The sequence below is a fragment of the Serratia sp. SSNIH1 genome, from assembly GCF_002935055.1.
GTDB classification, from domain to species: domain Bacteria; phylum Pseudomonadota; class Gammaproteobacteria; order Enterobacterales; family Enterobacteriaceae; genus Serratia; species Serratia nevei.
Window position 1 is genome coordinate 5,180,163 of record NZ_CP026383.1, and the last position, 57,671, is coordinate 5,237,833.

39 protein-coding genes (2 of these 39 cut by a window edge) are annotated in these 57,671 nt (G+C 61.7%); 18 read left to right on the plus strand and 21 right to left on the minus strand.

The features are described from left to right. The 9 genes from tldD to csrD form a co-directional block, all read right to left on the minus strand. Window positions 1-818 carry the 5' portion of a metalloprotease TldD gene (tldD, locus tag C3F38_RS24990; protein WP_047729771.1) on the minus strand. 628 nt of this gene lie to the left of the window's left edge, so only the first 818 of its 1,446 coding nucleotides appear in the window; its start codon is at window positions 816-818; its stop codon lies off the left edge, out of view. A 7-nt stretch (window positions 819-825) separates the two neighbouring features. After that, window positions 826-1,686: a deaminated glutathione amidase gene (nit1, locus tag C3F38_RS24995; RefSeq protein WP_047729770.1), complete on the minus strand. Its 861-nt coding sequence runs from the start codon at window positions 1,684-1,686 to the stop codon at window positions 826-828. Next, window positions 1,683-5,483 (minus strand): AsmA2 domain-containing protein YhdP, encoded by a 3,801-nt coding sequence (yhdP, locus tag C3F38_RS25000; protein WP_057523647.1) that lies wholly within the window; start codon window positions 5,481-5,483, stop codon window positions 1,683-1,685. Before yhdP ends, nit1 begins: the two co-directional genes overlap by 4 nt. Window positions 5,484-5,569: 86 nt before the next feature. Further along, complete coding sequence (gene rng, locus C3F38_RS25005; protein ID WP_025304418.1) at window positions 5,570-7,039, minus strand: ribonuclease G; 1,470 nt, start codon at window positions 7,037-7,039, stop codon at window positions 5,570-5,572. A 38-nt stretch (window positions 7,040-7,077) separates the two neighbouring features. Then, window positions 7,078-7,662 (minus strand): nucleoside triphosphate pyrophosphatase, encoded by a 585-nt coding sequence (locus tag C3F38_RS25010; protein ID WP_038879727.1) that lies wholly within the window; start codon window positions 7,660-7,662, stop codon window positions 7,078-7,080. A gap of 10 nt (window positions 7,663-7,672) precedes the next feature. Continuing rightward, window positions 7,673-8,161, minus strand: a complete 489-nt coding sequence (mreD, locus tag C3F38_RS25015; RefSeq protein WP_004936918.1) for a rod shape-determining protein MreD — start codon at window positions 8,159-8,161, stop codon at window positions 7,673-7,675. Further along, window positions 8,158-9,183 (minus strand): rod shape-determining protein MreC, encoded by a 1,026-nt coding sequence (gene mreC, locus C3F38_RS25020; protein WP_038879731.1) that lies wholly within the window; start codon window positions 9,181-9,183, stop codon window positions 8,158-8,160. The genes mreD and mreC overlap by 4 nt, the downstream gene beginning before the upstream one ends. A gap of 94 nt (window positions 9,184-9,277) precedes the next feature. Continuing rightward, window positions 9,278-10,321: a rod shape-determining protein MreB gene (gene mreB, locus C3F38_RS25025; protein ID WP_003855260.1), complete on the minus strand. Its 1,044-nt coding sequence runs from the start codon at window positions 10,319-10,321 to the stop codon at window positions 9,278-9,280. A 413-nt stretch (window positions 10,322-10,734) separates the two neighbouring features. Then, the gene (csrD, locus tag C3F38_RS25030) at window positions 10,735-12,669 is read right to left on the minus strand and encodes an RNase E specificity factor CsrD (RefSeq protein WP_038879736.1); all 1,935 of its coding nucleotides are present in this window, start codon (window positions 12,667-12,669) and stop codon (window positions 10,735-10,737) included. Window positions 12,670-12,873: 204 nt separating this feature from the next. On the opposite strand from csrD, the gene C3F38_RS25035 reads away from it, so the two are divergent. From C3F38_RS25035 to fis, 11 genes are all read left to right on the plus strand, one after another. After that, the gene (locus C3F38_RS25035) at window positions 12,874-13,851 is read left to right on the plus strand and encodes an MDR family oxidoreductase (RefSeq protein ID WP_038879739.1); all 978 of its coding nucleotides are present in this window, start codon (window positions 12,874-12,876) and stop codon (window positions 13,849-13,851) included. A gap of 154 nt (window positions 13,852-14,005) precedes the next feature. Next, window positions 14,006-15,007, plus strand: coding sequence for a protein-methionine-sulfoxide reductase catalytic subunit MsrP (msrP, locus tag C3F38_RS25040; RefSeq protein ID WP_047729767.1), 1,002 nt, complete (start codon window positions 14,006-14,008; stop codon window positions 15,005-15,007). Then, the gene (gene msrQ / locus C3F38_RS25045) at window positions 15,008-15,607 is read left to right on the plus strand and encodes a protein-methionine-sulfoxide reductase heme-binding subunit MsrQ (RefSeq protein ID WP_004936895.1); all 600 of its coding nucleotides are present in this window, start codon (window positions 15,008-15,010) and stop codon (window positions 15,605-15,607) included. Window positions 15,608-15,894: 287 nt separating this feature from the next. Further along, on the plus strand, window positions 15,895-16,347 hold the full coding sequence (gene aroQ / locus C3F38_RS25050) for a type II 3-dehydroquinate dehydratase (protein ID WP_004936891.1): 453 nt from the start codon (window positions 15,895-15,897) through the stop codon (window positions 16,345-16,347). Window positions 16,348-16,379: 32 nt separating this feature from the next. Beyond that, window positions 16,380-16,847, plus strand: coding sequence for an acetyl-CoA carboxylase biotin carboxyl carrier protein (gene accB / locus C3F38_RS25055; RefSeq protein WP_038879746.1), 468 nt, complete (start codon window positions 16,380-16,382; stop codon window positions 16,845-16,847). Between the two features lie 12 nt (window positions 16,848-16,859). Beyond that, window positions 16,860-18,209, plus strand: coding sequence for an acetyl-CoA carboxylase biotin carboxylase subunit (accC, locus tag C3F38_RS25060; RefSeq protein WP_004936886.1), 1,350 nt, complete (start codon window positions 16,860-16,862; stop codon window positions 18,207-18,209). 152 nt (window positions 18,210-18,361) lie between these two features. Continuing rightward, window positions 18,362-18,604, plus strand: a complete 243-nt coding sequence (locus C3F38_RS25065) for a YhdT family protein (protein WP_038879749.1) — start codon at window positions 18,362-18,364, stop codon at window positions 18,602-18,604. Continuing rightward, the gene (gene panF, locus C3F38_RS25070; protein WP_038879752.1) at window positions 18,594-20,039 is read left to right on the plus strand and encodes a sodium/pantothenate symporter; all 1,446 of its coding nucleotides are present in this window, start codon (window positions 18,594-18,596) and stop codon (window positions 20,037-20,039) included. Before C3F38_RS25065 ends, panF begins: the two co-directional genes overlap by 11 nt. 11 nt (window positions 20,040-20,050) lie before the next feature. Then, window positions 20,051-20,932, plus strand: a complete 882-nt coding sequence (gene prmA, locus C3F38_RS25075; protein WP_033636181.1) for a 50S ribosomal protein L11 methyltransferase — start codon at window positions 20,051-20,053, stop codon at window positions 20,930-20,932. A gap of 393 nt (window positions 20,933-21,325) precedes the next feature. Continuing rightward, window positions 21,326-22,330, plus strand: coding sequence for a tRNA dihydrouridine synthase DusB (dusB, locus tag C3F38_RS25080; protein ID WP_004936856.1), 1,005 nt, complete (start codon window positions 21,326-21,328; stop codon window positions 22,328-22,330). Further along, on the plus strand, window positions 22,312-22,608 hold the full coding sequence (gene fis / locus C3F38_RS25085; protein WP_000462905.1) for a DNA-binding transcriptional regulator Fis: 297 nt from the start codon (window positions 22,312-22,314) through the stop codon (window positions 22,606-22,608). The genes dusB and fis overlap by 19 nt, the downstream gene beginning before the upstream one ends. 95 nt (window positions 22,609-22,703) lie before the next feature. On the opposite strand, the gene C3F38_RS25090 is transcribed toward fis, so the two are convergent. After that, window positions 22,704-23,909 carry an ISL3 family transposase gene (locus C3F38_RS25090; RefSeq protein WP_104456929.1) on the minus strand — a complete coding sequence of 402 codons (1,206 nt, stop codon included), beginning with the start codon at window positions 23,907-23,909 and terminating at the stop codon, window positions 22,704-22,706. Window positions 23,910-24,053: 144 nt separating this feature from the next. Beyond that, window positions 24,054-24,395: a hypothetical protein gene (locus tag C3F38_RS25095; protein WP_016930249.1), complete on the minus strand. Its 342-nt coding sequence runs from the start codon at window positions 24,393-24,395 to the stop codon at window positions 24,054-24,056. A 247-nt stretch (window positions 24,396-24,642) separates the two neighbouring features. Here C3F38_RS25095 and lpxO point away from each other — a divergent pair, with 247 nt between their 5' ends. From lpxO to C3F38_RS25110, 3 genes are all read left to right on the plus strand, one after another. Next, window positions 24,643-25,548 carry a lipid A hydroxylase LpxO gene (gene lpxO, locus C3F38_RS25100; RefSeq protein WP_038879755.1) on the plus strand — a complete coding sequence of 302 codons (906 nt, stop codon included), beginning with the start codon at window positions 24,643-24,645 and terminating at the stop codon, window positions 25,546-25,548. Between the two features lie 297 nt (window positions 25,549-25,845). Continuing rightward, window positions 25,846-26,766: a kdo(2)-lipid IV(A) palmitoleoyltransferase gene (gene lpxP / locus C3F38_RS25105; RefSeq protein WP_038879756.1), complete on the plus strand. Its 921-nt coding sequence runs from the start codon at window positions 25,846-25,848 to the stop codon at window positions 26,764-26,766. Between the two features lie 119 nt (window positions 26,767-26,885). Continuing rightward, on the plus strand, window positions 26,886-27,581 hold the full coding sequence (locus C3F38_RS25110; protein ID WP_055313800.1) for a CTP synthase: 696 nt from the start codon (window positions 26,886-26,888) through the stop codon (window positions 27,579-27,581). 10 nt (window positions 27,582-27,591) lie between these two features. On the opposite strand, the gene C3F38_RS25115 is transcribed toward C3F38_RS25110, so the two are convergent. The 4 genes from C3F38_RS25115 to C3F38_RS25130 form a co-directional block, all read right to left on the minus strand. Beyond that, window positions 27,592-28,797: an ISL3 family transposase gene (locus C3F38_RS25115; protein WP_104456930.1), complete on the minus strand. Its 1,206-nt coding sequence runs from the start codon at window positions 28,795-28,797 to the stop codon at window positions 27,592-27,594. Between the two features lie 151 nt (window positions 28,798-28,948). Further along, window positions 28,949-46,801 (minus strand): non-ribosomal peptide synthetase, encoded by a 17,853-nt coding sequence (locus tag C3F38_RS25120; protein ID WP_104456931.1) that lies wholly within the window; start codon window positions 46,799-46,801, stop codon window positions 28,949-28,951. Between the two features lie 611 nt (window positions 46,802-47,412). Next, complete coding sequence (locus tag C3F38_RS25125; RefSeq protein ID WP_004936833.1) at window positions 47,413-48,102, minus strand: LrgB family protein; 690 nt, start codon at window positions 48,100-48,102, stop codon at window positions 47,413-47,415. After that, window positions 48,095-48,517 carry a CidA/LrgA family protein gene (locus C3F38_RS25130; RefSeq protein WP_028127545.1) on the minus strand — a complete coding sequence of 141 codons (423 nt, stop codon included), beginning with the start codon at window positions 48,515-48,517 and terminating at the stop codon, window positions 48,095-48,097. The genes C3F38_RS25125 and C3F38_RS25130 overlap by 8 nt, the downstream gene beginning before the upstream one ends. Before the next feature lie 139 nt (window positions 48,518-48,656). On the opposite strand from C3F38_RS25130, the gene C3F38_RS25135 reads away from it, so the two are divergent. Next, complete coding sequence (locus tag C3F38_RS25135; protein WP_055313629.1) at window positions 48,657-49,544, plus strand: LysR family transcriptional regulator; 888 nt, start codon at window positions 48,657-48,659, stop codon at window positions 49,542-49,544. Between the two features lie 74 nt (window positions 49,545-49,618). On the opposite strand, the gene C3F38_RS25140 is transcribed toward C3F38_RS25135, so the two are convergent. The 5 genes from C3F38_RS25140 to C3F38_RS25160 all read right to left on the minus strand — a co-directional run bounded on the left by C3F38_RS25140 (window position 49,619) and on the right by C3F38_RS25160 (window position 54,723). Next, window positions 49,619-51,268, minus strand: coding sequence for a Na+/H+ antiporter (locus tag C3F38_RS25140; RefSeq protein WP_055317021.1), 1,650 nt, complete (start codon window positions 51,266-51,268; stop codon window positions 49,619-49,621). 197 nt (window positions 51,269-51,465) lie between these two features. Beyond that, on the minus strand, window positions 51,466-52,827 hold the full coding sequence (locus tag C3F38_RS25145; protein ID WP_004936819.1) for an NCS2 family permease: 1,362 nt from the start codon (window positions 52,825-52,827) through the stop codon (window positions 51,466-51,468). Between the two features lie 332 nt (window positions 52,828-53,159). Beyond that, window positions 53,160-53,567, minus strand: a complete 408-nt coding sequence (locus C3F38_RS25150; RefSeq protein ID WP_038874298.1) for a VOC family protein — start codon at window positions 53,565-53,567, stop codon at window positions 53,160-53,162. 47 nt (window positions 53,568-53,614) lie between these two features. Beyond that, complete coding sequence (locus tag C3F38_RS25155) at window positions 53,615-54,283, minus strand: glutathione S-transferase family protein (protein ID WP_038874300.1); 669 nt, start codon at window positions 54,281-54,283, stop codon at window positions 53,615-53,617. Continuing rightward, on the minus strand, window positions 54,280-54,723 hold the full coding sequence (locus tag C3F38_RS25160; RefSeq protein ID WP_055317022.1) for a lipocalin-like domain-containing protein: 444 nt from the start codon (window positions 54,721-54,723) through the stop codon (window positions 54,280-54,282). Before C3F38_RS25160 ends, C3F38_RS25155 begins: the two co-directional genes overlap by 4 nt. 196 nt (window positions 54,724-54,919) lie before the next feature. Here C3F38_RS25160 and C3F38_RS25165 point away from each other — a divergent pair, with 196 nt between their 5' ends. Further along, the gene (locus C3F38_RS25165) at window positions 54,920-55,180 is read left to right on the plus strand and encodes a YdgH/BhsA/McbA-like domain containing protein (protein ID WP_025304435.1); all 261 of its coding nucleotides are present in this window, start codon (window positions 54,920-54,922) and stop codon (window positions 55,178-55,180) included. A 147-nt stretch (window positions 55,181-55,327) separates the two neighbouring features. After that, window positions 55,328-56,077, plus strand: coding sequence for a 3-oxoacyl-ACP reductase family protein (locus C3F38_RS25170; RefSeq protein WP_055317023.1), 750 nt, complete (start codon window positions 55,328-55,330; stop codon window positions 56,075-56,077). Between the two features lie 63 nt (window positions 56,078-56,140). Here C3F38_RS25170 and ssb1 read toward each other — a convergent pair whose 3' ends face one another. Beyond that, window positions 56,141-56,674 carry a single-stranded DNA-binding protein SSB1 gene (gene ssb1, locus C3F38_RS25175; RefSeq protein ID WP_033654707.1) on the minus strand — a complete coding sequence of 178 codons (534 nt, stop codon included), beginning with the start codon at window positions 56,672-56,674 and terminating at the stop codon, window positions 56,141-56,143. Window positions 56,675-56,951: 277 nt separating this feature from the next. On the opposite strand from ssb1, the gene uvrA reads away from it, so the two are divergent. After that, window positions 56,952-57,671: the beginning of an excinuclease ABC subunit UvrA gene (gene uvrA / locus C3F38_RS25185; RefSeq protein ID WP_055317024.1), read on the plus strand. It continues 2,109 nt past the right edge of the window; 720 of the gene's 2,829 nt are visible here — the first part of the coding sequence; the start codon lies at window positions 56,952-56,954; its stop codon lies off the right edge, out of view.

Consider the following 57,671-nt stretch of genomic DNA (forward strand, 5'->3'; position numbering starts at 1 on the left):
AAGTCGCCTTCCAGGCCGTGGCCCACCGCTTCGTGCAGCAGGACACCCGGCCAGCCGGCCCCCAGGACCACCGGCATATTGCCGGCCGGCGCCGCCACCGCGCCGAGGTTGACCAGCGCCATGCGCACCGCTTCTTTGGCGTAAGCATCGGCGCGCACGTCACCGTCGACGGTTTCCAGGAAGTAGTCATAGCCGAAACGGCCGCCGCCGCCGCTGGAGCCGCGCTCACGCTTGCCATCCTGCTCCACCAGCACGCTGACGGAGAGGCGCACCAGCGGGCGAACGTCCGCCGCCAGCGTGCCGTCGGTGGCAGCCACCAACACCTGCTCGTAAACGCCGGTGATGCTGGCGTTCACTTCCTGCACCCGTGCATCGGCGGCGCGCGCCACCTTGTCGACGCGGTGCAGCAGAGCAATTTTCTCTTCGCGCGGCAGGCTTTGCAGCGGATCGAGCAGCGGGTACAGCGGCCGATAGCCGATCTCGCCCAAGGTGTGCGCCCGCCCGTCGCCCTGCTCACGCACGATGCTGCGCGCCGCCTGGGCGCTCTGCTGCAGCGCATTCAGGGTGATCTGATCGGCATAGGCGAAGCCGGTCTTCTCGCCGCTGACGGCGCGCACGCCGACGCCCTGGTCGATATTGTAAGAGCCATCCTTGATGATGCCGTCCTCGATCACCCAGGCTTCGTGATAGCTGGACTGGAAATAGAGATCGGCGTAATCGATACGGCGTTCTGCCAGTTGACCCAGTACCTTGTACAGGTCTTGATGACTCAGCTTGTTGGTAGCGAGTAACTGCTCACTGACAAACGTCAGGCTCATAATGGTTTCACTCTTGATTGGAGGATAACTTGTCAGACGGCGCCGTCAGCGACGTCTGGAATCGGTTGTGCTGCAATACCGGCATCTGTTGGCGCAAGGGCTGCAGGCTTGCGGTGTCCACGCGCACCTTCAGCGCCGCCACGGCGTCCGCGTTCTCAGCCAGCACCTTGCCCCAGCCGTCGACGGCCAGCGAGTGGCCCCAGGTGCGGCGGGTCGGCCCGTGGCGCCCCACCTGCGCCGGCGCCAGGATCATGCACTGGTTCTCGATCGCCCGAGCGCGCAGCAGAATTTCCCAATGCGCCTCGCCGGTGACCCGGGTAAAGGCCGCCGGCACCGAAATCAGTTCGGCCCCTTGCGCCCGCAGCGCCTGGAACAGCGCGGGGAAGCGCAGATCGTAGCATATGGTCATACCCAAACGCCCGACCGGCGTATCCACTACCGTCAGGTGCTGCCCGTGCTGGTAGGTATCCGACTCGCGGTAGTGGCCGTGCGCATCGTTGATGTCCACATCGAACATGTGCAGCTTGTCGTAGCGGGCGCGGATCTCGCCCTGTTCGTCGAACAACAGGCTGCTGGTGGTGATAAGCTCCGGGTTTTCGCGGCTGATCAAGGGCATCGAGCCCACCAGCAACCACACGCCATAGCGGCGCGCCAGCTCGCGCACCGCGTTTTGCAGCGGACCGTCGCCCTGTTTTTCCGCCTGTTGGCGGTAGGCCGCAGAGTTGGCGAACAGCAGCGCGTTCTCCGGCGTCATGACCAGTTTTACCCCGGCATTGAGCTGTTTGATCTGCTGTTCAATCTGGGCCAGGTTATCGCGCACCTGATCGCCACTGCACAACTGCAACAACGCAACGTTAGCATTCCTCATGACGCCTTATCCTCCTTTGCCTTACGAAGTACCTCATTGATCTTCGGCTGGTCGAGATCGCCGCTGATATGGTAACGAATCAGCGAAATCTTGCTCCACAGCGGCCCCAGCACCTGCGAGGCGGCAAATACCGCCGCACCGACGATCGGGTTGACGACAAACGCCGTGGCCACGCCGACGGTCGCCGAAATCGCCGGCGCCACCACCGCCTCCATATCGATGCGGCGGCGCGCCAGATCGATCTGGCCACTCATGGCGATATCCGCCGCCAAGCCGTCGATCAATAGATTATCAGTATGCATTATGCCATCTTTCAGCCAGGCAGTGCTGCGGATGGAGTCAAAGTAGAAGCCTTTGCCGAAGGTATCGCTGAAATCGAACTGCAGCTTGCGCAGCAAGGCGTCGAAGCTGACCAATCGCAGCAACTGACCGGCGCGGCCGCCGCCCATGCTGTCGATCTCCCCCTTGCCCATCTTGACCTGCAGCGCGCCGCTCAGCGTATTGACCTGCGGCTGCCACGGCGCGCCGTGCCAGTACAGATCGAAGTCCACGTCGTAAGGCGCACCTTTCAGCGGGATAGTGATGCCGAAGAAGGCCGCGGTTTCATCGATTTTGCCGCCGAGCAGCTTGCCTTTCAGCGAGCTGCGCTCTTCCTGCGCATTTTGCTTCCACAGGCCGCTGGCGCTCATGCGCCCTTTGCCGGTGTCGATCAGGCCGTGATCCAGCGTCAGGGTATCCCCTCGATTGCTCAGATCCGCCTCGACCCTGCCGAAGTTCTGCCCCAGCACCCAGCACGACTTGCAGCGCAGCATCAGCGAAGGCCAGTCGCGGAAGGAAACTTTCTCGGCCGATGGCGGCGTACCCGCCGCGTTTTTCGTCTCGGCGAACTGCGGGTTGTAATACAGGTAGTTGATATCGGCGCGCCACGGCCCGCGATCGGCCACCCGCAGGCTGCCGTCCACTTCATCGCTCTTGGCGCTCACCACGGTGGCGCCCAGCTGTTTTTCGGCCGACAGCGTCAGCTTATGCCAGGCCTGGCCGCCCAACAGCAGCTGCGGCGTGGTCAGCGCCACGGTAGTGGGGAAACTGAAGCCGCCCACCTGACCGCTGCCGCCGCCCTGTTTCAGCGCCGGCGCCAGCAGCGCCAGCCACTGCTCGCCGTCCAGCGCCGGCAGGTTCAGCGTCATCGACTTGCCGGCCGGCAGCGGCGGCGTGCCGCCACCGTTGGTTTGCCAGGCGGCGCGCGCCAGATTCACCTGTTTTTTGTCGAAGTTCCATTCGCTGTTGAAGCGGTTTTGCTTGCCCGCGCTGCCGGTCAACATGAAGCCGTTCAGGCCACCTTTGACCTTAACGTTCACCGGCAACGCCTCGCCCGGCGTTTTGTCCAGCGGTGAAGGTAAGTGACTGCTCACTTTCTTCAAATCCGCGTCGATGCCGATATCGTAGCTGGCCGAGCCCTGATGCGGCAGCGTGATGGCCACCTGGCTCTGCCAGGGCGCGCTGCCGCTGAGCGCATCGGCGGCCTCTTTCGGCAGGCCGGGGAACTTGCCCGGCTGCCAATCGCCCTTCAGGCCGACGTCAATCTTGTAGTCGCGAGCGCCTTCCTGCGTGGAGAAGTTGACCGCCACCGGCTGCCCGAACCAGGTGGCCGACAGCGGGTCGCTCTGCAGGTTACCGTTGTCGAAGCGGAACTTGCCGCTGAGCTTTTGCAGTTCGCTATCCAGCGGCTTGATCAGCAACGAGTTATTGTTCAGCGCCACTTCACCGGTCGCTCTGACCTGCTCGCCGTCCAGGGGAATATCGAGATGTAAGCGCCCACTGACATCACCGCCAATCTGCAGCTGATCCAGCGCCGCCCCCAGCGAATCGTGCAGCGGCGTCTGCATGAAGTAGTCGTGCACGTCGCTGCCCGCGCCCGCCACCTCGGCGTCGATCAGCAGCCGCTCTTTCAGGTAATCCGGGATCACCGCGCTGATATTTTTGCCCGCCACCTTACCCAACCGGGTTTGCGGCGCCTGCATCCACAGCCCCTCGTTGGCGAAGTCGAGGTCGATCGCCAAATCGGTCAGCGCCGGCCAGCCCGGTTGGAACTGGAAGGTGGCGTGGCGCAGCGGCACGAAGACTTCAAACTGCCCCTCGTTTTTACGGTACGGGAAGTGCTGCGGATCGCCGGAATAAATCAGCGTGGCGTTATCCACCTGGCCGCCCTGAATGGCGCCGCTCAGGTAGTCCACCAGATGCTTGCCCATCAGCGGTTCCGGGAAATAGCGCCAGGCGTCGGCGCCGTCATACAGGCGGATGCCCGCCAGAATGTTCAGCCACGGATCGCCCTTGGCCGGCTGCTGATAGCGGAAATCACCGTTGACCCACAGCGACTTCGCCTTGACGTCCAACCCCTGGCTCGCCAGCTCCCAACCCCGATCGTTGTAACGCCAGGTCAGCGCGCCGCGCGCGCTGCTGACTTCAAGCGGCGCACGGAACATATCGCCGTAAGGCAAGGTGCTGCCTGCCAGCCCCAGCGTCAGGCGGCCGTTCTCCACACCGCCGCTCAACGCCCCGGAGAAGTGGTTGACGCCCGGCAGCAGTTCCCAACGCTGCCAGCTGACATCGCGCCACAGCGCCTGGAAACGGCTCTTTTCCGGCTGGTTCAACGGAATGTCCAGCGCCAAGGCCTCCATCGTCCCCTGTGGCTGCAGATCGTTCCAGCGATCGAGCACGTCCGGGCTGAGGAACGAGAAGGTCGGCAGCAGCGCCGACAGGCGCTCCAGCTGAAGGTTAGTCGCGCGCACCCGCAGCTCTTCATTCTGCGCCGGCCCCATAAACTCGGTATTTTCCGGCAGCCACAGGGCGGAAAGCGTGCCCTGCGGCCAGGCCTGGCCGTCGGTGCTCAACCGCAGCTGCGGCACGTCGAGCTCCCAACCGGTGCCCTGGCGGCGCAGCGACAGCGCCAGATTGTCCACGTCCAGCCGGTGCTGCGCGGCGCCGGTATCCCAGTTGGCCGCCCCCTGCTTGAGCAACGCGTGGCCGCCGGCAATCTCGCCGTTCTGCACCTGCAGCCAGGCCGCCAGGCTGAAGTCGGCGCTTTCCAGCCCGGTGTTGGCGCGCAGCCAGCGGGTAAACCAGGGTTTCATGTCAATGTTATCGGCCTGCAGGTAAACCGTGCCGGTGTCCAACAGGCCCTGATTATCGCGCAGGTCCATGCGCAGCTGCACCACGCCGTGTTGGCCGTTCAGCGTCGACAGGCTGATCTGCCCCTCGGCGCGGTGACGATCGCGGCCGTTGAGCCAGGTCAGCTGAGGAATGTCGAATTCGGCGCGCGCGCCGGCGGGCGTCAGGAACGAGATACGGCTGTCGCGCAAATCGAAGTGGTCGAGCTGGCGCAGCATCAGATCGCTGATTTTACCCGGTTCAAGGCCTTCGCCCTGCCGGTCGCCGCCCAGCGTGGCGTTAAGATCGAGCCGGAATTGATAGAAGGTCAGATCGCGGAACTGCCAGCGCCAGTGCAGCAGCGATTGCCACACGTCCAGCGCCAGCGTCACGCGTTCAATATGCACATCGCTTTTGGGCAGCGTAACGCTCAGGTTACGCACTTCAAGCTGTGGGCCGAACGTTTCCCAACTGCCCTGCAGGAAATCCATCTGCACGGGCACGCCGGACAGCTTCTCCACCTGCGCCAGCAGTTGGGGACGGTAGTCGTTCAGCTTCGGCAGCATCAGGCGCAGCCCGCTGATCAGCAGCGCCACAATCACGATTAGGGTGGCGCCTGTTGCTAACAGAATCCCAGGCAGTCGCCTCACGCAGTTCTCCTTGCTCCGCTGCCTGGCAACGGGAATATCTATGCACTGACGGGCCCGGCATCCGGGCCCTTACGATGTCGGGCGGGCTACATCATGACGACGTCGAACTGCTCCTGGCTGTACAACGGTTCGATCTGCACCTTCACCTGTTTGCCGACGAAGATCTCCACTTCGGCCAACGCATGCGACTCTTCGCTCTTCAGCGCTTCGCCGACCGCCGCCGAAGCGTACACCAGGAAGCGATCGGAATCGTAAGCATGGTGCACGCGCACAATCTCGCGCAGGATCTCGTAGCACACGGTTTCCACCGTTTTCACGGTGCCGCGCCCATTGCAAGTAGGACAATCGTGACAGAGCACATGTTCAATGCTTTCACGCGTTCGTTTACGCGTCATTTCAACTAAGCCTAGCTGAGAGAAGCCGTTGATCGTGGTTTTTACCCGATCTTTACTCAACGCCTGCTCCAGCGAGTGCAGCACCCGGCGGCGATGCTCTTCGTTGTTCATATCGATAAAGTCGATGATGATGATGCCGCCCAGGTTACGCAGCCGCAGCTGGCGCGCGATGGCCTGCGTCGCCTCGATGTTGGTATTGAAGATGGTTTCGTCGAGGTTGCGGTGGCCGACGAAGGCGCCGGTGTTGATGTCGACCGTGGTCATCGCCTCGGTCTGATCGATGATCAGATAGCCGCCGGACTTCAGCTCCACCTTGCGTTCCAGCGCACGCTGGATCTCGTTTTCCACATCGTACAGATCGAAAATCGGCTGGCTGCCGGTATAGAGTTCGAGCTTGTTGGTAATGTCCGGAATGTACTCACCGGTAAACTCCACCAGCAGATCGTGCGTCAGCCGCGAATCGACGCGGATGCGATCCAGCGCCGCGCCGGCGAAATCGCGCAAGATGCGCTGCGCCAACGCCAGCTCGCCGTACAGCTTGTATTTGGTCTGGTTGCGCTTCTTGCGCTCCATTACCTTGGTCCACAGGCGTTTAAGGAACGCGGCGTCCTGCGCCAGCTCTTCCTCGCCGATGCCTTCCGCCGCGGTGCGGATGATAAAACCGCCCAGCTCGTCGCAGTGCGGCGCAACGATGGATTTCAGGCGCTCGCGCTCGGCTTCGCTGTCGATACGCTGCGAAACGCCGACGTGTGCCGCGCCCGGCATGAAGACCAGATAGCGCGAAGGCAGCGTGATGTCGGTGGTCAGGCGCGCGCCCTTGGTACCGAGCGGATCTTTCACCACCTGCACCATCAGGTCTTGCCCCTGGCGCACCAGCTCGGCGATGTCGCGCACGTGGAAGTTTTTCCGCTCGTCGCCGGCGACGCATTCGGTATGCGGCATGATGTCGGAGGCGTGCAGGAAGGCGGCCTTGTCCAGGCCGATGTCGACGAATGCCGCCTGCATGCCCGGCAGGACGCGGCTGACGCGCCCTTTATAGATATTGCCGACGATGCCGCGTTTGGATTCGCGTTCGATATGAATCTCTTGCAGAATGCCGCCATCGATATAGGCGACCCGCGTTTCAGACGGTGTGATATTAACCAGTAGCTCAGCTGTCATGCCTTCTCCTCAGAGCCGGTCGATAATGGCAGCGCCCATCAACCGGTTCTTACATCACGTAATGCGACAAAATTACTGAGCAGCTCATGTGTTTCGACCAGCGGCAGACCGACCACCGCGTGATAACTCCCGGTTATCGTTCTGACGAAACAACCACCCTTTCCCTGAATTCCATAGGCGCCCGCCTTATCCATCGGTTCGCCCGTAGCAATATAGTCGCGGATATCCTGTTGTGACAGGCTGCGGAACGTCACGTCGGTCACCACCAGCTGGCAGCGCACGTCGTGGCGATCGGCGATCGCCACCGCCGTCATCACCTGATGCTGTTTGCCCGACAGAGCCGCCAGCATGTCCGCCGCATGGGCTTCGTCGTGCGGCTTCTCCAGCACCCGGCCGTTGAGCACCACGATGGTGTCGGCGCCCAGCACCGGCCGATCCTCCTGCGCCAACGCTACACCCGCTTTGGCCTTGTCCTGCGCCAAACGGCGCACGTAGGCTTCGGCGGCTTCGCCTTCCCGGCGCTGCTCTTCGGTATGCGTCAGCAGAATGTCGAACGATACGCCCAGCAGGGTCAGCAGTTCACGTCGACGTGGGGAGCCGGAGGCCAGATAAAGCGAAGTCATTGAGATACCCTTACTGTACGGCGAACTGACGGCGGATTTTGCGCATCAACAGGAACAACCACGGCCACAAAATGCCGTTTACCACACTACTCCAGAACACCTCTGGGCGGAAAGAGACGTTGATCACTAAAAACTCAGCCCAGAACACGACCACGTCCATCGACAGCGACAGCAGCACGACGATCAGCGCCTGTTGCCACAGCGCCATATTGCGGAACAGTTGGAATTTGAACGCCACCAGGTAGGCGATGATGCCCAGCGCCAGCGCGCGCACGCCCAGCGTGGAGCCGAGGATCAGATCCATGATCAGCCCCAGCACGAAGCCGGTGCCGACGTTGACCCGGTGCGGCAAGGCCATCACCCAGTAGATCAGGATCAACACCAGCCAGGAAGGCCGGAACATGTAGATTTGCTCCGGCCACGGCATGATTTGCAGCACCAACGCCACCAGGAACGACAGCCAGATTATCCAGCGCCCGTGGCTGCGGTAGCTGTTCATTGCACCACTCCCGCCGCAGCAGGCTGAGCTTGAGACTGGGCAGACGCCGGAGCCGCGGTTTGCGGCGCCACGCCGGTAGCCGGTGCCGGCAGCTGCGGCCCGACCGAACCGGCAGGCGGCAGCACCTGCGGCATCATCTGCATCAGGCGTTCATTGGCCACGCGGTGCACTTCGTCCGGCGGCAGCGGCATGTCGCCGTTGCGATCGGCGCCCCACAGCAGCAGCAGGTAGCGCAAGCGCTGCAGACCGGCGGTCGGCCGCGCCTGAATCACGGTGTAAGCGCGCTGGTTGTCGACCTTGACCGAGGAGACCACCGCCACCGGATAGCCTTCCGGGAAGCGGCCGCCGAGGCCGGAGGTCACCAGCACGTCGCCAACGCGGATATCGGTGTTGTTCGGCAGGTGCTCCAGCTGCAGATCGTCGGCGCAGCCGCTGCCTGCGGCAATCACCCGAATATCGTTGCGCAGCACCTGGATCGGCAGCGCGTGCGAGGCATCGCAGATCAGCAGCACGCGGCTGGTGACTTTCGCCACCGCCACCACCTGGCCGACCACGCCCTTGTCGCTGATCACCGGCTGGCCTTCATAGACGCCGTTGTCCGACCCTTTGTCGATCACCACCTGATCGCTATACGGATCGGAACCGGTGGAGATCACCTGGGTCACCATCTTATGTTCGTCCTGGCGCAGCGGAGAACCCAGCAGCTCGCGCAAGCGGGCGTTTTCCTGCTTGAATTGGCCAAGAAGAAGAATATCGCTGTTTTTCAGCAGCAGTTCCTGCCGCAGAGCTCGGTTTTCCAGCTCCAGCTGTTGGCGGGTGGCCAGCGTTTCTGACACGCTGTCCAAAACTTTACGCGGCCCGTTGGCCAGAAAATAGAAAGGGCTGACTGCGGTGTCCATGTAGTTGCGTATCTTCACGAACGTGCCGAGCCGGCTGTCGGCAACGATCAGGCCAATGGCCGCGATCACCGCCAAAAAAAGTCGCAGTTGCAGGGAAGGCCCCCTGCTAAAAATCGGCTTCATAAATTATGCGAGTTCCTCGACAACAGAAAGAGGAACCGTACCCGATTTTCGCTGTGCGCATTCATCCGATACGATTCCTCCTTCCAGGGGCTGACTATTCTTCGCTGAACAAATCGCCGCCGTGCATGTCGATCATTTCCAACGCCTTGCCGCCGCCGCGCGCTACGCAGGTCAACGGATCTTCCGCCACCACGACCGGAATGCCGGTTTCTTCCATCAGCAGGCGATCGAGGTTACGCAGCAGCGCGCCGCCGCCGGTCAAGACCATGCCACGTTCGGAAATGTCGGAGGCCAATTCTGGCGGGCACTGCTCCAGCGCAACCATCACCGCGCTGACGATGCCGGTCAGCGGCTCTTGCAGGGCTTCGAGGATTTCATTGGAGTTCAGGGTAAAGCCGCGCGGTACGCCTTCGGCCAGGTTACGGCCGCGGACTTCGATTTCGCGCACTTCGTCGCCCGGATAGGCAGAACCGATTTCGTGCTTGATGCGCTCGGCGGTCGCTTCGCCGATCAGCGAGCCGTAGTTACGGCGCACATAATTGATGATGGCTTCATCGAAGCGGTCGCCGCCGATGCGCACGGAAGAGGAGTACACCACGCCGTTCAGCGAGATCACCGCCACTTCAGTGGTACCGCCACCGATATCCACCACCATGGAACCGGTCGCCTCGGAAACCGGCAGACCTGCGCCGATCGCCGCCGCCATCGGCTCTTCAATCAGGAACACTTCACGCGCGCCGGCCCCTTGGGCGGACTCGCGGATAGCGCGGCGTTCAACCTGGGTTGCGCCGACCGGTACACAGACCAGCACGCGCGGGCTTGGGCGCATGAAGCTGTTGCTGTGAACCTGTTTGATAAAGTGCTGCAGCATTTTTTCGGTCACGAAGAAGTCGGCGATCACGCCGTCTTTCATCGGGCGAATAGCCGCGATGTTGCCGGGGGTGCGGCCCAGCATCTGTTTGGCGTCATGACCGACGGCCGCTACGCTCTTTGGGGAGCCGGCACGATCCTGGCGAATGGCAACCACCGAAGGTTCATTCAGTACGATGCCTTGCCCTTTAACATAAATCAGGGTATTGGCGGTACCCAAGTCGATGGACAAGTCGTTGGAAAACATGCCACGAAATTTCTTAAACATAACGAAAGGATAATCCTGCAAGCTGGGGGCGGAAAATAAAATCCGCCTACTTTACCAACCACACGAAGCAGCGACAAGGCGCAAAAACGTTCTACTTCGGTGAAAAATAGTCTGTATTGTTTCTGCTCGAATGCACGGAAATTGGATGAGGCCTGAATTCCCTGAACAAAGGCTCAGTTTACCACCCTGTCAACGCACGAAACGGCGTAACACAGCTCATAAAATCTAACATATTCCCTGATTGCCGCCGATGGTAAGCACCTACCAACGTCAACCAGATAAAAGCTGACAAGAGCCTATCTCAAATAGGCGTCGTTGTCGCAGGCAGATTGGAGAAAACTCCAAAATGACGGGTGACATGGCCCAGATGGATCCGGCGCTCATTCTACGTCAATTTTTGTCCGGCAATCAGCTTAAACACGATAACGACGTGAATATTTTTTACGCCCCACGTCGATCGGTTCCGGCGATGCGAAAAAGTCGCCCTGCCCGCCGTGGATACCACGCTCTTTCAGCGTCTGCCACTCGTTGCGCGTGCGTACGCTGGCGGCGAACACCTGCGCGTGCGTGCCCGCGCAGGCGCCCGTCAGGCTCTGCACGAACAGCTGATTTTCGTCCCGCTTATCGATACTCCGCACCAGCCCCGGGTGGAGCTTGACGATCTCCACCTGCAACGACTTGATATAGGACGTACTGACCACGGTTAAACCCGCTTTGGACACCGCGAGGCGGCAGCCCAGCCCTGACAGCAACTTCAGCACCGGACGCAAACGGTCGATATGTTGACACACATCTGCCTCCGCAAGTTCAATCAGAATTCGCCTACGCTGACTTTTTTCGCACTGTAACAGCGTATCGCGCAGCCAGCGCTGGAAAGAACGCTGCAAAATCGAGTCGACGCACAGAGGAAACGCCAGCGTTTCCTCAGGCCATTGCGCCAGCAAGGGGATGATGCGGCTCACCTGTTGGCGATCGTAACTCTCCGCCAACCCCAGCTGCTGCACCAGCGGCATATATTCCGCCGGCAGCAACTCCTGGGAGCCGTCATAAATCCGGCTCATGATCTCAAGATGGTGTACCTCGCCTGCCACGGTCACCGCCGGTTTCTGATACAGCCGCGGGCCGCCGCGCGCCAGTACCTGTTCCAGCAACGTGCGCCACTTGACGCTGCCGCGCCCCTTTTCCGGCACCTGGCTGTCGTACACATACCAGCCGTTCTCACCCTGCAGCGTCGCGTGGCGCGTCGCCTGCTCCGCGTAATCGATCACCTGCTCCGTGGTTTGCCCGCTGCGGTACGCCACGATGCCGATGTGCAGGAAGGCCTCACGATCGATCAGCGCCGTGGAAGGCAAGGCATCAATGGCGTTGACCAGCTGTGACGCGATGCCGTCGGCCTCCTTCAGGGTTCGATGCGGCAACAGCACGGTAAAATCGCTGTGGAAATAGCGCGCCAGCAGCGCCGAGGGGTAACGCATCACGAAGGTAGACAGCAGGTTGACCAGCGAATACATCAGCTCCTGTACCGCCACGCTACCGTGCGTGTCGCGCAGGGTCTCGAAATCGGGCAGCCGCACCATCATCACGATGCCGTGCGAACCTTCGTCTTCCAGCTGAGTGGTCAATTGATTATCGAAGAACAGGCGATTATTCAGCCCGGTTTTGGCGTCCTGCGCGGCGAAGGCGCGGATCAGCGTATCGACCCGGCTGCGCTCTTCCCGCGCTTCCGCCAGATCGGCCAGTAGGTGGTCGAGCGCGCCGCTGACGTTGGCCGGCCACTCACGCACGTCACCCTGCATGACGTTTTCACGCTCGCCGTTCAGAATGCGCCGCGCGCGGCGTTCCAGGCGATCTTCACCGTCGGCCTGCTCACGCAGCCAGCGTAGGCTGAACAGCAAAACCACCACCATGACGACGATCGACAGCGTGACGGCGGCGGTGGACTGCAACGTGCGCACGTCGCTGGCGAAGGGATCGAGGTAAGTGATGTACAGCGTGCTGCCCGGATGTTGCAACAGGGGGCGCGAGACCTGACGATAGCCGTTCAGCGCATCCCATGGCTCTTTTTTCAGCGTCGGCAATTTATAGTTGAGAAACTGGCTGGTGCCGGCCTCTACGCGGATCGACACGATGCCGAGCGGGCGCATGACGATCGGCAACCATTTCTCCTGATCGCGCGGCGATTCGTGCAACATGGCCTGATCGAGCGAGGTAACCAGCGAATCAAAGCGACGCTCCTGGCGATCCTGGGTAACGTAAAAGAAGCTGTATGAGCATCCCATCAGCATCAAAAACATCGCCAGCGCGACCAACAGAGTGATCAATGCAGAGAGTTTGGTGGTAAATCGCATCCCTGTGCCTTGTCCGCTATGGTTAAGTGAGTGTTCACCCTTTAGCTAAAAGGGGCCGTCCAACCCTAACAAGCCTTGCTGAAGAATTAAACCTGCAAGCGCCGTTTTTGTCCTTTATCAGGACTTGGGCCGCTTATTATGCATATAGTCAAATAAATGTGATTCAGCCATTGATAGAAAAGTGTAAACGAGAGGAAGAGTGACATGCGTGCACTGTTATTGGAACAACAAGACGACCAAACTCTGGCTCAAATCAAAGATATCGGCAGCGATCGGTTGCCGGAAGGCGATGTCACCGTCGATATCAACTGGTCCAGCCTAAATTATAAGGATGCGCTGGCGATCACCGGCAAAGGCAAGATCGTGCGCAACTTCCCGATGGTGCCGGGCATCGACTTCGCCGGCACCGTGCGCCACAGCCGCGACGATCGCTTCAAAGAGGGGCAAAGCGTGGTGCTCACCGGCTGGGGCGTGGGTGAACATCACTGGGGCGGCCTGGCCGAGCAGGCGCGCGTCTCGGGCGAATGGCTGGTACCGCTGCCGAACGGCCTGGATGAACGCAAGGCGATGATCATCGGCACCGCCGGCCTTACCGCCATGCTGTGCGTGATGGCGCTGGAGGAAGGCGGCGTGCACCCGGACGACGGCGATATTCTGGTTACCGGCGCCAGCGGCGGCGTGGGCAGCACCGCCATCGCCCTGCTGGCGGCGTTGGGCTATCGGGTGACCGCCATCAGCGGCCGCGACAGCAATACCGACTACCTGAAAGCGCTCGGCGCCAAAGAGGTGATGTCGCGCGATGGCTATATCGACACGCCGCGCCCGCTGGAGAAACAGCTGTGGGCCGGCGCGGTGGACACCGTCGGCGACAAACTGCTGGCGCGGGTGCTGGCGCAGATGAACTATAACGGCACCGTCGCCGCCTGCGGCCTGGCGGGCGGTTATCAGCTGCCGACCACCGTGATGCCGTTCATTCTGCGTAACGTGCGTCTGCAGGGCGTGGATTCGGTACATACGCCGCTGCACCGCCGCCAAACCGCCTGGGAACGGCTGGCCGGTATTCTGCCGGACAGCTTCTATCAGCAGGCCACGCATGAAATCACCCTCGAGCAGGCACCGGCCACCGCCGCCGCGCTGCTGAACAACCAAATCACCGGCCGCACCCTGGTGAAAATCCGCTGACCTTCTCCCCCGGCAACGGGGGTTCACCCGCTTCTGCGAAATTTCATATTTTTCCGCGTCCCCTCGCTTCCGGCCGGCTTTAGCGCCATGCTTATTTCATGGGGACCCGTTAGCCGCTCGCAGGCGGCGGGAATCAGTCGCGGAGAACATAAGCATGAACAAACACCCGAAATTGACCGAGGCCGACGTCACGCCGGAGAGCGTGTTCCACCAGCGGCGCAAAGTGCTGCAGGCGCTCGGCATCACCGCCGCTACGCTGGCGCTGCCTACCGGCGCACGGGCGGATCTGCTGTCGTGGTTCAAAGGCAACGATCGCCCCAAGGCGCCGCCGGGCAAAGCGCTGGAATTCAGCAAGCCGGCCGCCTGGCAGGCGCAGCTGGCAATGACGCCGGAAGACAAGGTCACCGGCTACAACAACTTCTATGAATTCGGCCTCGACAAAGCCGATCCGGCCGCCAACGCCGGCGGGCTGAAAACCGAAGGCTGGAAGGTGCGCATCGACGGCGAAGTGGCGAAGCCGATAACGCTGGATATCGACGATCTGATGAAGCGTTTCCCGCTGGAACAGCGCATTTACCGCATGCGCTGCGTCGAGGCCTGGTCGATGGTGGTGCCGTGGATCGGCTTCGAACTGGGCAAGCTTCTCAAGCTGGCCGAGCCGAACAGCAACGCGCGCTACGTGGCCTTCCAGACGCTGTACGATCCGGAGCAGATGCCCGGCCAGAAAGATCGCTTTATCGGTGGCGGCCTGAAGTACCCCTACGTCGAAGGGCTGCGGCTGGACGAGGCGATGCACCCGCTGGCGTTGCTGACCGTCGGCGTGTACGGCAAAACCCTGCCGCCGCAAAACGGCGCGCCGCTGCGGCTGATCACACCGTGGAAATACGGCTTCAAAGGCATCAAATCGATCGTGCATATCCGTTTGGTGCGCGATCAGCCGCCGACCACCTGGAACCAATCCGCGCCGAACGAGTACGGTTTTTACGCCAACGTGAACCCGCACGTCGATCATCCGCGCTGGTCGCAGGCCACCGAGCGCTTCATCGGCTCCGGCGGCATTCTCGACGTCAAACGCCAACCGACGCTGCTGTTCAACGGCTATGCCGATCAGGTGGCGTCGCTGTATCGCGGCATGGATCTGCGGGAGAATTTCTAAGTGCGCCTGACGCCTGTTCATATCAAATGGCTGAAAGCCGCCCTGCATCTGGCGGCGTTTTTGCCCTTTCTGTGGTTGGTGCTGGCGGTAGATCAGGGCTGGTTCAGCGCCGATCCGTCCAAGGACATTCAACATTTTACCGGCAGGATGACGCTGAAACTGCTGCTGGCCACGCTGATGATCGCCCCGCTGGCGCGCTACGCCCGCCAGCCGCTGCTGATCCGCTGCCGCCGTCTGGTGGGGCTGTGGTGCTTTGCCTGGGGCACGCTGCACCTGATAAGCTACTCCACGCTGGAGCTGGGGCTGAGCAACCTCGGCCTGCTGGGCAGCGAGCTGGTGAACCGACCCTATCTGACGCTCGGCATCCTTACCTGGCTGATCCTGCTGGCGCTGGCGGCCACCTCAACGCTGTGGGCGATGCGCAAACTGGGCGCCAAATGGCAAACGTTGCACAACTTCGTCTATCTGGCGGCGATCCTCGCCCCCATCCACTACCTGTGGTCGGTCAAAACGTTTTCCCCCCAGCCGTTCATCTACGCGCTGCTGGCGGTGGCGCTGTTGGGCCTGCGTTACAAGAAATTCCGCGCCTGGTGGCGCTGAATCACGCGGCGGCGCGCGTTATTGTCGTTGAAAAACACGCGCCGCCGGCCGGAACTTTTTCTGTGTTCCAGCGCTCATATTCCTGTCACGGATCCCCGAGTTCGTCGATTTGGGGTTGAATATCTTCGCTGATAAGACCAGTATTTAGCTGCGAATTGCTACGATATCGTTATAATGCCCGACCTTGTTTCTGTTCTCAGGGTGAATTGGCCCCTTAACAGGTGACAAATCGATAACATCGGGTTATTTTCTACGATGATGGTTTTATTGCCGGAGATACCAGCACAATGGCGGATAAGTTTCACATTTTGCTTCTGAACGGCCCCAATCTCAATCTGCTGGGGACGCGTGAGCCGGAGAAGTACGGCAGCACGACGCTGACAGAGATTGTTAACGGATTGGAAAACCAGGCATCCGCATTGGATATTACCCTGAGCCATCTGCAATCCAACGCCGAGCATCAGCTGATCGATCGCATTCATCAGGCGCGCGGCAACACCGATTTCATTCTGATAAACCCGGCGGCGTTCACGCATACCAGCGTGGCGCTGCGCGATGCGTTGCTGGCGGTGCAGATCCCGTTCATCGAGATCCACCTGTCCAACGTGCACGCCCGCGAACCTTTCCGCCATCACTCCTATCTCTCAGACGTGGCGGTAGGCGTGATTTGCGGCCTCGGCGCGGATGGCTACGCTTTCGCTTTACAGGCAGCGGTTAACCGTCTGTCGAAAACCCACTAATTGCTCCACAAAAAGAGTACGGAATCACACTCATGGATATTCGTAAAATCAAGAAACTGATCGAACTGGTTGAAGAATCAGGCATTTCTGAACTGGAAATCTCTGAAGGCGAAGAATCGGTTCGCATCAGCCGTGCCGCACCGGCGCAGGCTTACCCTGTCATGCAACAGGCCTATGCGATGCCGGCACAGCAGCAGCCGGCCCTGGCTGCCGCCGTTGCTACCGCACCTGCGGCAGAAACCCCGGCGGCACCGGCGGCCATGAGTGGCCACGTCGTTCGTTCGCCAATGGTAGGCACCTTCTACCGCACCCCAAGCCCGGACGCGAAAGCCTTCGTGGAAGTGGGCCAGAAAGTGAACGCCGGTGATACCCTGTGCATCGTTGAAGCCATGAAAATGATGAACCAGATCGAAGCGGACAAGTCCGGCGTCGTGAAGGCCATCCTGGTGGAAAACGGCCAGCCGGTCGAATATGACGAGCCGCTGGTCGTCATCGAATAACGAGGCGCCCCCATGCTTGATAAAATTGTTATCGCCAACCGCGGCGAGATCGCGCTTCGCATCCTGCGTGCCTGTAAAGAACTGGGCATCAAGACCGTTGCGGTTCACTCCGCGGCCGACCGCGATCTGAAACACGTGCTGCTGGCCGACGAGACCGTCTGCATCGGTCCTGCGCCATCGGTAAAAAGCTACCTGAACATCCCGGCCATCATTTCGGCGGCGGAAATCACCGGCGCCGTGGCGATCCACCCGGGCTACGGCTTCCTGTCCGAGAACGCCGACTTCGCCGAGCAGGTTGAACGCTCCGGCTTCATCTTCATCGGCCCGAAAGCCGAAACCATCCGCCTGATGGGCGACAAGGTTTCCGCGATCAACGCCATGAAGAAAGCCGGCGTGCCTTGCGTACCTGGCTCAGACGGCCCGCTGACCGACGACATGGATAAAAACCGTGCCTTCGCCAAGCGCATCGGTTATCCGGTGATCATCAAGGCGTCCGGCGGCGGCGGCGGTCGCGGCATGCGCGTCGTGCGCAGCGACAAAGACCTTGAGCAGTCCATCAACATGACGAAAGCGGAAGCCAAAGCGGCTTTCAACAACGACATGGTGTACATGGAAAAATACCTGGAGAATCCGCGCCACATCGAGATTCAGGTATTGGCCGACGGCCAGGGCAACGCCATCTATCTGGCCGAGCGCGACTGCTCCATGCAGCGCCGCCACCAGAAAGTGGTCGAAGAAGCGCCGGCACCGGGCATCACCAGCGAAATGCGCCGTTACATCGGCGAGCGCTGCTCGAAAGCCTGCGTGGAAATCGGCTACCGCGGTGCGGGTACCTTCGAGTTCCTGTATGAAAACGGCGAGTTCTATTTCATCGAAATGAACACCCGTATTCAGGTAGAGCACCCGGTTACCGAAATGATCACCGGCGTGGACCTGATCAAAGAGCAGCTGCGCATCGCTGCCGGTCAACCACTGTCGATCAAACAGGAAGAAGTGAAGATCCACGGCCACGCGGTAGAATGCCGTATCAACGCCGAAGATCCGAACACCTTCCTGCCAAGCCCGGGCAAGATCACCCGCTTCCACGCGCCAGGCGGTTTCGGCGTGCGTTGGGAATCTCATATCTACGCCGGTTATACCGTACCGCCGTACTATGACTCCATGATCGGCAAACTGATCACCTTCGGCGAAAACCGTGACGTGGCGATTGCCCGCATGAAGAACGCCCTGGCTGAACTGATCATCGACGGCATCAAAACCAACGTTGAGCTGCAGCAGAAGATCATGAACGACGAAAACTTCCAGCACGGTGGCACCAATATCCACTATCTGGAGAAGAAGCTGGGTCTGCAGGAAACCTAAGGCAGCCACGCAGCATCGTCTGACGAAAGGCCGGTTAATCACCGGCCTTTTTCTTTGGCGTTGCCGCCAGTAACGGCTTGGCAAAACGCCGTCATGCCGTAAAATTCCCTACCTTTGATGAATCCATCACCGTAAACCTATGGGAGACACGGATGGACAAACGTTTTATCCAGGCGCACCGCGAAGCGCGTTGGGCGCTGGGGCTGACGCTGCTCTACCTGCTGACCTGGGGGCTGGCGGCCTACCTGCCGGACAGCGCTATCGGCGTCACCGGCCTGCCGCACTGGTTCGAAATGGCCTGCCTGCTGGTGCCGCTGCTGTTCATCGGCCTGTGCTGGCTGATGGTGCGCACGGTGTTCCACGACATTTCGCTGGAGGACCGCGATGCAAACTGAAGTGATCCTGCCGCTGGTCGCCTACCTGCTGCTGGTGTTCGGCCTGTCGGTGTACGCCTACAGCCGCCGCCAGAGCGGGAATTTTCTCAGCGAATACTTCCTCGGCAACCGTTCGATGGGCGGCTTTGTGCTGGCGATGACCCTGACCGCCACCTACATCAGCGCCAGTTCGTTTATCGGCGGCCCCGGCGCCGCCTACAAATATGGCCTGGGCTGGGTGCTGCTGGCGATGATTCAGCTGCCGGCGGTGTGGCTGTCGCTCGGGGTGCTGGGCAAGAAATTCGCCATCCTGGCGCGGCGCTACAACGCCATCACCCTCAATGACATGCTGTATGGCCGCTACCAAAGCCGCCTGCTGGTGTGGCTGGCCAGCCTCAGCCTGCTGGTGGCGTTTCTCGGCGCCATGACGGTGCAGTTTATCGGCGGCGCCCGCCTGCTGGAGACCGCCGCCGGCATTCCTTACGACACCGGCCTGCTGATCTTCGGCATCAGCATCGCGCTGTACACCGCCTTCGGCGGCTTCCGCGCCAGCGTGCTGAACGACGCGATGCAGGGGCTGGTGATGCTGCTCGGCACCGTACTGCTGCTGGTGGCGGTGATCCACGCCGCCGGCGGACTGGACAGCGCGGTGCACAAGCTGCAGCAGATCGATCCGGCGCTGGTGTCGCCGCAGGGCGGCGATCAGATCCTCAGCCTGCCGTTTATGGCGTCGTTCTGGATCCTGGTGTGCTTCGGGGTGATCGGCCTGCCGCACACCGCCGTGCGCTGTATTTCCTACAAGGACAGCAAGGCTGTGCATCGCGGCATTCTGCTCGGCACCGTGGTGGTGGCGGTGCTGATGTTCGGCATGCACCTGGCCGGCGCACTCGGCCGCGCGGTGTTGCCGGATCTCAAGATCCCCGATCAGGTGATCCCGACGCTGATGATCACCGTGCTGCCGCCGTACGCCGCCGGGATCTTTTTGGCGGCGCCGATGGCGGCGATCATGTCGACCATCAACGCCCAGCTGCTGCAATCCTCCGCCACCATCATCAAGGATCTCTACCTGGGCGTGCGGCCGCAGCAGATCCACAACGAGCGGTTGATCAAGCGCTTCTCCAGCCTGACCACGCTGATCCTTGGCCTGCTGGTGCTGCTGGCGGCCTGGCGGCCGCCGGAGATGATCATCTGGCTCAACCTGCTGGCTTTCGGTGGGCTGGAGGCGGTGTTCCTGTGGCCGTTGGTGCTGGGCCTGTATTGGGAACGCGCCAATGCTCAGGGAGCGCTTAGCTCAATGGTGTCGGGTGCGGTATGCTATACGCTATTGGCCAGCTTCAACCTGCAGCCGGCGGGGCTGCACCCTATCGTGCCTTCGCTGTTGCTCAGCCTGTTGGCGTTTTATCTCGGTAACGTCGTCGGCGAAAAGCGCCGGGCGGCGTCATCATTACCCTCTTGAAGAGAATTGCTATGCCTTGGATCCAACTCAAACTGAACACCACCGGCAGCCAGGCGGAAGACCTGAGCGACGCGCTGGTGGAAAGCGGCGCCGTGTCGGTGACCTTCCAGGACACCCACGACAACCCGGTGTTCGAACCCTTGCCGGGTGAAACCCTGCTGTGGGGCGATACCGACGTGATCGGTCTGTACGACGCGGAAACCGATATGGCCGAGGTGGTGGCGATGCTGGAACAGCACCCGCTGCTGGGCGCCGGTTTCCGTCACAAGATAGAACAGCTGGAAGACAAGGACTGGGAGCGCGAGTGGATGGACAACTTCCACCCGATGCGCTTCGGCGAGCGCTTGTGGATCTGCCCGAGCTGGCGTGACGTGCCGGATCCCGACGCAGTCAACGTGATGCTCGATCCGGGCCTGGCATTCGGCACCGGTACCCACCCGACCACGGCGCTGTGCCTGCAGTGGCTGGACGGCCTCGATCTGGCCGGCAAAACCGTTATCGACTTCGGTTGCGGTTCCGGCATCCTGGCAATCGCCGCCCTGAAGCTGGGTGCAGCGCGCGCTATCGGCATCGATATCGATCCCCAGGCCATTCAGGCCAGCCGCGACAACGCGCAGCGTAACGGCGTTTCAGAGCGTCTGGAGCTGTATCTGCCGAAAGACCAGCCGGCAGACCTGCTGGCTGACGTGGTGGTCGCCAACATCCTCGCCGGCCCGCTGCGCGAGCTGGCGCCGCTGATCGGTTGCCTGCCGAAGGCCGGTGGTCATCTGGGGCTGTCCGGCGTGCTGGCCAGCCAGGCCAGCAGCGTTGCGCAAGCCTACGAAGAGAAGTTCACGCTCGACCCGGTCGCCGAGCGTGAAGAGTGGTGTCGCATCACCGGCCGCCGCAAGTAAGCGTCACGGTCTATTGCCCCCTCATCCACCGGCCCTGCGCCGGTGGATTTTTTTTGCCTGGCGATCGGCCTGCGGGCGAGACAAAATTTTATGCAATTTTTCGCCGCTCAACGACGGATCGCCCTGACAATGCGCCTTCCAGACAGGCTATCTCGGCAAAAAACGCGGGTGAATGCAGATAATATTCTGCGCAAAGGCGAATATTTTGCCGCACACAAAATAAGCACTTTTCGTCAACTTATTGTAAAATATATATAATATTTTTATGAATCACCGCGTAGCGCATTTTTCGTCCTAATATCGGGCCAATTGGTTAAAGTTTGGCCTTTCATCTCGGCGCAAAAATGCGTAATATACGCGCCCTTGCGGACACAGTATGGTCACTCTTTGTCTATGCGCATTGGACACCACCAGCTTACTAATTGCCTGATTGCGGCCCCGATGGCCGGTATTACAGATCGCCCGTTCAGAACCCTCTGTCATGCAATGGGTGCTGGGATGGCTGTATCCGAAATGCTCTCCTCCAACCCGGAGGTGTGGCGGACGGATAAGTCGCGTCTGCGTATGGTGCATAGCGATGAACCAGGGATCCGCTCCGTGCAGATTGCCGGATGCGATCCTGATGATATGGCCGCCGCCGCGCGTATCAACGTGGCCAGCGGCGCGCAGATCATCGACATCAATATGGGATGCCCTGCCAAAAAAGTGAACCGGAAGCTTGCCGGGTCCGCCTTGTTGCAGTACCCGGATCTGGTAAAACGGATCCTCCACGCGGTGGTTGACGCGGTGGATGTGCCGGTAACGCTGAAGATTCGCACCGGCTGGGCGCCAGAGCATCGTAACTGTGTAGAGATTGCCCAACTGGCCGAAGACTGTGGTATTCAGGCCCTGACGATTCACGGCCGAACCCGCGCCTGTCTGTTTAACGGCGACGCGGAATACGACAGCATTCGGGCAGTTAAGCAGAGTGTTTCCATTCCGATTATCGCGAATGGGGATATTACTGACCCGCATAAAGCCAGAGCAGTGCTCGACTACACCGGGGCCGACGCCCTGATGATAGGCCGCGCTGCTCAGGGGAGACCCTGGATCTTCCGGGAAATCCAGCATTATCTGGACACTGGAGAGCTGCTGCCGCCGCTGCCGCTTGGCGAGGTGAAGCGCTTGTTGATTGGGCACATTCGGGAATTGCACGGCTTCTATGGCCAAGGCAAGGGATTCCGGATTGCTCGTAAGCACGTGTCCTGGTATCTCCAGGAACACGCTCCGAATGACCAGTTTCGGCGCACATTCAACGCCATAGAGGATGCCAGCGAACAGCTGGAGGCGTTGGAGGCATATTTCGAAAATCTTAGCGTAAAAAAAGAGCTGACAGAACTATGTTCGAACAACGCGTAAATTCTGACGTACTGACCGTTTCTACCGTTAACTCACAAGATCAGGTGACTCAAAAACCTCTGCGTGACTCGGTTAAACAAGCACTGAAGAACTATTTTGCTCAACTGAACGGTCAAGACGTAAATGACCTGTATGAGCTGGTACTGGCTGAAGTTGAACAGCCACTGTTGGACATGGTGATGCAATACACCCGTGGCAACCAGACCCGCGCAGCCCTGATGATGGGCATCAACCGCGGCACGCTGCGTAAGAAGCTGAAAAAATACGGCATGAACTGATACTAGTCAGTTAACGTGTTGAAAAGGCGCAACCTTGCAAGAGGCGGCGCCTTTTTCTTTTGGGGCATACCCGGTTTGCGGGCAATAAAAAAGGTTCATCGCGCTTTACCGGGGAACGCTGCTTTGATTTTCAGGAAGAAGTAAGCGTTATCCCGGTATCCATAGGCCATCCGCTTCATCACTTTTATCTTATTGTTCATCCCTTCCAGCACGCTGGTATTCAACCTGTGTCTGGCACTCGCGATGATGCCACCGGCATACCCTTTCAGTTTCTCGGCGAAGTGTTGCAACGCCTTGATTCCGCTTTCCTGAGACTGCCTGTACCAGCTTGTCCAGCGTCTCTGCGCCTCTTGTTCACTCGGGGCGTACCACAGTTCTTTCAGCGTCGTTTTCATCAGCCATACCACATTCAGCGGCTGATTCGCCTCCAGCAACTCCGTGAGCTTTACCTCATGCCCTTCGGGCAGGTTTTCGGGGTTGCGCAGCAGCAGCCAGCGGCTGCGTTTGATGACCTGACGCGATTTTGGGTTATCACGGAGTTGATTGGCCTGGTCGACGCGGACCCGGTCGATAACCTCCCGGCCATACTTTGCCACCACATGGAACAAGTCATAGACCACTTCCGCCTGCGGGCAGTGATGCCTGACCTCCAGGTCTAACGCCGTATTCATATCCATGGCGACAGACTGGATAGCGGCACAGCCTTCAGCGCCCAGCCAGACGAAGAAGGGGCGGAAGGCCGCTCTGCTGCGGCCTTCGCCCACCCACAACACCTGTTGCGTATCCGCATCCATCACCACGGTGGCATAGCGATGTCCTTTGAACAGGGCGAACTCATCCATCACCAGACGGCGGAGGGTATGGCGCTGCGGCTCTGTCCGTTCCCGCAGCAGACGCCGGTAGTCGATATTCTTGACCGTATGCCAGTGCAGGCCGGTGAGTTGTGCAACGTGCTTAATCGGCAGTAAACGGACCAGTGACTCAACCCATACGGATAGCGTCGTGGTATATCTCTGGCGTTCAGGCAACCAGCTGATTTTTTCGGTGGTGACCCCGCAATGGGGGCAACACAGGCGCCGGACGGGGACGTTGAGCCAGACGACCCAATCGAGCAGCTGGCGTTCACGCACTCGGCGGAAGGAAACATCATGCACAACAGGCACCCGCCGCTCACAACGACGACAACAGGGCATGACGGCAGCGTCAGGCTGGAGCTGGATAAGCAGGGAGTTGGCAGAAGGATGCGAGAAGGAATTGACGACAAAGCCTTCCCAGAACAGGGAGCAAAGGTTAGCATTCATAGTGACGGCAGTTTTGAAGGTTTAGGGTGTGTTTTGGCGAATACAAACCTAAACGTTCTGACTGCCGTTTTCTATTGGTTCACGCTAAAGCGCGATGAACCATAAAAAAGGCCGCAGCGCGGCCCTTGGGGTAAAGCGGAGACCTTATTCGGTCGCTTTGTTCTTGAGACTTTCCGCCCCTTGCTTGGTCTTATCCCAAGCCTTCTCCGTACCCTGTTTGGTGGAGTGCCAGGCCTTTTGCGAGCCCTCGCTCACTTTGCTGCCGACGCTGTCGCTCTTGCCTTCGGCGGCGTGCTTGGCTTTCAGCTTCAGCTCTTCACCCTTGTCCTGAGACTGGTGCAGCTTTTCTTTGGCGGTATCCGCCCCTTTGTGCGCTTCGGCAACGACCTCGTTGCTGGCGTGAGCGGCGGTGTCGGTCGCGGTCTCAGCGGCGAACACCGGGGAAGCGAGCAGCAGTGCAGACAAGGCAATGATTGATTTCTTCATAAGTCCCTCTTTTCTCAGATACGTGCCATTCGTCATGAAACAAGATGGCATGAAACGCCCCTTGAACGATTTAAGAATAGGACTAAAACCAAAAAAATCGACATAAAATTTTATTAAAAATAAATTTCTCATTCTTTTATGCCGTTCGAGAGAATCTTGGTCAAAAAGCACGAAAACGTTAAATTTTTCCTGTCACAAAACTATAATTTGTATGAATTTTTAACAAGCATTAGCAGGGATGGATTCTATGGTTGCCGCGATCATTATCGGCATTTTCATCGTCAGCTTCCTCTACGCGCACTCCCGCGGCAAAGAGAAACAAAAGGTTACCCGCCAACTGTTCGATCACTCCACCTTTATGGGGCCGATCAACATGTTTATGACCGGCTTCTCCCGTTTGCCCGCCAAACAGCCCTATTTCGACGAAAAAGGCTTCCCGGAGCTGCAGACGCTGACCGACAACTGGCAGGTGATCCGCGAAGAAGCGGTGCGCCTGCAGGATCACATCAAAAAAGCGCAGTCGCACAACGATGCCGGCTTCAACACCTTCTTCAAACGCGGCTGGAAGCGTTTCTATCTGAAATGGTACAGCGACAGTCACCCTTCGGCGCAGACGCTGTGCCCGAAAACCGTCGAGCTGCTCAACCGCATCCCGTCGGTCAAGGCGGCGATGTTCGCCGAGCTGCCGCCCGGCAGCCATTTGGGTAAACACCGCGATCCTTACGCCGGCTCGGTGCGCTATCACCTGGGGCTGATGACCCCCAATGACGATCGCTGCTTCATCGAAGTGGACGGCGAGCCCCACAGCTGGCGCGACGGCGAGGCGGTGATCTTCGACGAAACCTACGTGCACTGGGCGCAGAACGCCACCGACCAGACGCGCATCATTCTGTTTTGCGACGTCGAACGGCCGATGAAGTGGCGCTGGGCGCAGGCGGTCAACCACTGGGTCGGTTCAACGCTGATGTCGGCGGCCAGCTCGCCGAACGACGATCAGGACCGCACCGGCGGCATCAACCGCATTTTCAAATACGTCAACGCGGTGCGCGATGCCGGTCAGCGTCTGAAAGCGCGTAACCGCCGCGGTTACTACCTGCTGAAATGGCTGGTGATCGCTGCAATCTTCGCCGCGATTATCATTCCCAGCCTATAAAACGCGCCAATCTTCAACTTAGGGGCAACGCGAATGAGAATATTCGCATGCCCCTCTTCCGCCACACCCCGTACCCTGTGCTAGCATATGCATTCCTAGAGCCGCCTCCGCTGGCCAACAGCTATCCCTCCGAAGCCTGATAGCAGCGCAAACCGCCCTTCGAATGTAAATGTTTAGTCAATTATGGAATTCTGACTAAACCCTGGCCTTCCCCGGGTGTCTGAGTAGTCGTATCGCTATCGAGTGGATCCTTTATGCGCTACAGGTTGCTACCCCCTAACGCATAAACGAGCTGCTATGAAACGCCAAAAGAGATTTCAACTTTCCTTGCTGCACCCGCGCTACTGGCTGACCTGGTTCGGTCTGGCCTTGTTGTTCCTGCTGGTGCAACTCCCCTACCCGCTGCTTAACCGCCTTGGCGTATGGATGGGACGCACCTCGATGCGTTTTCTCAAGCGCCGCGTCACCATCACCCGTCGCAACCTCGAGCTGTGCTTCCCCGAGATGGACGAAGCGCAGCGCGAGCGTAAGGTGGTAGGCAACTTCGAGTCCCTCGGCATGGGCCTGTTGGAAACCGGCATGGCCTGGTTCTGGTCGGATAAACGCGTCAAGCGCTGGTTCAACGTCTCCGGCATCAACCACCTCAAAATGGCGCAGCGCGACGATCGCGGCGTGCTGGTGATCGGCGTGCACTTCATGTCGCTGGAGCTGGGCGGCCGGGCTATGGGCCTGTGCCAGCCGATGATGGCAATGTACCGCCCGCACAACAATAAAGCGATGGAGTGGGCCCAGACCAAGGGCCGCATGCGCTCCAACAAGGCAATGATCGATCGCAAGGATCTGCGCGGCATGGTGCACGCACTCAAGCGCGGCGAGGCGGTGTGGTTCGCGCCGGATCAGGACTACGGCCCGCGCGGCAGCGTATTCGCGCCGCTGTTCGCCGTCGATCAGGCCGCCACCACCAGCGGCACCTTCATGCTGGCGCGTATGGCCAACCCGGCGCTGGTGCCGGTGGTGCTGATCCGCCGCGAACGCGGCCGCGGCTACGACCTGCTGATCCAGCCGGCCCTGGAAGACTACCCGCTCAGAGACGAACAGGCGGCGGCGGCTTACATGAACAAAGTGATCGAGAAAGAGATCATGCGGGCACCGGAGCAATACATGTGGCTGCACCGCCGCTTCAAAACTCGGCCGGTCGGCGCGCCCTCGCTGTACTAACCCTCTTTTTTTTCAGCCCGGCCGACGCCGGGCTTTTTTTTGCGCCACGTTTAAAAAGCGGCGGCTCGACACTCTACTTTCCTGTAATCTCCTTTTTTACCCGCACAGGAAAGGAAATGATGAAAGCTCAGGTTCGCATTGCTCTGGTCGGTGATTACAACCCGCAAGCCGTGGCCCATCAGGCCATCCCCGTGGCGCTCCGGCTCGCCGCCGCCCATCTCGACATCGACGTGCAGCCCCAGTGGCTACCGACCGAAACCTTGACCTCCCCCAACATCCTGCAAGATTTCGATGCCATCTGGGTGGTGCCGGGCAGTCCGTATCGTTACGACGACGGCGCCTTTATGGCGATCCGTCACGCGCGGGAAAACAACGTGCCGTTCCTCGGTTCCTGCGGCGGCTTTCAGTACGCCATCATCGAGTACGCCCGCAACGTGATGGGCTGGCACGACGCCGGTCATGCGGAAACCGACAGCGGTGGCCGGCTGGTGATCGCTCCGCTTAGCTGCTCGCTGGTGGAAAAAACCGGCGACATCGTTTTCCAGCCTGACACCCGCGTCGCACGGGCCTACGGCAGCCTGAACACCCATGAAGGCTACCACTGCAACTTCGGCGTCAATCCGGAATTCGTCGTCGATCTGCAACGCTTCCCGCTGATCATCAGCGGCTACGACAGCGAAGGCGACGTGCGCGCCATCGAACTGCCGGCTCACCGTTTTTACGTCGCTACGCTGTTCCAGTCGGAACGCGCCGCGCTGCGCGGCGAGCTATCGCCGCTGGTGGTCGAGCTCGTCAAAACCGCCGCCAACGGGTAAAAAAAAAGGTTCATCGCGCTTTACCGGGGAACGCTGCTTTGATTTTCAGGAAGAAGTAAGCGTTATCCCGGTATCCATAGGCCATCCGCTTCATCACTTTTATCTTATTGTTCATCCCTTCCAGCACGCTGGTATTCAACCTGTGTCTGGCACTCGCGATGATGCCACCGGCATACCCTTTCAGTTTCTCGGCGAAGTGTTGCAACGCCTTGATTCCGCTTTCCTGAGACTGCCTGTACCAGCTTGTCCAGCGTCTCTGCGCCTCTTGTTCACTCGGGGCGTACCACAGTTCTTTCAGCGTCGTTTTCATCAGCCATACCACATTCAGCGGCTGATTCACCTCCAGCAACTCCGTGAGCTTTACCTCATGCCCTTCGGGCAGGTTTTCGGGGTTGCGCAGCAGCAGCCAGCGGCTGCGTTTGATGACCTGACGCGATTTTGGGTTATCACGGAGTTGATTGGCCTGGTCGACGCGGACCCGGTCGATAACCTCCCGGCCATACTTTGCCACCACATGGAACAAGTCATAGACCACTTCCGCCTGCGGGCAGTGATGCCTGACCTCCAGGTCTAACGCCGTATTCATATCCATGGCGACAGACTGGATAGCGGCACAGCCTTCAGCGCCCAGCCAGACGAAGAAGGGGCGGAAGGCCGCTCTGCTGCGGCCTTCGCCCACCCACAACACCTGTTGCGTATCCGCATCCATCACCACGGTGGCATAACGATGTCCTTTGAACAGGGCGAACTCATCCATCACCAGACGGCGGAGGGTATGGCGCTGCGGCTCTGTCCGTTCCCGCAGCAGACGCCGGTAGTCGATATTCTTGACCGTATGCCAGTGCAGGCCGGTGAGTTGTGCAACGTGCTTAATCGGCAGTAAACGGGTCAATGACTCAACCCATACGGATAGCGTCGTGGTATATCTCTGGCGTTCAGGCAACCAGCTGATTTTTTCGGTGGTGACCCCGCAATGGGGGCAACACAGGCGCCGGACGGGGACGTTGAGCCAGACGACCCAATCGAGCAGCTGGCGTTCACGCACTCGGCGGAAGGAAACATCATGCACAACAGGCACCCGCCGCTCACAACGCCGACAACAGGGCATGACGGCAGCGTCAGGCTGGAGCTGGATAAGCAAGGAGTTGGCAGAAGGATGCGAGAAGGAATTGACGATAAAGCCTTCCCAGAACAGGGAGCAAAGGTTAGCATTCATAGTGACGGCAGTTTTGAAGGTTTAGGGTGTGTTTTGGCGAATACAAACCTAAACGTTCTGACTGCCGTTTTCTATTGGTTCACGCTAAAGCGCGATGAACCAAAAAAAAGCCCTCTTGCGAGGGCTTTCTCATCGGATACATCCCGCCGGCTTACGCCTGTTCGAGCTCGCGCAACGCCAGATTGAAGTGTTGCCCCAGCTCACGCCGATGAACCGGATGCTCCATCATCGACACATGATCGCCGTTGACCTGGCTGACGCGGACGGTCGCCGGCGGCAGCAGCCTATCCCACCCCAACGCGGAAGCGTCTTCGCGGCAATATCCCGCCTGTTTGATCTTCTGCCAATACGCCTGGAACTGTGCGTTCTGCGAATTGACGGAAACCTGCTCCTGCTTCGCCTTGAACAGATGGATTTTCAGCGATGCGGGCTGCACCAGGGTCGCTTCCACCAGTTTGGCGTAGTGGTGCCGCTGCTGCCAGAGCGCCGCCTCGTCGGCCACTTCCTCACGCTGAGTCTTGATCCCGGCGCGTTGCACGGCCGCGATCGCCTCCGGCAACGGCAGCTCAGCCAACTGCTGACAGAACTGCGGATCCGGCCTTTCCTGCGTTGACTCCACCCAGTTCAGCAACAGCTGGACCGGGCTGTGCATCGCCGCCACCGGCCGCAACGTGTCGATCAACCCCAGGAAAGCGACCGCTTCCCCGGCCGATTGCAGCTGCTCGGCGATGGCATAGGCCAACACCCCACCGGAAGAGTACCCCGCCAGATGGTATGGTCCCTGCGGCTGCACTTCGCGAATCAACGCCACGGCGCTGGCGGCCATATCGGACATGGTGGCCGGCTTCTCCTCCACCGCCGGCCACGGCACGGCGTAGACCGGGAAGGTCTCGTCGATCTCCTTGGCCAATTCAAACACGTAGGAGTGGTCGCCAAAGCCGGTCGGAACGAAGAACAGCGGCGGCCGGCTGCCGCTGCTGCGAGCCGGCACCGCTTTACGCAGCGGAGCCTCGGCGGTGCGACGATCTATCCGCTCGGCCAGCTCGGCCAATATCGGATGGTTGAAGATCGCCTGTACCGGCAAGGTGATGCCTTGCTGACGCAGCTGGCTGGAAAGACGTACCGCCAGCAGCGAATGGCCACCGAGCTCGAAGAAATTGTCGTGGCGCCCTATCTGGCCAACCTCGAGCAGCTCACACCATACCCGCGCCAGCGTCGTTTCGGTCTCCCCCTGAGGCGCCGCATACTCCCGAATGCCGACTGCCGCGCGCTCCGGCTCCGGCAAGGCGCGCCGATCCAGCTTGCCGTTGGCGGTCAACGGCAGCGCATCCAGCCAGACATAAGCCGACGGCACCATGTACTCCGGCAAACGTTCGCTCAGATAAGCCCGTAGCTGTCCCTGCAACGCGCTGCGGTCAACGTCGGCCGTCGGTACGATCCAGGCGACCAGGCGCGGATGGTGTTCCGTCGAACAAACCTGCACCACCGCTTCCCGCACCCACGGGCTCGCCGCCAGCTGCACCTCAATCTCGCCCGGTTCGATGCGGAACCCGCGCAGCTTGATCTGCTGATCGCATCGCCCCTGGTATTCAAGACTGCCGTCCGGCAAGTAACGCGCCAGATCGCCGGTGCGATACATGCGGCCGCCACCGACCGGATTGAACGGATCGCTCAGGAAGCGCTGTGCCGTCAGTTCCGGTCGGTTCAGGTAGCCCAACGCCACCCCCACGCCGCCGATGTGCAATTCCCCCACCGCCCCCATCGGCACCGGGCGCCCGCGGGCGTCCAGCAAGTAAGCGCGGGTATTGCCGATCGGTTTCCCAATCGGCAAGCGCGCCTCCCCTTCAGCCCGCTCGATACGTGCCGTTGTCGCAAAGGTGGTGGTCTCCGTCGGCCCATAGGCATGGATCAGGTGCACCGGCCCCCGCTCTTGCAACAGCCGCGCATAAGCGCCCGGATCCTCTTTCTCCCCTCCGCTAATCAGATATTTCAACTGCGCCAGTGCGCCGCTGATGCTGTGCACATACTGATTGAACAGCGCAGTGGTCAAGAACAGCGTGGTGATGCGATGGCGTTGCAGTTCGGCGGCCAGACGCTCGGCCTCCATCATCACTTCCGGCGCGATCACCACCAGCGCACCACCATTCAACAGAGCGGCCCAAACCTCCATCGTGCTGGCATCAAACGCCGGGTTGGCGGCAAAGGCGATGCGGTCGTCGGCGTCAAAGGTGGCGTAGCGGTTGTTGCGCACCAGACGCGTGATCCCCTGGTGCGGCGTCATGACGCCTTTCGGCGTCCCGGTCGAGCCGGAGGTATACATGATGTAGGCCGTCGCGCCGCTCGACACGCGCAACGCCGGGTTACCGTCATGACCTTCAGCGTCGCGATCCTCGACCGTCAGTTGCGGAATGCCTTCGTCGCCGACGGCGTCCGTCAGCATCAGGCAGGCGCCGCTGTCATCGGCGATCCAAGCCTGGCGCGCGGCCGGCAGTTGCGGATCGATGGGGACATACGCCGCCCCGGCCTTGATTACCGCCAATTGGGCGCAGACCAGTTCGATGCTGCGCGCCAGCCGCACCGCGACCCGGTCGCCCGGTTGTACGCCGCGCTCAATCAGCCGATGCGCCAACCGGTTGGCGCGCGCATTCAACTGTGCGTAGCTGAGCCGTTGCGCATCCTGGATCAAAGCGATGGCCTGCGGCGTCTGCCGCGCCTGCTGTTCAAACAGTTCGTGCACGCAGGTATCCGCCGGGTAAGCTTCCGCCGTATGATTCCAGCGGCACAGCTGCAGCGCATACTCTTCATCCGGCATGACCTCCAGTTCGCAGACCGGTGTCTGAGGCGCCTGCTCCAATGCCTGCGCCAATGCGCTCAACGCCTGCGCCATATAGCCGCACACGCGCTGCGCTTCAATCGGCTGCCTGACCTGCGCCGTCAGGCCCAGCGAATCACCGCCGTCCTCGACCGACAGCACGAACGGATAGTTGGTGCGTTCCTGGCTATCGAGCAGCGTCACGCCGGTCGGCAATGCGGTGTCCTCGCCGCTGTTATGCCGGTAGTTCAGCAAGGCACTGAACAGCGGCGTGCCCGCGGCGACGCCGCTGCAGCGCTGCGCCAACGCCAGCGGCGCATGCTCATGGGCCAGCAACCCGCTCAGCCGGATGTGCGCCTGCAACACTGCCGATTCCGCGCCGACCTCGTTGACATCCAGCCGTAGCGGCAGAGTATTGATAAACAATCCGAGCGCCCGTTCCGCCCCGTCTCCGGCCTGCATACGACCCAACAATACGGTGCCGAACACCACCTCATCGCGGCCGGTAGCGCGCGCCAATACCTGCGCCCAGGCCAGGTGGCACAGGCTGGCCAGGCTGACGCCCAGCCGCCGCGCCTGCCGCCGCAGCTGTTGGTTGAGCGCATGCGGTAAGGCCAGGTGCGCCGTCGAGATATCCCGCCCTTCGCCATGCACGTCGCTCAGGCCGAACGGCAACGACGGCTCATCGATATCCGCCAGCATAGTGCGGAAGAACTGTTCGTGTTCGGCCTTGCTGACGCCGAGCCTTGCCTGCGCCACCGCGTTGCGGAACGGCGGCGCCTTGGCCAGTTCGTCCCCGCGCCCGGCCAGGATCAGGTTGATTTCCTCCTGCATCACCGCCAGGGTCGAGTGGTCGCCGATCAGGTGATGCCACTGCTGGAGCACGCACCAACTGCCTTCTTCCCCCTGTGCGGCAACAAAGCTCAGCAACGGTGCGCGCGTCAGATCAGGCCGCACGCGGCGCGGATCAAACACCGCCGTCAGCCGCGAACCGATCTCGCCCTCCGCCGGATTGAGCCGCAGTTCTCGCAGCGACAACTCGGCCTTGCGCCACACCACCTGCACCGGCGAGGACACGCCCTGCGTGATGAACGCGGTGCGCAGAATGTCATGGCGATCGATCACCTGCTGCATCGCCGCCAGCCAGGCGTCCAGGCGCGCACGGCTGTCGAAACGCAGCACCGCGGACAGCTGGTACGGGTCGCCCCGTTCCGCCAGCAGATGGTGGAACAAAATCCCCTCCTGCAGCGGCGACAAGGCGTAGATGTCCTGTACGTTGGCCACGCCGCCCGGCACCTGCGCCACCACCGCGTCGATCTCCGGCTGGCTCAGCGTCGCCAGCGGCAACATCTCCGGCGTAATGGCTACGCAGCCCGGTAGGATGCCGTTGGCCGGCACGCTCACTTCTTGCTGCGTGACCAACGTCTGCGCCAGCGTTGACAGCGTCGGCGCGGTGAACAGCGTTTGCACCCCGGCGCTCAGCCCGACACGGCGCAGCTGCGCCATCAACTTCACCGCCAGCAGCGAATGGCCGCCCAATTCGAAGAAGTTATCGTGGCGCCCGACCCGCTCAAGGCCCAGCAGCTCGCGCCAGATCCCCGCCAGCAGCGTTTCCAGTTCGCCTTCAGGTTCGGCGTAAACCTCACGCACGTAGGCGTCCTCCTGCGGCTCAGGCAGCGCGCGCCGATCCAGTTTGCCGTTCGGCGTCAGCGGTAGCGTATCCAGCGCCACCCAGGCCGCCGGCAGCATAAACTCCGGCAACATCCCCGCCAGATACTGTCGCAGCGTCACCGCCAACGCCTGGCGATCCGCGTCAGCCTCCGGCACCACCCAGGCCACCAGCCGCTTATTGTCCGCTTCGCCGAGGACATCCACCACCGCTTCGCGCACCGCCGGGTGACCGGCCACTCGCGCCTCGATCTCACCGCATTCGATGCGGAAGCCGCGAATTTTCACCTGCCGATCGTTGCGTCCCAGGTAGTCGATATTGCCGTCCGGCAGATAGCGCGCCAGATCGCCGGTGCGGTACATCCGCTCGCCTGGGTTAAACGGATCCGCCAGGAATCGCTCTGCCGTTAACTCTGCGCGGTTGAGATAACCCAGCGCCACCCCGGGGCCGGCGATGTAGATCTCGCCGGTCGCGCCGAGCGGCACCGGTTGCCCATGCGCATCCAGCAGATAAATCCGGGTATTGCCGATCGGCCGCCCGATAGGCAAACGCTGCCAGGGATCCACCCGCTCGATCGTGGCCGTCGTGGCAAACACCGTACTCTCGGTCGGCCCATAACCGTTGATCAGCCGTACCGGCCCAGCCTCTTTCAGCAAGCGGGCAAAGGCGTGCGGATCCGCCGCTTCACCGCCGCTCAGCAGATATTTCAACTGCGCCAGCGTCGCGGCGATGCTATGGACATATTGGTTAAACAACGAGGTGGTCAGGAACAAGACGTTAATCCTTTGCCGCACCAGCGCCGTCGCCAACGCCTCGGCTTCCGTCAACACTTCCGGCGCAATGATCGCCAGACTGGCGCCATTCAACAGGGCTCCCCACATTTCCAGCGTGCTGGCGTCAAACGCCGGATTGGCGGCGAAAGCGAAGCGATCGCCGCGTTCAAACGACGCAAAACGATTGTTGATCGCCAGCCGGAGGATGCCTTGATGCGTCACCATGACGCCTTTAGGCGTACCGGTCGAGCCCGAGGTATACATGATGTAGGCCGGCGCGTCGCCGGCGCGAGGCACCGCCGGATCGTGGGTCGGATTCTGCCGCAGCCGATCGATACGCAGGCATGCGATCTCGCCGGCTATCTCGCGGTCGAGATCGCGATCGCACAGGATCAACGACGCCCCGCTGTCGCCGATGATCCACGCCTGCCGCGCAACGGGCAGGTGCGGATCGAGCGGCACATAAGCGGCCCCCGCCTTGAGGATCGCCAACTGGGCGATGACCAGAGAAACGCTGCGTTCAAGCGACGTGGCCACGCGATCGCCTGGGCGCACGCCCTGTGCGATGAGTTGGTGCGCCAGTTGGTTGGCGTGGGCGTTCAATTGGGCGTAGCTCAGGCTGTCCCGATCGTTCACCACCGCAACGGCGTCCGGCGTGCGCTGCGCCCACTGTTCAAACAGGACATGGGCGCTGCTCTGCGCCGGATAAACTTCCGCGGTTCGGTTCCAACCGTACAACAACAGTTCGCGCTCGGCAGCCGGCAGCAGATCGAGATGCGACGCAGGCTGCGTAGCATTTGTCGCCATCGCCCGCAACACCTGCACCAGGTAAACGCCGTAACGCTCGGCGGTAGCGCGGTCGAACAGCGCGGTGGCGAAGTTCAGCGTACCGCTGATTTGCTCGTCGCGCTCCGCCAGATCGAGCGTCAAATCATACTTGGCGATCTGATAGCCCAACTCGGCACTCTCGGCCTGCAGCCCAGGCAGCGAGATATCGCGCACCGAGCCGTCCTGCCAGGCCAGCATCACCTGGAACAGCGGGGTATAACCCAGGTGGCGCGGCGGATTGACCAGCTCCACCACCTGCTCGAACGGCAGATCGCGATTTTCCTGCGCCGCCAGCACCGTGTGGCGGATCCGCGCGATCAGCGTCGGCAGATCCGGATCGTCGCGAAGATCGATGCGCAGCGCCAGCGTGCTGACGAAGAAGCCGACCAGCGATTCGGTTTCCAGCCGGCCACGGTTGGCCTCCGGCGTACCGATCACCAGCTCCTGCTGCCCGGCCATGCGCGCCAGCACCAGGCTCCAGGCCGCCAGCACCGTCATGAACAGCGTACCGCCATGCTGCCGGCTGAACTGCCGCAGCGCCAGCGTCAGCTCGGCGTCGATCGCGATCGGCACCTCCCCGCCGCTGAAAGACTGCACCGTCGGACGCGGCCGGTCGGTCGGCAGCGTCAGCAGCGCCGGCGCATCGCTCAGCGTTTCGCGCCAGTATTGCGCCTGCGTCGCCAGCCGCTCCGGCGTCAGATAGCGACGCTGCCAGGCGGCGTAATCCGGGTATTGCAGCGTCAGCGGCGGCAGCGGATCGGCATCGCGGCGACGGAAAGCGCCGTACAACGCCCCCAGTTCACGCAGCAGAATGCCGGTCGACCAACCGTCGGAAATGATGTGATGACAGATGAGCAGGAACAGGTGCTCCTCATCCGCCAGGCGGATCAGCGCGGCGCGCACCAGCGGCCCCTGCGTCAAATCAAAAGGCGCCTCCGTCAGGCGCTGCGCGAGTTGCCGCGCCTGGCTCTGAGCATCCTGCTGCCCACGCAGATCGTGAACCGTCAACGGCAGCGCGTCTGCCGGCAGAATGTGCGCCTGCGGCTGCCCCTCGACGGTGACAAACCGGCTGCGCAACGCTTCGTGGCGGACATAGAGCGCATCCAGGCTCTGCCGCCAGGCGGGCAGATCCAGCTCGCCGCGCAGGTTCAGCGCCAGGGGAATATGGTAAGTTTCACTCAGGCCTTCCAACTGCGTCAGGAACCACAAACGTTGCTGAGCAAACGACAGCGGCAACGCGGCGCCGCGTGGCATAGCCTCGATCGGCGGCAACGCCTCATCGGTTCTCCGCAGTTGCTGCGCCAACGCCAACAGCGTCAGGTTGGCGAACAGGGTCTGCAACGGCAGCTGCCATTCCACCTGCTGCAGACGGTTGGTCAGACGCACCGCCAGCAGCGAGTGGCCCCCCAGTTCAAAGAAGTTATCGTGGCGACCTACCTGCTCCACGTTCAGCAGCTCGCGCCAGATCCCCGCCAGCAGCGTTTCGTGTTCACCCTGCGGCGCTTCATACGCCGCCTGGCTCTGCGTCCCCTGCGGCTCCGGCAACGCCCGCCGATCCAGCTTGCCATTCGGCGACAGCGGCAACGCCGCCACCACCACCCAGGCCGACGGCACCATATAGTCCGGCAGCGCCGCGCTCACATGCTGCCGCAGCGCGCCCGCCAGCGTCTCTTCCGCCACGTCTGCGGCCGGCACCACCCACGCCACCAGCCGTTTGTCGTCGCCCACCGCCCGCGCATCCACCACCGCTTCGCGCACCGCCGGGTGCGTCGCCAGCACCGCCTCTATCTCCCCGCATTCGATGCGGAAGCCGCGGATTTTCACCTGCTGATCATTGCGCCCCAGGTACTCGATGTCGCCGTTCGCCAGATAACGCGCCACGTCGCCGGTGCGGTACATCCGCCCGCCCGGCGCGAACGGATCGCTCAAGAAGCGCTCCGCCGTCAGTTCAGGCCGGTTCAGGTAGCCCCGCGCCACCTGCACCCCGCCGATATACAGCTCGCCCACCGCCCCCAGCGGCACCGGCTGCCCGTGATCGTCCAGCAGATAGATACGCGTGTTGGCGATCGGCCGCCCGATCGGCACCGACACCCGGTCCGCCTCCCGCGAACAGTGCCAGGCGGTAACGTCCACCGCCGCCTCCGTCGGCCCATACAGGTTATGCAACTCCGCCTGCGGCAGCCGGCGGTAAAACTCCGCCACCAGCGCCGCCGACAGCGCTTCCCCGCTGCACATCACCCGCACCACCTGGCCGCAGCGCGACGCCGCCTGCCCGTCCGCCAGGAAGCTTTGCAGCATCGACGGCACGAAGTGCAGCGTGGTAACGCCGTACTGTTCGATCGCGCGGCTCAGGTAGTCCGGATCCTTGTGCCCTTCCGGCTTCGCCATCACCAGGCGCGCGCCGACCATCAGCGGCCAGAAGAACTCCCACACCGAGACGTCGAAGCCGAACGGCGTTTTTTGCAGCACCGTGTCCGCCGCCGTCAGGCCGTAGGCCTCCTGCATCCACACCAGCCGGTTGACCACTCCGCGGTGTTCGTTCATCGCGCCCTTCGGTTTACCGGTCGAGCCCGAGGTGTAAATCACGTACGCCAGGTGCGACGCCTGCGCGCGCCGTTCCGGGTTCTCGGTGCTCAGCGTATCCGGCAACGCCGCCTCCAGCGCCAGCTGCGGCGTCGCAGGCTCGCCCAGCGCCGCGCGGCCGGCGGCGTCCGCCAGCAGCAGCACCGGGTCGGCATCCTGCAGGATGTACTGCAGGCGTTCGCCCGGATAGGCCGGATCGAGCGGCACATAGGCGCCGCCGGCCTTGAGGATACCGAACAGCGCCGTCACCATGTGCAGGCCGCGTTCGGCGCACACCGCCACCCGGCTGTCCGGGCCGACGCCGCGCGCTATCAGCGCGTGCGCCAGCCGGTTGGCACGGGCGTTCAGCTGGGCGTAGCTCAGGCTTTCCGCTCCGCTCACCAGCGCGGTGGCGTCCGGCGTGCGGCGCACCTGCTGCTCGAACAGCGCCGCCAGCGTCTGATCCAGCGGGTAGTCACGCTCGGTGCGGTTCCAGCCATGCAGCAGCAGTTCGCGTTCCGCCTCCGGCACCACCGCCAGTGAACACACCGGCGTCTCCGGCGCCTGCTCCAGCGCTTGCGCCAGGGAGCTCAGCGCCTGCACCATATAGTCACACACCCGCTGGGCATCGACCGTCTCGGTCACCTGCGCCGTCACGCCCAGCGAATCGCCGCCGTCCTCCACCGATAACACGAACGGATAGTTGGTGCGCTCTTCGGCGCTCAGCAGGCTGACACCTTCCGGCAACGCCACTGCTTCACCGTTGTTGTGGCGATAGTTGAGCAAGGCGCTGAACAGCGGCGCCCCAGGGCTGACGCCGCTGCAGCGCTGCGCCAATGCCAGCGGCGCATGTTCATGCGCCAGCAGCCCGCTCAGCCGCACGTGTGCCTCTCTTGCCGCCGTCTCCACGCCTCGCCGATCGATGTCCAGACGCAACGGCAACGTGTTGATAAACAACCCCAATGCCCGTTCCGCGCCTTCGCCGCCCTGCAGGCGACCCAGCAATACGGTGCCGAACACGACCGCGTCTCGCCCGCTGACGCTCGCCAGCACCTGCGCCCAGGCCAGGTGGCACAGACTGGCCAGGCTGACGCCCAGCCGCCGCGCCTGTCGCCGCAACCGCAGGTTCAGCGCCGAAGAGAGCGCCTGGTAGCGGCAGGCGATTTGCCGCCCTTCGCCGTGCACGTCGCTCAGGCCGAACGGCAGCACCGGCTCGCGGATATCCGCCAACATGTCGCGGAAGAAGCTTTCGTGCTCCGCCTCGCTGAGAGCCAGGCGCGCCTGCGCCACCGCATTGCGGAACGGCTGGGCGACGCCCAGCTGTGCCCCACGGCCGGCGAGGATCTCGCCGATCTCTTGCTCCATGAAGGCCAGCGTGGAGTGATCGCCAATCAGATGATGCCACTGCTGCAAGGCGCACCAGCTGCCGTCCTCCTCCTGCGTGACGGTAAAGTTGAGCAGCGGCGCGCGGGTCAGATCCTGCCGCTGCTGCAACGGATCAAAGCTGGCCGCCAGCTGTTGCCAAATCGGGCCGTCAGCCGGATCGAAACGCCGCTCGCTCAGCGCCAGCTCAGCCTTGCGCCACACCACCTGTACCGGCGAGGACATGCCCTGCGTGATGAACGCGGTGCGCAGAATGTCATGGCGATCGATCACCTGCTGCATCGCCGCCAGCCAGGCGTCCAGGCGCGCACGGCTGTCGAAACGCAGCACCGCGGACAGCTGGTACGGGTCGCCCCGTTCCGCCAGCAGATGGTGGAACAAAATCCCCTCCTGCAGCGGCGACAAGGCGTAGATGTCCTGTACGTTGGCCACGCCGCCCGGCACCTGCGCCACCACCGCGTCGATTTCCGGCTGGCTCAGCGTCGCCAGCGGCAACATCTCCGGCGTAATGGAGGCCCCGCCCGGTAAAATCCGGTTTTCCGGTATGTCGACCTCACCTTGCGCGCTCATCGCCTGCGCCAGCGCCGACAGCGTCGGCGTTGAGAACAGCGTCTGCACGTTCGTTCCCCAACCGGCGCGCCGCAGCTGAGCCATCAACTTCACCGCCAGCAGCGAGTGGCCGCCCAATTCGAAGAAGTTATCGTGGCGGCCCACCTGCTCCACGTTCAGCAGCTCGCGCCAGATCCCCGCCAGCAGCGTTTCGTGTTCACCCTGCGGCGCTTCGTACGCCGCCTGGCTCTGCGCCCCCTGCGGCTCCGGCAACGCCCGCCGATCCAGCTTGCCGTTCGGCGACAGCGGCAACGCCGCCACCACCACCCAGGCCGACGGCACCATATAGTCCGGCAGCGCCGCGCTCACATGCTGCCGCAGCGCGCCCGCCAGCGTCTCTTCCGCCACGTCTGCGGCCGGCACCACCCACGCCACCAGCCGTTTGTCGTCGCCCACCGCCCGCGCATCCACCACCGCTTCGCGCACCGCCGGGTGCGTCGCCAGCACCGCCTCTATCTCCCCGCATTCGATGCGGAAGCCGCGGATTTTCACCTGCTGGTCATTGCGCCCCAGGTACTCGATGTCGCCGTTCGCCAGATAACGCGCCACGTCGCCGGTGCGGTACATCCGCCCGCCCGGCGCGAACGGATCGCTCAAGAAGCGCTCCGCCGTCAGTTCAGGCCGGTTCAGGTAGCCCCGCGCCACCTGCACCCCGCCGATATACAGCTCGCCCACCGCACCCAGCGGCACCGGCTGCCCGTGATCGTCCAGCAGATAGATACGCGTGTTGGCGATCGGCCGCCCGATCGGCACCGACACCCGGTCCGCCTCCCGCGAACAGTGCCAGGCGGTAACGTCCACCGCCGCCTCCGTCGGCCCATACAGGTTATGCAACTCCGCCTGCGGCAGCCGGCGGTAAAACTCCGCCACCAGCGCCGCCGGCAGCGCTTCCCCGCTGCACATCACCCGCACCACCTGGCCGCAGCGCGACGCCGCCTGCCCGTCCGCCAGGAAGCTTTGCAGCATCGACGGCACGAAGTGCAGCGTGGTAACGCCGTACTGTTCGATCGCGCGGCTCAGGTAGTCCGGATCCTTGTGCCCTTCCGGCTTCGCCATCACCAGGCGCGCGCCGACCATCAGCGGCCAGAAGAACTCCCACACCGAGACGTCGAAGCCGAACGGCGTTTTTTGCAGCACCGTGTCCGCCGCCGTCAGGCCGTAGGCCTCCTGCATCCACACCAGCCGGTTGACCACCCCGCGGTGTTCGTTCATCGCGCCCTTCGGTTTACCGGTCGAGCCCGAGGTGTAAATCACGTACGCCAGGTGCGACGCCTGCGCGCGCCGTTCCGGGTTCTCGGCGCTCAGCGTATCCGGCAACGCCGCCTCCAGCGCCAGCTGCGGCGTCGCAGGCTCGCCCAGCGCCGCGCGGCCGGCGGCGTCCGCCAGCAGCAGCACCGGGTCGGCATCCTGCAGGATGTACTGCAGGCGTTCGCCCGGATAGGCCGGATCGAGCGGCACATAGGCGCCGCCGGCCTTGAGGATACCGAACAGCGCCGTCACCATGTGCAGGCCGCGTTCGGCGCACACCGCCACCCGGCTGTCCGGGCCGACGCCGCGCGCTATCAGCGCGTGCGCCAGCCGGTTGGCACGGGCGTTCAGCTGGGCGTAGCTCAGGCTTTCCGCTCCGCTCACCAGCGCGGTGGCGTCCGGCGTGCGGCGCACCTGCTGCTCGAACAGCGCCGCCAGGGTCTGATCCAGCGGGTAGTCGCGCTCGGTGCGGTTCCAGCCATGCAGCAGATGTTCCCGTTCGGCGAGCGGCAACAAATCGATATGGGATACTGACCGTGGGCTATTCAACGTCATCGCCCGCAGCGCCTGTACCAGGTAAACGCCGTAGCGTTCGGCGGTGGCGCGATCGAACAGCGCGGTGGCGAAATTCAGCGTGCCGCTGATGCCTTCGCCGGTATCGGCCAGATCGAGCGTCAGATCAAACTTCGCCGCGCTGTATTCCAGCCCGGCCAATTCGGCCTGCAGCCCAGGCAGCGGAATATCGCGCACCGAGCCGTCCTGCCAGGCCAGCATCACCTGGAACAGCGGGGTATAGCCCAGATGGCGCGGCGGGTTGACCAGCTCCACCACCTGCTCGAACGGCAGATCGCGATTTTCCTGCGCCGCCAGCACCGTGTGACGAACCCGTTCGAGCAGCGTCGGCAGATCCGGATCGTCGCGAAGATCGATGCGCAGCGCCAGCGTGCTGACGAAGAAGCCGACCAGCGATTCGGTTTCCAGCCGGCCACGGTTGGCCTCCGGCGTACCGATCACCAGCTCCTGCTGCCCGGCCATGCGCGCCAGCACCAGGCTCCAGGCCGCCAGCACCGTCATGAACAGCGTGCCGCCATGCTGCCGGCTGAACTGCCGCAGCGCCTGCGTCAGCTCGGCGTCGATCGCGATCGGCACCTCTCCGCCGCTGAAAGACTGCACCGTCGGACGCGGCCGGTCGGTCGGCAGCGTCAGCAGCGCCGGCGCATCGCTCAGCGTTTCACGCCAGTATTGCGCCTGCGCCGCCAACCGCTCCGGCGTCAGGTAGCGACGCTGCCAGGCGGCGTAATCCGGGTATTGCAGCGTCGGCAGCGGCAGCGGATCGGCATCGCCGCGACGGAAAGCGCCGTACAACGCCCCCAGTTCACGCAGCAGAATGCCGGTCGACCAACCGTCGGAGACGATGTGATGACAGGTGAGCAGGAACAGGTGCTCCTCATCCGCCAGGCGGATCAGCGCGGCGCGCACCAGCGGCCCCTGCGTCAAATCGAACGGTTGAGTGGCCGCCTGACGGCACAGCGTGTCGGCTTGCGCGGGGTGACGTCGCAGATCGTGGAACGCAAGCGGCAGCCCGTTTGCCGGCAAAATCTGCACCTGTGGCCGATCTTCCCGGGTAATGAACCGGCTACGCAGCGATTCGTGACGCGCATAGAGCGCATCCAGACTATGTTGCAGCGCCTGCCGGTCCAACCGGCCGTGCAGCCGCAGCGCCAGGGGGATATGGTAGGTTTCGCTCATCCCCTCCAACTGGGTCAGGAACCACAGGCGTTGCTGGGCGAACGACAGGGGCAATTCGCCGTCGCGCGCCACCGGCAGTATCGGCAGCGGTTCCTGAGCCGGCGCAACTTCCAGCGCCTGCGCCAGCACGTGCAGTACCGGGCTGGCGAACAGCGCCTGCAACGGTAACTGCCATCCGGCCTGTTGCACGCGGTTAGCCAGGCGCACCGCCATCAGCGAATGCCCGCCCAGTTCGAAGAAGTGGTCATAGCGACCGACGCGCTCTACGCCCAGCAGCTCGCGCCAGATAGCCGCCAGCAGGTTTTCCGCCTCGCCCTGCGGCGGCGCATAGGCTTCACGCACGTAGGCGTCGACCTGCGGCACCGGCAGAGCCCGCTTGTCCAATTTGCCGTTGCCGGTCAGCGGCAACGCCTCCAGCCAAACGTAAGCCACCGGCACCATATAATCCGGCAGCCGCGCCTGCAGATGCTGACGCAGCCCGGTCGCCAGCGTAGCGCGTTCGGCTTCCGGTGCCGGAACCACCCACGCCACCAGTCGCTTGCCCCCATCGCCATCGTCAATCGCGTCCACGGCTGCACTGCGCACGCGCGGATCGGTACTCAGCTGTGCCTCCACCTCGCCGCATTCGATGCGGAAACCGCGGATTTTTACCTGCTGGTCATTGCGCCCCAGGTATTCGATATCGCCCCCCGGCAGATAGCGCGCCAGATCGCCGGTACGATACATGCGCGCACCCGGCGCCCGGTTGAAAGGATCATCGAGAAAACGTTCCGCCGTCAATTCGGGCCGGTTCAGGTAACCCCGCGCCACCCCTTCGCCGCCGACGTAAAGTTCGCCGATCGCCCCCATCGGCACCGGTTCGCCGTCGGCGCCCAGCAGATACAAGCGCAAATCCGGGATGCGGCTGCCGATCGGACTGGTGGTGATCGCCGTATCCTGCGCCGACAGCGGCCGATAAGTCACATGCACCGTGGTCTCGGTGATACCGTACATGTTGATCAATCGTGTCTGCCGGTTCTCTGGACGAGCAAACCACGGCGCAAGATCGGAAGGCTTCAGCATTTCGCCACCGAACACGATCTCGCGTAGCTGCTGGCGCGCTTCGCTGTGCGCCTGAGCCTGGATAAAGGCTTTGAAAGCACTCGGCGTCTGGTTCAATACCGTGATGCCGCTGCGGCAGACGAAATGATAAAAATCCGGCGCCGAGCGGGCGATCGCCTGCGGTACGATGAACAGCTGGCCGCCATACAGCCAGGCGCCCCAGATCTCCCAGACGGAGAAGTCGAAGGCGAATGAGTGGAACAGGCACCACCTGTCGGCGGCGCTGAAGTTGAACCAGGCGTTCGTCGCGCTGAACAACCGCGCGACCTGCCGGTGCTCCACCATCACCCCTTTGGGTTTGCCGGTCGAGCCGGAGGTATAAATCACATACGCCAGGTGCACCGGGCGCACCCCGACATCCTGCAGATCGTCGCCTTCCCCCGTCAGTGGCTGTTCCAGCGCCAGCAGCGGCACCTCGCAGTCACCCAGCGCTTGTCGGCCAAGCTCATCCGCCAACAGCAGCACCGGCGCCGAGTCCGCCAGGATGTACTGTAGCCGCTCGCCGCTATAGGCGGGATCCAGCGGCACATAGGCGCCGCCGGCTTTGAGGATCCCCAGCAGCCCGACCAGCATCGGCAGCCCGCGCCCGGCGCACAGCGCCACCAGGCTGTCCGGCTGCACGCCAAGCTGTACCAGCCGATGGGCCCAACGGTTCGCCTGGGTATTCAATTCCGCGTAGGTCAGGCTGTCATCGCCATACGTCACCGCGATCGCCTCCGGCGTCCGTCTGACCTGTGCTTCGAACAACCGGTGCAGACAAGCCGCCGGCGTGTGTGAAGCGACGGTGTGGTTGAGGCCCTGCAGCAACTGCGCACGTTCTTCCTCGGAAACCAGACTGAGTTCGCCGACGGTGCGACGATGAGAACCCGCCCTCACCGCGTCGTTGAGCAGCATCAGCAGATGTTGCGTCGCACGCAACATCTGTTCGTCAGCCACGGAGGCGGCGTCGTAGACCCAACGGAAAGCGCCGTCAGCCTTGCAGATTTGCAATACCGCGCGCGAACCGGAAGCCATGATGGCGGCAACCCCCTCGTCTTCAGGCTGCAACCCCTGCGCCGAGCGCCGACTGACGATCGATACCGCCGTCGGCCACGTCTGAGGCGCTCGCAGGTCCGCATCGCGCGTCAGCAACGCGGGATGATAATCGGCATGAGCGCGCAGCTGGCTATATTCCTGTTCCAGCGCGGCCAACGCCTGCTGGAAATTGCTGGTGTGATCAACAGAGATCTGCAGCGGCAGCACGCGCGCGCTCAGGTGGGCCCAACGACCCCAATTCCGATCGTCCGGGCTGATCCACCCCAGCTGAAAATCGGTTTCATTGCACATACGCGCCAGATAAAGGGTTGCTGCCGCCAGCACCTGCTCGCCGGCAATTTTTTCCAGGCGCTGCCAGGCCGTCGCCTGCCAGCGTGCGGGAAGATCCGCCTGGCGGCCAGGCCCCGGCGGGAACGGCGCCGGATAATAACGCGTCAGGCGCGGTTGCCAAAACGCGGCGCTATCGGCGCTGGCGCCATACGCCGCGCCTAACAGCGAGGCTTCGGCAGCGTTAATCGTCGGCAAGACCGAGCCGACAGACAGGCCGCAGGCCTGCGCCAGCGCATCGCCTGGCTGAGTCGAGCCGTCGGCGCGCAAGAACGGCCCGACGTGCACCACGCCGGGGCTCGCGGCAATCACCCAGCCGTCGGCCTCGACGTGCAGCAGGGTACCGGGGTGGGCCTGTCGCTCATCGCTCACCGCCTGCAGCGCCGTCACGCCCAACACGCGATCCGCCAGCAGTATCTTCGCCGCGCATCCCGCGCCATGGCTCAGCGAGCTCACCAGGCGCTGCAGCGCCTCAGCCGGGCGATCCCAACGAATGATGCCGCCGGCAGGCGGTTGCCGACGATTGGTGTAAAAGCTGCCGCCGGCCTCGGCATCCGCCAGCGCCGCCACTTGCCGATCCAACGCCTCGATCGTCCCCGCCGTTGATGCGTTCAGCGCCCGTAAAATAAACTGGAAACGGCGCTGCAAAACATCCAGATCGCCTAATGAATTTGCATAAGCGGCGTCAGAAAAAGTGACGTCCAGCTCATTCGCCTGCTGGTCTTCATACAGCATAATCTGTAGATCGCCGGACGGAATATTCCCGCCATAATACCAACGGGTGCGGCATCCCCAGAAAGGATCGCCGTGGTCGAAAGAAACAATGTTAATTGAAGGGCCAAACCAGGCGGAATCCGTCGCGCCATTGTCACGCCGAATGTCCTCCCCACGATATAATTGATGGCGAACCACTTTTGCTATTTCGGCCGCAACCTTTTGGATAAATTCGGCCAGGCTCAGCTGGGGTTCGACCTTGATAATCAAAGGGACAACGTTAGAGGTCATACCAATACTGTTTCGTTCTCTCGTCCCGGTCACCGGCATGCTGAAATTAAGATATTCACTGCCGGTCAGGCTGTAGAAACATAATGCTACGGCGGCGGCCAATATATGTGCGCGGTGTACACCGATATTGTCAGCTTGTTGCTGCAGCTGATCCAATGCCTCTTTTTCCAGCAGCTGCGTGTTGCGGTTCATCGCGGCGTCCGGAGTCAATATGGCTCTACGCGACAAACTCTGCGGCGCAGCGGCAGTATATTCCCGCCAAAAAGCCTGATCGGAAGAAAAGCGTGAGGAATCGCGGTATTTGATGTCGTTTTCATAAAGCAGAGAGAAATTGCAGTTGGCGAATTCAGGGATGACGCCGCCGGACGCCAGCGCGTTATAGTAAGCCGCGATGCGTCGCATCACTTCCTCGGCACTGCGGCCGTCGGTGATCATATGGTGGAAACGCCGATAGAGGACATAGCGCTGCGGAGCGAGCGTAATCACATGAAAACTAAAAGGTTCCTCTCCCGTGGCACGGCGCGGCAGCGCCGCATCCGCCACCATCCAGCGTCTGGCCGCCTGGAGGGGATCGGGTTCCTTACTGAGATCGAGTGTGAACAGCGGCTCATGTGTGCGTGGCGCGCGGTATTGATAAAGCTCACCGTCTTTTTCCACAAAATGCGCTTGCAGAGCCGGCGTTTCTTCGACGATAGCATCGATGGCTTGCCGCAGCAGCTTAACGTCGAGAGGCCCGTCAACCAGCCCATAGCCCCAGATATTGAACGACAACTCTTTGGAAATGTTTTCCCCCAGCCAGAGTTCACGCTGGGCGATAGTCATTTCATGCAGTTCGACTTTCTCCGCCGCGGCCTGAGCATCCGTACGGAATTCCCCACTCTTCACATCAGTTTGTTTGTTCATAATATTCTCTAGCACGTTTTCATTACGTTAATGAAAGGGACCGTCCGGATTTAGGCAAAGCCTGGCCGTCCGACAGTTCAAGTCAGAATAAAAAACCGTAGAAAAGCTGGGTTTCCCCCCAACTAAGAAAGAATGAAATGGTTAATCCAGAGGTTCCCCCTGTGCCTCAATTTGTAGAGCTGTGAAGTATAGGAGAGGATATTTTTTTTGGCGAAATGTGCGAAAGGGAATAAATGACCATTTTATTTCCCCGATATTACTTAGGGATGACAAGCGTATTCCTCTTGTATTAATCCGATATAATTAGAGAGAAATTCATATTCTTTTTTATTGTTCACTATAGTTAATGTGCAACAATGCTTACGATAAGAGCCTCTCCATATCAATAAGTTATACTTTATTGTTTTAATGATAATGATTTATTATTTAATTAATTCATTACCATGAAAAATGACCGCCAATTTTGCCCGCGGCGCATCTATCGTTTTTTGTTATAACGATGGGAAAAATTATGCTGAAAAATTTCTTCGTTTTTTCGGGCGCTCATCGACGGCACCGTTCCCAACGACAGACAATGTAAAATGGGGCGGCAGAGCGCGCCCCGAGAGGTCTTACCACATCAGCCGGCCGATCAGTGGCGCGGCCACCACCGTGATAATGCCGGCCAGCATCATCACCAGGCTCGACACCACGCCCTCCTGCGGCCCCAGTTCATAAGCGCGGGCGGTGCCGGCGCCGTGCGACGAGGCGCCAAACCCGGCTCCCTTGGCCAGGCGGCTGCGCACCGCCAGCCGCAGAAACAGAATGTCGCCCACCGCCATGCCGAACACCCCGGTGATCACCACGAACAGCGCCACCAGATCCGGCTGCCCGCCCATCTGTTTGGCGGCCTCCAGCGCGAACGGCGTGGTGATCGAACGCACCGCCAGGCTGCGCTGCACCTCTTCCGGCAGCGTCAGCAGGCGCGCCAGCCACACCGAGCTGTACACCGCCACCAGCACCGCCGTCGTTACCCCGGCGGTCAGCGACAGCCAGTGGCGGCGGATGATGTGCAGGTTCTCGTACACCGGCACCGCGAAGGCGATGGTCGCCGGCCCCAGCAGCCACAGCAGCCAGTGGGTTTCACCGATATAGTCCTGATAGGAGATGTGGGTGACCACCAGCAGCAGCACCAGGATCATCGGCGTCAGCACCAGCGGCATCAGCAGTAACGTGCGGCGGCGGCGATAGAGTTTCTTGTTGGCGAAATACAGCGCCAGCGTCGCCAGAAAGCAGGCCAGGCTGAGGATAAAGTCATTCATGGCGCTGCTTCCGTCGCTGCAGCCAAATCTCCAGCCGATACACCCTGTCCACCACCAGCCCGGTGGCGCCCAGCGTCAGCATGGTGCTGATCGCGATCACCAGAAAGATCTTCCAGCCCTCGACCATCAGCAACTGAGCATAGTTGACCACCGCCACCACCGCCGGCACGAAAAACAGCAGCATTTCCGCCAGCAGCCAGCGGGAGCCGGCCTTGACCCAGCTCAGCGGCAGAATGCGCAGCAGGATCAGCGCCAGCAGCATCAACATGCCGACGATATTGGCGGGGAGCGGCAGGTGGAATTGTTGCACCAGACGATCGGCGATCAGGAACAGCGCCGCATACAACGCCACCTGAATCGGCACCTGCAAACGGGTCAGCAGGGAGGGGGCAACGCGGCGTAACGCCAGAGACATGAAAGATGACCTCAAACAATAATTGACGGCCTACAGTATACGCAGCCGGGAAACCACGCCTGAAATGAATTAAAATTATCGACATCATGCCGTCCGGGAATAGTTTCCCGCCGGTAGCGCCCTCAAGGAGAACCCTAACGTGGATGTCCGCACCCTGCGCTACTTCGTTGAAGTGGTGCGCCAGCAAAGCTTCACCCGCGCGGCGGAAAAACTGTTCGTCACCCAGCCCACCATCAGCAAGATGCTGCGGCATTTGGAAGAGGAGCTGGAATGCACGCTGCTGATCCGCGAAGGCCGCAAGCTGCGCCTGACCGACAGCGGCCAGGCGCTGTATCAGCGCGGCCTGACGATCCTCGACGAATTCCGCCAGCTGGAGGCGGAGCTGGAAGACATCAGCTCGGTGAAAAAGGGCGTGCTGCGGCTGGGCATTCCGCCGATGGTGGGCAGGCAGATCGCCGATCTGATCCGCCGCTTTCGCCAGACCTACCCCGGCATCGAATTGAAAATTTCCGAGCTGGGCGGGCTGTCGGTCGAACAGGCGGTGATGTCCGGCGAACTGGATCTGGCGATGACGGTGCTGCCCTTCGATTCGGAACAGCCGCTGACCTTTCTGCCGCTGCTGGGCCATCCGATGTGCGTGGTGGCGCCGCGCACGCCGCAGTGGCTCAACCGCACCAGCATCAATATCGCCGAATTGGCCGACAGCCCGATCCTGATTTATAACGAAGACTTTGCGCTGTACAAGATGCTGATGAAGGCGTTTCGCCAGGCCGGTTTTGAACCGCAAATCGCGGTGCGCAGCGGCCAATGGGACTTCCTCGCCTCGATGGTGCAGGCCGGCGTGGGCATCGCCATGCTGCCGGAGCCGGTCTGCCGCTGGCTGGACAAGGAAAACCTGGTCTGGCTACCGCTGGAACCGCGCATGGAGTGGAAAATCGGGCTGATCTGGCGCCAGGGCAGCTACCTGTCGCACGGCGCGCAGGCCTGGATCGCCTGCTGCCGCGACTACTGGCCGCCGCTCAAGTAGCCAAAAAACAAGGGCCGCACAGGCGGCCCTTCGGGACAGAAATAAAGAGGAAAACATGATTCCTCTTCTGAGGTTTACCCTTCGCGTTCGATCAGCAACGCTTCGAGCAGGTCGAGATCGTGCAGCAGTTTTTGCAGCGTCTCGTTGCTGATTTTCTGCGTGGCGCGCAGATGGTACAGCTCGCCGCGCTCGGCGCGCAGCGCCGTCAGGCGGAAACGCCGCTCGAGGTTTTCCATCGCCAACGCATTCTCGATATCGTCTTTCGACGCGATGCGCCGCCGTAGCATGCCCGTCACCCGCGAACTGACCTCTTTCAACACCTGCGGATCGAGGTTCTCTTCGGTATCGGCGACCAGACGCTCTTCCATTTTATTCACGCTCTCGATTGCCACTTCAGCCGCCATGGCGATCGCCATGCGCTCTTCGTGCTTGCTGGCGCTCTTGTCGGCCACCTGAACGCCGCGCAGCAGCAGCGGCAATGCCAGCACGCCGACGATCAACGACAACAGGATCACCCCGGCGGCGATAAACACCAGCTGATAGCGCGCCGGGAAGGCGGTGCCGTCACTCAGCAACAGCGGTATCGACAGCACACCGGCCAGGGTAATCGCCCCGCGCACCCCGGCGAACGACGCCACCCACAGCTCACGCGTGCTGTAGTCGCCAAACTGCAGCGGGCGCTTTTTCATAAAGCGGTTGCTGGCCTTCTTCATCACCCACAGCCAGGTGAAACGCAGCACCAGCAGCGCGGCGTAGATGGTGGCCACGTCGGCGAACAGGTACCAGGTCTGGATGCTCGGATCCAGCTCCGCCTGCAGGATAGAGGTTTCAAGAATGCCCGGCAGCTGCAGGCCCAACATGATGAACACCATGCCGTTGAACACGAACTCCAGCATGGCCCATACGCTGTTGGCGCGCAGGCGCATCGCCAGCGGCGCGTTGCGGATCACGCCGGATTGGCTGATGGTCATCCCCGCCGCTACCGCCGCCAGGATGCCGGAGACGCCGATGTGTTCGGCGATCAGGTAAGAAGCGAACGGCAGCAGCAGCAGGAATACGATCTGAGTCGCCGGATCGTCGCCACTCCAGCGGCTCATCACCCGCAGCGATTTACTGTAGGTCCAGGTGACCGCCACGCCGGCCAGCAGGCCGCCGATCGCCACTTTGAGGAACTCGAGGGTTGCGCCGCCCACGGTGAACACCATGGTGCCCATCGCCACCGCGATGGCGAACTTGAGCGACACCAGGCCGGATGCGTCGTTCATCAGCGCCTCGCCTTCGAGCACGCCCATGATCGGCTTGGGAATGCGCCCTTTGCCGACGATGCCGGACAGCGCCACGGCATCGGTCGGCGACAGCACCGCCGCCAACGCGAAGGCCGCCACCAGCGGAATGCCCGGCACCATGGCGTAGATCAGATAGCCGACGCCGACCACGGTGATCAGCACCAGCACCAGCGCCAGGCCGAGAATTTCACGCCCGTGGTGCAGGAATTCGCGCGTTGGCGTTTTCCAGCCGTCGGCGAACAGCAGCGGCGGGATGAACAGCACCAGGAACAGTTCGGGATCAAAGTCGACGTGCAGCCCGAAATGCGGCCAGGCCAACAGGGCCCCGATGGCGATTTGCATCAGCGGCAGCGGCACCTGGAACGGCAACATGCGCGTCACCACCCCGGACAGGGAGACCACCAGGATCAAAATGAGGATTGTAAAAAAGATTTCCATGCTTTCCTTAGACTCTACGATTCAGACGACATCGGCTCAGGGCCTGCGTTGGTCCCGATAGTAGATCACTTTTTTTACAGCCGTTAAAGCTTGTTGTGCCTTTCAAGACGCGGTGCAGAGCAGAAGAAGACTTATCTTAAGAAGGGAAATGCCGTGACAGCTTCCCTCGCCCGGCGGGCGAGGGAAACCTGAGGGTCTTAAATCGCCCAGCCGCCGGCGTAGAACGCCACCAGCGCCACGGCGATCAGCACGGTGCCGATGTTCAGCTTGCGCCATTCGCCGGAGAAGATGCGACCGATGACCAGCGAGCTGAAGCCCAGCATGATGCCGGTAACGATGTTGCAGGTCAGTACGATGAACACCGCGCACAGCAGGCCGGCCATCGCGTCGACGAAGTCGTTGAAGTCCAGCTTGGTGACGTTGCTCAGCATCAGCAGGCCGACGTACATCAGCGCCGGGGCGGTGGCATAGACCGGCACCAGATAGGCCAGCGGCGACAGGAACAGGATCAGCAGGAACAGAATGCCGACCACGGTGGCGGTCAGGCCGGTCTTGCCGCCCGCGGCGGTGCCGGCGGCGGATTCGATGTAGACCGCGGCGGGCGCGGCGCCCACCAGGCCGGAGAAGATGCTGCTCAGGGAATCCGAGGTCAGCGCCTTGCCGCCATTGATGATCTGCCCGTCTTTATCCAGCAGGTTGGCCTGCCCGGCCACCGCGCGGATGGTGCCGGTAGCGTCGAACACCGCGGTCATCACCAGCGCCAGCACGCTCGGCAACACCACCGGCTGCAATGCGCCCATGATATCCAGGCTGAAGATCAACGATTTGCCGTCAGCGTCCGCCAGGCTCGGCATGGCGAACAGCCCCTGGTATTTCACCGCCGGGTCGAAGATCAGGCCGATGATGGAAATGGCGATGATCACCAGCAAAATGCCGCCGGGCACGCGCAGTTTTTCCAGGCCGAAGATCACCGCCAGGCCGACCAGCGTCATCACCACCGGGAAGGAGGTGAACGCGCCGAGCGCCACCGGCAGACCATCCAGCGGGTTCTTCACCACCAGGCCGACGCCGTTGGCGGCGATCAGCAGCAGGAACAGACCGATACCGATGCCGGTGCCGTGCGCCACGCCCATCGGCAGGTTGCGCAGGATCCAGGCGCGGATGCCGGTGACCGAGATAATGGTAAACAGTACGCCCATCAGGAACACCGCACCCAGCGCCACCGGAATGCTGATGTGCTGGCCCAGCACCAGGCTGAAGGCGGTGAAGGCGGTCAACGAGATCGCACAGCCGATCGCCATCGGCAGGTTAGCCCACAGCCCCATCAGCAGCGAGCCCAGCCCGGCCACCAGGCAGGTGGAGACAAACACCGCCGCCGGCGGGAAGCCCGCTTTGCCCAGCATGCTCGGCACCACGATCACCGAATACACCATCGCCAGGAAGGTGGTCAGCCCCGCCACCACCTCCTGGCGCACGCTGCTGCCGCGCGCGGAAATTTTAAAATAGCCATCAAGCCCGCCGGTTGGTTTTGCGGCGTGGTTCGCTTGAGAGTTCGACATAGGTTACTTCCCCTGTGTTTCATGAATCGGCCCGTCGCAGCAGGCCTGTAATCTCGCCCGCGCCCGATCGTCACGTAATCGTTTACGTCACGTTCCGCATCCTTGCCCCTCTGTCGCAGCGCCAACGGCGATGCGCACCAAGGCAAACGTTTAACTCGCAGCGCGCGGTACGGGTGATTTATGGTGGTTTATTCAAGGCAAACGATTATCCTGCCTTCCATAGCGTCTAATCAACTAAAGATCGCGGCAATTTATGCAGAAAGCGGCGGGAATAGCGCCAGCACGATAAAACCGGGGCGACAGGCGCCCCGGCGAACGCCGTCACGGCAGGGTTATTGCGTCTGCACCGCGGCGGGATCCATATACATCAATTCCCAGATATGGCCATCCAGATCCTGAAAACCGTGGCCGTACATCACGCCGTAGTCCCGCGGCGGGTGGTAGGTGTTGCCGCCGCCGGCGACCGCCTTGCGCACCAGTTCGTCCACCGCCGCCCGGCTGGGTTGCGACAGGCATACCAGCACTTCGGTGGCCTGTTTGGCGTCACCGATCGGGTTCGGGGTAAACATCCTGAATTTGTCGTGGGTCAGCAACATCACGTAAATCGTGTCGCTGACCACCATGCACGCGGCGGTGTCATCGGTAAATTGCGGGTTGAAAGTGAAACCCAGGTGGGTGAAGAACGCCATCGAGGCGGGCAGATCGCTGACGGGCAGGTTAACGAAGATTTGCGTAGCCATGGGCTACCTCCGATGAAGAATGACCCCATCGAGTATAGCCCATCCGATTAGCTCAGCAGGGCGTAAGGGCCGCCCTGCTCCAACGCCCGCTGGTAGGCGGGCCGGGCATGAATACGCTGCAAAAAACCGCGCAGTTTCGGGCAATCATCCAACGCGCCTCGCGCTGCCATCGCCTCCAGCGGGAAGCTCATCTGAATGTCCGCCGCGCTGAAGTCATTGCCGACAAACCAGCTGCCCTTGTTCAGGTGCTGTTCGAGGAAGTCGCAGTGCGGCGCGATCTGCTTGTCGAGATATTCGCGCTGCACGCCCTTGCCGATCGCGCCGGCCACCGGCCGCAGCAGCCAGGGGATCGGCGGCTGGCCGAGCCGGCTGAACACCAGTTTCATCACCAACAGCGGCATCAGCGATCCTTCCGCGTAGTGTAGCCAGTAGCGGTATTGCTGGCGCGCGTGGAAGTCGGTCGGCATGAACATCCCTTGCGCGTCATAGGCTTCCTGCAGGTATTCGATGATGGCGCCGGATTCCGCCAGCGTCAGATCGCCGTCGACGATCACCGGCGATTTGCCCAGCGGGTGGATCTTTTTCAGCGCCGCCGGCGCCAGCATAGTCTGCGGATCGCGTTCGTAGCGTTGCACCTGATAGGGCACGCCCAGCTCTTCCAGAAACCACAGAATGCGCTGCGACCGCGAGTGATTGAGATGATGAACAATGATCATAAAGAAGCTCCTGTCCGCTGCCACACCAGTTCGCCCACCTGCACGCCGTTGCCGAGCTGCAAGGGCACCGCGCGCAACGTCAGTCGATCGCCGCTGAAAGCGTAAAAACGCACCTGACGGCTGCCTACCCAGTTGGGGAATGAACAGCCTTCGACCTGATGTACCACCCGCTGCTCGCTTTCCTCCACCTGATAACGGCCGCAGTAGCAAATCATATTGATGAAGGCCGCGCGGATCTCCCGCTCGGCCCCCTGCGCCAAATCGTCAGCGGCGAAACGCGGCCGCACGGCGCTGTACAGCTGCGCCGCCATCGTGCCGTTGGCCTCATAGTGGATGCGCCCCAGCACCTGCTCACCCAGCGGGTGATTTAGCTCGCCGTCCTGGTTCTCAAATGCCGAGGACACCAGCGCCCTGCTGCCGATAAATGCGTTTACCGTCATTACGCTTCTCCGGTTAAGGATCGTCTGTAAAGGGTAGTGGCGATTTTTACCGCACGCCAGCGGATGAAAAAACAATCAGTTTATTTGACAGAGATACTCAAAACTCTCCGATTTTTTATTCCAGCCTGCCGCACTAGTATTTAATACATCGAGAGATAACGGGCTCTCATCCAATCAATACGCTGAGGAACACATCATGAAAAACGTCAAAATTTTTGCTACCGCTGCGCTGCTGGCTACCGCTTCTTTCGCTACCTTCGCCGCTGACCTGCCTTCCAGCCAACCCGCTGCAGACGCCCAGAAAATCGGCGTAGTCTCCGTTAGCGGCGCCACCAACCTGAGCGCACTGGAAAGCGAACTGGCCAGCAAAGCCGCCGCGTCGGGTGCCAGCTCATACCGCATCGTCGCCGCCGGCGGCCAGAACAAACTGTACGGCACCGCAGAAATCTTCAACTGATCGTCGAACAGCCAACCGACGGAAGAAAGAAGCCCCGCAAGGGGCTTTTCTCGTTTTAGCGGCAAAGCTCTTTGTGAACAGTGGCCGCCAGACATTTCACCGATACTGGGAATAACGCCTTACCCTCACCCACTTTGGAGAAATAACATGACCACAGCACACCCTCTGCAAGGCAAAGTCGCGTTCGTTCAAGGCGGTTCACGCGGCATCGGCGCCGCCATCGTTAAACGGTTGGCGAGCGAAGGCGCTGCCGTCGCCTTTACCTACGCCGCCTCGGCCGATCGCGCCGAAGCGGTGGCAAGCGCCATCACTGCCGCCGGCGGCAAAGCCCTCGCCATCAAGGCCGACAGCGCCGATGCGGCGGCGCTGCAGCAGGCGGTGCGCCAGGCGGTCAGCCACTTCGGCAACCTGGATATTCTGGTGAACAACGCCGGGGTGTTTACGCTGGGCAGCACCGAGGAACTGGCGTTGGAAGACCTGGATCGCATGCTGGCGGTCAACGTGCGCAGCGTGTTCGTCGCCAGCCAGGAGGCGGCGCGCCACATGAACGACGGCGGCCGCATCATCCACATCGGCAGCACCAACGCCGAGCGCGTGCCGTTCGGCGGCGCGGCGGTGTATGCGATGAGCAAATCGGCGCTGGTCGGCCTGACCAAAGGCATGGCGCGCGATCTCGGCCCGCGCGGCATCACCGTCAATAACGTGCAGCCCGGCCCGGTGGACACCGAAATGAACCCAGACGCCGGCGAGTTCGCCGATCAGCTCAAGCAGCTGATGGCGATCGGCCGCTACGGCAAAGATGAAGAGATCGCCGGCTTCGTCGCCTACCTCGCCGGCCCGCAAGCAGGTTATATCACCGGCGCCAGCCTGAGCATCGACGGCGGCTTCTCGGCGTAACGCCCTCTGAAATACAAAAAGCCCCGTGAAGGGGCTTTTTTGTTGGCTGCAAACAGCCGGATATCAGAACGGGATATCGTCGTCGAAATCCATTGGCGGTTCGTTGCTGCTGGCCGCCGGAGCGCTGTTCTGCGCCGGGCGAGACTGCTGCTGGCCGCCGCTGAACTGGTTGCCGCCCTGTGGCTGCTGAGGCTGGCCCCAACCGCCCTGGCCGCCGGCAGATTGACCGGCCGGTGCGCCGCCGCCCTGACGGCCGCCCAGCATCTGCATGGTGCCGCCGACGTTAACCACGATCTCGGTGGTGTAGCGATCCTGGCCGCTCTGATCCTGCCATTTACGGGTCTGCAGGGAGCCTTCGATGTAGACCTGAGAGCCTTTACGCAGGTATTCGCCCGCCACTTCGGCCAGTTTGCCGAACAGCACGACGCGGTGCCACTCGGTCTTCTCTTTCTGTTCGCCGGTCGCCTTGTCACGCCAGCTTTCGGAGGTCGCCAGGGTAATGTTGGCCACTGCGCCGCCGTTCGGCATGTAACGGACTTCTGGATCCTGACCCAGATTCCCGACCAGAATTACTTTGTTTACGCCTCTGCTGGCCATGAGCACTTCTCCCGATGATTGATTTCTACACAGTATAAACGCGTCAGTTTACCACGCTGAGTGCGAAACCACACCCGTGTTGATAAGTGCGAATTGCATTCCAGAATTGTCTTTTCAATCGACCTTGTTGCATTCGCATACTGGATATTCATTCAGGTTTTTTTGTGTCATAATTATGCGTTTCGACCAGGCTGTGCCGGTTTTTTGCGAGATCCATCACAAAATCCCCCGCAAAAATCGCGACAGGCGCGGTGTATCATCAAGACGGGAAGTGTAAATGGACAATATTGAAGTTCGTGGTGCTCGAACCCATAATCTGAAAAACATCAACCTGATCATCCCGCGTGACAAACTGATCGTCGTCACCGGCCTGTCCGGTTCCGGCAAGTCATCGCTGGCTTTCGATACGCTGTATGCCGAAGGGCAGCGCCGCTACGTCGAATCGCTCTCCGCCTATGCGCGCCAGTTCCTGTCGCTGATGGAAAAGCCGGACGTCGACCATATTGAAGGTCTGTCGCCGGCGATCTCCATCGAGCAGAAATCCACCTCGCACAACCCGCGATCCACGGTCGGCACCATCACCGAGATCCACGACTACCTGCGCCTGTTGTTCGCCCGCGTCGGCGAGCCGCGCTGCCCGGATCACCATGTGCCGCTGGCGGCGCAGACCGTCAGCCAGATGGTCGACAACGTGCTGAGCCAGCCGGAAGGCAAACGCCTGATGCTGCTGGCGCCGGTGGTGAAAGATCGCAAGGGCGAACACACCAAAACGCTGGAAAACCTGGCCGCTCAGGGCTATATCCGCGCGCGCATCGACGGTGAAGTGTGCGATCTGTCCGATCCGCCGAGGCTGGAGCTGCAAAAGAAACACACCATCGAAGTGGTGGTCGACCGTTTCAAGGTGCGCGACGACATGGCGCAGCGCCTGGCCGAATCGTTCGAAACCGCGCTGGAGTTGTCCGGTGGCACCGCGGTGGTGGCAGATATGGACGACGAG

Excerpts from the sequence above, each read along its gene's own strand:
- C3F38_RS25110 (WP_055313800.1), top strand. The coding sequence starts at position 26,886 with ATGAAAGCTCAGGTTCGCATTGCTCTGGTCGGTGATTACAACCCGCAA.
- C3F38_RS25165 (WP_025304435.1), top strand. The coding sequence starts at position 54,920 with ATGAAAAACGTCAAAATTTTTGCTACCGCTGCGCTGCTGGCTACCGCT.
- mreB (WP_003855260.1), bottom strand. The coding sequence starts at position 10,321 with ATGTTTAAGAAATTTCGTGGCATGTTTTCCAACGACTTGTCCATCGAC.
- C3F38_RS25035 (WP_038879739.1), top strand. The coding sequence starts at position 12,874 with ATGCGTGCACTGTTATTGGAACAACAAGACGACCAAACTCTGGCTCAA.
- C3F38_RS25095 (WP_016930249.1), bottom strand. The coding sequence starts at position 24,395 with ATGAAGAAATCAATCATTGCCTTGTCTGCACTGCTGCTCGCTTCCCCG.
- C3F38_RS25160 (WP_055317022.1), bottom strand. The coding sequence starts at position 54,723 with ATGACGGTAAACGCATTTATCGGCAGCAGGGCGCTGGTGTCCTCGGCA.
- nit1 (WP_047729770.1), bottom strand. The coding sequence starts at position 1,686 with ATGAGGAATGCTAACGTTGCGTTGTTGCAGTTGTGCAGTGGCGATCAG.
- C3F38_RS25090 (WP_104456929.1), bottom strand. The coding sequence starts at position 23,909 with ATGAATGCTAACCTTTGCTCCCTGTTCTGGGAAGGCTTTGTCGTCAAT.
- mreD (WP_004936918.1), bottom strand. The coding sequence starts at position 8,161 with ATGAACAGCTACCGCAGCCACGGGCGCTGGATAATCTGGCTGTCGTTC.
- C3F38_RS25155 (WP_038874300.1), bottom strand. The coding sequence starts at position 54,283 with ATGATCATTGTTCATCATCTCAATCACTCGCGGTCGCAGCGCATTCTG.
- C3F38_RS25150 (WP_038874298.1), bottom strand. The coding sequence starts at position 53,567 with ATGGCTACGCAAATCTTCGTTAACCTGCCCGTCAGCGATCTGCCCGCC.
- C3F38_RS25125 (WP_004936833.1), bottom strand. The coding sequence starts at position 48,102 with ATGAATGACTTTATCCTCAGCCTGGCCTGCTTTCTGGCGACGCTGGCG.
- C3F38_RS25065 (WP_038879749.1), top strand. The coding sequence starts at position 18,362 with ATGGACAAACGTTTTATCCAGGCGCACCGCGAAGCGCGTTGGGCGCTG.
- fis (WP_000462905.1), top strand. The coding sequence starts at position 22,312 with ATGTTCGAACAACGCGTAAATTCTGACGTACTGACCGTTTCTACCGTT.
- C3F38_RS25010 (WP_038879727.1), bottom strand. The coding sequence starts at position 7,662 with ATGACTTCGCTTTATCTGGCCTCCGGCTCCCCACGTCGACGTGAACTG.
- accC (WP_004936886.1), top strand. The coding sequence starts at position 16,860 with ATGCTTGATAAAATTGTTATCGCCAACCGCGGCGAGATCGCGCTTCGC.
- panF (WP_038879752.1), top strand. The coding sequence starts at position 18,594 with ATGCAAACTGAAGTGATCCTGCCGCTGGTCGCCTACCTGCTGCTGGTG.
- mreC (WP_038879731.1), bottom strand. The coding sequence starts at position 9,183 with ATGAAGCCGATTTTTAGCAGGGGGCCTTCCCTGCAACTGCGACTTTTT.
- C3F38_RS25170 (WP_055317023.1), top strand. The coding sequence starts at position 55,328 with ATGACCACAGCACACCCTCTGCAAGGCAAAGTCGCGTTCGTTCAAGGC.
- accB (WP_038879746.1), top strand. The coding sequence starts at position 16,380 with ATGGATATTCGTAAAATCAAGAAACTGATCGAACTGGTTGAAGAATCA.
- C3F38_RS25115 (WP_104456930.1), bottom strand. The coding sequence starts at position 28,797 with ATGAATGCTAACCTTTGCTCCCTGTTCTGGGAAGGCTTTATCGTCAAT.
- lpxO (WP_038879755.1), top strand. The coding sequence starts at position 24,643 with ATGGTTGCCGCGATCATTATCGGCATTTTCATCGTCAGCTTCCTCTAC.
- rng (WP_025304418.1), bottom strand. The coding sequence starts at position 7,039 with ATGACAGCTGAGCTACTGGTTAATATCACACCGTCTGAAACGCGGGTC.
- msrP (WP_047729767.1), top strand. The coding sequence starts at position 14,006 with ATGAACAAACACCCGAAATTGACCGAGGCCGACGTCACGCCGGAGAGC.
- C3F38_RS25140 (WP_055317021.1), bottom strand. The coding sequence starts at position 51,268 with ATGGAAATCTTTTTTACAATCCTCATTTTGATCCTGGTGGTCTCCCTG.
- C3F38_RS25130 (WP_028127545.1), bottom strand. The coding sequence starts at position 48,517 with ATGTCTCTGGCGTTACGCCGCGTTGCCCCCTCCCTGCTGACCCGTTTG.
- dusB (WP_004936856.1), top strand. The coding sequence starts at position 21,326 with ATGCGCATTGGACACCACCAGCTTACTAATTGCCTGATTGCGGCCCCG.
- prmA (WP_033636181.1), top strand. The coding sequence starts at position 20,051 with ATGCCTTGGATCCAACTCAAACTGAACACCACCGGCAGCCAGGCGGAA.
- ssb1 (WP_033654707.1), bottom strand. The coding sequence starts at position 56,674 with ATGGCCAGCAGAGGCGTAAACAAAGTAATTCTGGTCGGGAATCTGGGT.
- aroQ (WP_004936891.1), top strand. The coding sequence starts at position 15,895 with ATGGCGGATAAGTTTCACATTTTGCTTCTGAACGGCCCCAATCTCAAT.
- csrD (WP_038879736.1), bottom strand. The coding sequence starts at position 12,669 with ATGCGATTTACCACCAAACTCTCTGCATTGATCACTCTGTTGGTCGCG.
- lpxP (WP_038879756.1), top strand. The coding sequence starts at position 25,846 with ATGAAACGCCAAAAGAGATTTCAACTTTCCTTGCTGCACCCGCGCTAC.
- C3F38_RS25120 (WP_104456931.1), bottom strand. The coding sequence starts at position 46,801 with ATGAACAAACAAACTGATGTGAAGAGTGGGGAATTCCGTACGGATGCT.
- C3F38_RS25145 (WP_004936819.1), bottom strand. The coding sequence starts at position 52,827 with ATGTCGAACTCTCAAGCGAACCACGCCGCAAAACCAACCGGCGGGCTT.